Annotated in this window: 49 protein-coding genes and 1 pseudogene; 37 read left to right on the top strand and 13 right to left on the bottom strand. The window is 55.7% G+C overall.

Annotated features, from left to right (window positions below):
* Nucleotides 1-164 precede the first annotated feature (164 nt).
* Nucleotides 165-992 carry a glyoxylate bypass operon transcriptional repressor IclR gene (gene iclR, locus ACOTX2_RS23375; protein WP_074136400.1) on the bottom strand — a complete coding sequence of 276 codons (828 nt, stop codon included), beginning with the start codon at nucleotides 990-992 and terminating at the stop codon, nucleotides 165-167.
* A gap of 193 nt (nucleotides 993-1,185) precedes the next feature.
* Here iclR and metH point away from each other — a divergent pair, with 193 nt between their 5' ends.
* From metH to rluF, 5 genes and pseudogenes are all read left to right on the top strand, one after another.
* Entirely contained in the window at nucleotides 1,186-4,869 is a 3,684-nt protein-coding gene (gene metH, locus ACOTX2_RS23370) for a methionine synthase (RefSeq protein ID WP_063148454.1), read from the top strand.
* A 116-nt stretch (nucleotides 4,870-4,985) separates the two neighbouring features.
* Complete coding sequence (locus ACOTX2_RS23365) at nucleotides 4,986-6,617, top strand: Na/Pi cotransporter family protein (protein WP_022646722.1); 1,632 nt, start codon at nucleotides 4,986-4,988, stop codon at nucleotides 6,615-6,617.
* 94 nt (nucleotides 6,618-6,711) lie between these two features.
* A pseudogene (locus ACOTX2_RS23360) lies at nucleotides 6,712-6,927 on the top strand (type II toxin-antitoxin system CcdA family antitoxin); the annotation flags it as partial.
* 13 nt (nucleotides 6,928-6,940) lie between these two features.
* Nucleotides 6,941-7,102 (top strand): CcdB family protein, encoded by a 162-nt coding sequence (locus tag ACOTX2_RS23355; RefSeq protein ID WP_080394701.1) that lies wholly within the window; start codon nucleotides 6,941-6,943, stop codon nucleotides 7,100-7,102.
* Between the two features lie 54 nt (nucleotides 7,103-7,156).
* Entirely contained in the window at nucleotides 7,157-8,029 is an 873-nt protein-coding gene (gene rluF, locus ACOTX2_RS23350; RefSeq protein WP_063148453.1) for a 23S rRNA pseudouridine(2604) synthase RluF, read from the top strand.
* Here rluF and ACOTX2_RS23345 read toward each other — a convergent pair whose 3' ends face one another.
* From ACOTX2_RS23345 to lysC, 3 genes are all read right to left on the bottom strand, one after another.
* Nucleotides 8,030-8,302 (bottom strand): DUF3811 domain-containing protein, encoded by a 273-nt coding sequence (locus ACOTX2_RS23345; protein WP_017382612.1) that lies wholly within the window; start codon nucleotides 8,300-8,302, stop codon nucleotides 8,030-8,032.
* Between the two features lie 50 nt (nucleotides 8,303-8,352).
* Nucleotides 8,353-9,297: a ketopantoate/pantoate/pantothenate transporter PanS gene (panS, locus tag ACOTX2_RS23340; protein ID WP_063148452.1), complete on the bottom strand. Its 945-nt coding sequence runs from the start codon at nucleotides 9,295-9,297 to the stop codon at nucleotides 8,353-8,355.
* A 93-nt stretch (nucleotides 9,298-9,390) separates the two neighbouring features.
* Nucleotides 9,391-10,740, bottom strand: a complete 1,350-nt coding sequence (lysC, locus tag ACOTX2_RS23335) for a lysine-sensitive aspartokinase 3 (protein ID WP_022646727.1) — start codon at nucleotides 10,738-10,740, stop codon at nucleotides 9,391-9,393.
* 374 nt (nucleotides 10,741-11,114) lie between these two features.
* Here lysC and pgi point away from each other — a divergent pair, with 374 nt between their 5' ends.
* The 6 genes from pgi to psiE all read left to right on the top strand — a co-directional run bounded on the left by pgi (nucleotide 11,115) and on the right by psiE (nucleotide 17,494).
* Entirely contained in the window at nucleotides 11,115-12,764 is a 1,650-nt protein-coding gene (gene pgi / locus ACOTX2_RS23330) for a glucose-6-phosphate isomerase (protein ID WP_022646728.1), read from the top strand.
* A 366-nt stretch (nucleotides 12,765-13,130) separates the two neighbouring features.
* The gene (gene yjbE / locus ACOTX2_RS23325; protein ID WP_003860341.1) at nucleotides 13,131-13,373 is read left to right on the top strand and encodes an exopolysaccharide production protein YjbE; all 243 of its coding nucleotides are present in this window, start codon (nucleotides 13,131-13,133) and stop codon (nucleotides 13,371-13,373) included.
* 63 nt (nucleotides 13,374-13,436) lie between these two features.
* Nucleotides 13,437-14,075: a YjbF family lipoprotein gene (locus tag ACOTX2_RS23320; RefSeq protein ID WP_003860339.1), complete on the top strand. Its 639-nt coding sequence runs from the start codon at nucleotides 13,437-13,439 to the stop codon at nucleotides 14,073-14,075.
* The gene (locus ACOTX2_RS23315; RefSeq protein ID WP_023305255.1) at nucleotides 14,072-14,809 is read left to right on the top strand and encodes a capsule biosynthesis GfcC D2 domain-containing protein; all 738 of its coding nucleotides are present in this window, start codon (nucleotides 14,072-14,074) and stop codon (nucleotides 14,807-14,809) included. Before ACOTX2_RS23320 ends, ACOTX2_RS23315 begins: the two co-directional genes overlap by 4 nt.
* A complete protein-coding gene (locus tag ACOTX2_RS23310; RefSeq protein WP_023299084.1) occupies nucleotides 14,809-16,905 on the top strand; it encodes a YjbH domain-containing protein in 2,097 nt (698 codons plus the stop codon). The genes ACOTX2_RS23315 and ACOTX2_RS23310 overlap by 1 nt, the downstream gene beginning before the upstream one ends.
* A gap of 178 nt (nucleotides 16,906-17,083) precedes the next feature.
* The gene (gene psiE, locus ACOTX2_RS23305; RefSeq protein ID WP_000202963.1) at nucleotides 17,084-17,494 is read left to right on the top strand and encodes a phosphate-starvation-inducible protein PsiE; all 411 of its coding nucleotides are present in this window, start codon (nucleotides 17,084-17,086) and stop codon (nucleotides 17,492-17,494) included.
* 96 nt (nucleotides 17,495-17,590) lie between these two features.
* Here the strand turns inward: psiE and malG are convergent, their stop codons facing one another.
* From malG to malE, 3 genes are all read right to left on the bottom strand, one after another.
* A complete protein-coding gene (gene malG / locus ACOTX2_RS23300; protein ID WP_003860332.1) occupies nucleotides 17,591-18,481 on the bottom strand; it encodes a maltose ABC transporter permease MalG in 891 nt (296 codons plus the stop codon).
* Nucleotides 18,482-18,495: 14 nt separating this feature from the next.
* Entirely contained in the window at nucleotides 18,496-20,040 is a 1,545-nt protein-coding gene (gene malF, locus ACOTX2_RS23295; protein WP_023299085.1) for a maltose ABC transporter permease MalF, read from the bottom strand.
* Nucleotides 20,041-20,161: 121 nt separating this feature from the next.
* The gene (gene malE, locus ACOTX2_RS23290; protein WP_022646733.1) at nucleotides 20,162-21,352 is read right to left on the bottom strand and encodes a maltose/maltodextrin ABC transporter substrate-binding protein MalE; all 1,191 of its coding nucleotides are present in this window, start codon (nucleotides 21,350-21,352) and stop codon (nucleotides 20,162-20,164) included.
* A gap of 371 nt (nucleotides 21,353-21,723) precedes the next feature.
* Between malE and malK the strand changes: the two genes are divergently transcribed.
* The 5 genes from malK to ubiA all read left to right on the top strand — a co-directional run bounded on the left by malK (nucleotide 21,724) and on the right by ubiA (nucleotide 26,851).
* Complete coding sequence (gene malK, locus ACOTX2_RS23285) at nucleotides 21,724-22,833, top strand: maltose/maltodextrin ABC transporter ATP-binding protein MalK (protein ID WP_003860329.1); 1,110 nt, start codon at nucleotides 21,724-21,726, stop codon at nucleotides 22,831-22,833.
* A gap of 42 nt (nucleotides 22,834-22,875) precedes the next feature.
* On the top strand, nucleotides 22,876-24,243 hold the full coding sequence (locus ACOTX2_RS23280; protein ID WP_032621777.1) for a maltoporin: 1,368 nt from the start codon (nucleotides 22,876-22,878) through the stop codon (nucleotides 24,241-24,243).
* A gap of 111 nt (nucleotides 24,244-24,354) precedes the next feature.
* On the top strand, nucleotides 24,355-25,299 hold the full coding sequence (malM, locus tag ACOTX2_RS23275) for a maltose operon protein MalM (RefSeq protein WP_063148451.1): 945 nt from the start codon (nucleotides 24,355-24,357) through the stop codon (nucleotides 25,297-25,299).
* Between the two features lie 172 nt (nucleotides 25,300-25,471).
* Nucleotides 25,472-25,969 (top strand): chorismate lyase, encoded by a 498-nt coding sequence (gene ubiC / locus ACOTX2_RS23270; RefSeq protein ID WP_022646736.1) that lies wholly within the window; start codon nucleotides 25,472-25,474, stop codon nucleotides 25,967-25,969.
* Nucleotides 25,970-25,981: 12 nt separating this feature from the next.
* A complete protein-coding gene (gene ubiA / locus ACOTX2_RS23265; RefSeq protein WP_045309058.1) occupies nucleotides 25,982-26,851 on the top strand; it encodes a 4-hydroxybenzoate octaprenyltransferase in 870 nt (289 codons plus the stop codon).
* A gap of 89 nt (nucleotides 26,852-26,940) precedes the next feature.
* Here ubiA and plsB read toward each other — a convergent pair whose 3' ends face one another.
* Nucleotides 26,941-29,361 carry a glycerol-3-phosphate 1-O-acyltransferase PlsB gene (gene plsB, locus ACOTX2_RS23260; RefSeq protein ID WP_100148820.1) on the bottom strand — a complete coding sequence of 807 codons (2,421 nt, stop codon included), beginning with the start codon at nucleotides 29,359-29,361 and terminating at the stop codon, nucleotides 26,941-26,943.
* Nucleotides 29,362-29,515: 154 nt separating this feature from the next.
* On the opposite strand from plsB, the gene ACOTX2_RS23255 reads away from it, so the two are divergent.
* From ACOTX2_RS23255 to ACOTX2_RS23240, 4 genes are all read left to right on the top strand, one after another.
* Nucleotides 29,516-29,884 carry a diacylglycerol kinase gene (locus tag ACOTX2_RS23255; RefSeq protein ID WP_006810487.1) on the top strand — a complete coding sequence of 123 codons (369 nt, stop codon included), beginning with the start codon at nucleotides 29,516-29,518 and terminating at the stop codon, nucleotides 29,882-29,884.
* A gap of 108 nt (nucleotides 29,885-29,992) precedes the next feature.
* A complete protein-coding gene (lexA, locus tag ACOTX2_RS23250) occupies nucleotides 29,993-30,601 on the top strand; it encodes a transcriptional repressor LexA (protein ID WP_003860318.1) in 609 nt (202 codons plus the stop codon).
* A gap of 63 nt (nucleotides 30,602-30,664) precedes the next feature.
* Nucleotides 30,665-32,002, top strand: a complete 1,338-nt coding sequence (dinF, locus tag ACOTX2_RS23245) for an MATE family efflux transporter DinF (protein WP_058646370.1) — start codon at nucleotides 30,665-30,667, stop codon at nucleotides 32,000-32,002.
* 119 nt (nucleotides 32,003-32,121) lie between these two features.
* Nucleotides 32,122-32,331 (top strand): CsbD family protein, encoded by a 210-nt coding sequence (locus ACOTX2_RS23240; RefSeq protein WP_003860314.1) that lies wholly within the window; start codon nucleotides 32,122-32,124, stop codon nucleotides 32,329-32,331.
* Nucleotides 32,332-32,378: 47 nt separating this feature from the next.
* Here ACOTX2_RS23240 and zur read toward each other — a convergent pair whose 3' ends face one another.
* Nucleotides 32,379-32,891 (bottom strand): zinc uptake transcriptional repressor Zur, encoded by a 513-nt coding sequence (zur, locus tag ACOTX2_RS23235; RefSeq protein ID WP_006810484.1) that lies wholly within the window; start codon nucleotides 32,889-32,891, stop codon nucleotides 32,379-32,381.
* A gap of 117 nt (nucleotides 32,892-33,008) precedes the next feature.
* Between zur and ACOTX2_RS23230 the strand changes: the two genes are divergently transcribed.
* The 4 genes from ACOTX2_RS23230 to pspG all read left to right on the top strand — a co-directional run bounded on the left by ACOTX2_RS23230 (nucleotide 33,009) and on the right by pspG (nucleotide 36,433).
* Nucleotides 33,009-33,497, top strand: coding sequence for a cupin domain-containing protein (locus ACOTX2_RS23230; RefSeq protein ID WP_022646741.1), 489 nt, complete (start codon nucleotides 33,009-33,011; stop codon nucleotides 33,495-33,497).
* Nucleotides 33,498-33,689: 192 nt separating this feature from the next.
* A complete protein-coding gene (gene traF / locus ACOTX2_RS23225) occupies nucleotides 33,690-34,976 on the top strand; it encodes a conjugal transfer protein TraF (RefSeq protein ID WP_226856390.1) in 1,287 nt (428 codons plus the stop codon).
* Between the two features lie 82 nt (nucleotides 34,977-35,058).
* The gene (gene dusA / locus ACOTX2_RS23220; protein ID WP_063148449.1) at nucleotides 35,059-36,054 is read left to right on the top strand and encodes a tRNA dihydrouridine(20/20a) synthase DusA; all 996 of its coding nucleotides are present in this window, start codon (nucleotides 35,059-35,061) and stop codon (nucleotides 36,052-36,054) included.
* Between the two features lie 136 nt (nucleotides 36,055-36,190).
* The gene (gene pspG, locus ACOTX2_RS23215; protein WP_017382623.1) at nucleotides 36,191-36,433 is read left to right on the top strand and encodes an envelope stress response protein PspG; all 243 of its coding nucleotides are present in this window, start codon (nucleotides 36,191-36,193) and stop codon (nucleotides 36,431-36,433) included.
* Nucleotides 36,434-36,618: 185 nt separating this feature from the next.
* Here the strand turns inward: pspG and ACOTX2_RS23210 are convergent, their stop codons facing one another.
* Nucleotides 36,619-37,602: a quinone oxidoreductase gene (locus tag ACOTX2_RS23210; protein ID WP_063148448.1), complete on the bottom strand. Its 984-nt coding sequence runs from the start codon at nucleotides 37,600-37,602 to the stop codon at nucleotides 36,619-36,621.
* A gap of 66 nt (nucleotides 37,603-37,668) precedes the next feature.
* On the opposite strand from ACOTX2_RS23210, the gene dnaB reads away from it, so the two are divergent.
* The 6 genes from dnaB to ACOTX2_RS23180 all read left to right on the top strand — a co-directional run bounded on the left by dnaB (nucleotide 37,669) and on the right by ACOTX2_RS23180 (nucleotide 43,337).
* Nucleotides 37,669-39,081, top strand: a complete 1,413-nt coding sequence (gene dnaB, locus ACOTX2_RS23205) for a replicative DNA helicase (RefSeq protein ID WP_003860298.1) — start codon at nucleotides 37,669-37,671, stop codon at nucleotides 39,079-39,081.
* 16 nt (nucleotides 39,082-39,097) lie between these two features.
* The gene (alr, locus tag ACOTX2_RS23200; RefSeq protein ID WP_032627027.1) at nucleotides 39,098-40,177 is read left to right on the top strand and encodes an alanine racemase; all 1,080 of its coding nucleotides are present in this window, start codon (nucleotides 39,098-39,100) and stop codon (nucleotides 40,175-40,177) included.
* 109 nt (nucleotides 40,178-40,286) lie between these two features.
* Nucleotides 40,287-41,480 carry an aromatic amino acid transaminase gene (gene tyrB / locus ACOTX2_RS23195; protein WP_063148447.1) on the top strand — a complete coding sequence of 398 codons (1,194 nt, stop codon included), beginning with the start codon at nucleotides 40,287-40,289 and terminating at the stop codon, nucleotides 41,478-41,480.
* Nucleotides 41,481-41,738: 258 nt separating this feature from the next.
* On the top strand, nucleotides 41,739-42,452 hold the full coding sequence (gene aphA / locus ACOTX2_RS23190; protein WP_063147065.1) for an acid phosphatase AphA: 714 nt from the start codon (nucleotides 41,739-41,741) through the stop codon (nucleotides 42,450-42,452).
* Nucleotides 42,453-42,564: 112 nt separating this feature from the next.
* Nucleotides 42,565-42,981 carry a secondary thiamine-phosphate synthase enzyme YjbQ gene (locus tag ACOTX2_RS23185; protein ID WP_023305263.1) on the top strand — a complete coding sequence of 139 codons (417 nt, stop codon included), beginning with the start codon at nucleotides 42,565-42,567 and terminating at the stop codon, nucleotides 42,979-42,981.
* Between the two features lie 2 nt (nucleotides 42,982-42,983).
* A complete protein-coding gene (locus tag ACOTX2_RS23180; protein WP_006810472.1) occupies nucleotides 42,984-43,337 on the top strand; it encodes an MmcQ/YjbR family DNA-binding protein in 354 nt (117 codons plus the stop codon).
* A 3-nt stretch (nucleotides 43,338-43,340) separates the two neighbouring features.
* On the opposite strand, the gene uvrA is transcribed toward ACOTX2_RS23180, so the two are convergent.
* A complete protein-coding gene (gene uvrA / locus ACOTX2_RS23175; RefSeq protein WP_003860287.1) occupies nucleotides 43,341-46,163 on the bottom strand; it encodes an excinuclease ABC subunit UvrA in 2,823 nt (940 codons plus the stop codon).
* A gap of 251 nt (nucleotides 46,164-46,414) precedes the next feature.
* On the opposite strand from uvrA, the gene ssb1 reads away from it, so the two are divergent.
* Complete coding sequence (gene ssb1 / locus ACOTX2_RS23170) at nucleotides 46,415-46,939, top strand: single-stranded DNA-binding protein SSB1 (protein WP_003860284.1); 525 nt, start codon at nucleotides 46,415-46,417, stop codon at nucleotides 46,937-46,939.
* A gap of 60 nt (nucleotides 46,940-46,999) precedes the next feature.
* Here ssb1 and ACOTX2_RS23165 read toward each other — a convergent pair whose 3' ends face one another.
* Nucleotides 47,000-47,281 (bottom strand): YjcB family protein, encoded by a 282-nt coding sequence (locus ACOTX2_RS23165; protein WP_022646751.1) that lies wholly within the window; start codon nucleotides 47,279-47,281, stop codon nucleotides 47,000-47,002.
* Between the two features lie 440 nt (nucleotides 47,282-47,721).
* On the opposite strand from ACOTX2_RS23165, the gene ACOTX2_RS23160 reads away from it, so the two are divergent.
* Together ACOTX2_RS23160 and ACOTX2_RS23155 are read left to right on the top strand one after the other, a co-directional pair.
* The gene (locus ACOTX2_RS23160) at nucleotides 47,722-49,122 is read left to right on the top strand and encodes a sensor domain-containing diguanylate cyclase (protein WP_063148446.1); all 1,401 of its coding nucleotides are present in this window, start codon (nucleotides 47,722-47,724) and stop codon (nucleotides 49,120-49,122) included.
* Between the two features lie 265 nt (nucleotides 49,123-49,387).
* Nucleotides 49,388-50,953 (top strand): EAL domain-containing protein, encoded by a 1,566-nt coding sequence (locus ACOTX2_RS23155; protein ID WP_038415076.1) that lies wholly within the window; start codon nucleotides 49,388-49,390, stop codon nucleotides 50,951-50,953.
* Between the two features lie 6 nt (nucleotides 50,954-50,959).
* On the opposite strand, the gene soxS is transcribed toward ACOTX2_RS23155, so the two are convergent.
* Complete coding sequence (soxS, locus tag ACOTX2_RS23150; RefSeq protein ID WP_003860277.1) at nucleotides 50,960-51,286, bottom strand: superoxide response transcriptional regulator SoxS; 327 nt, start codon at nucleotides 51,284-51,286, stop codon at nucleotides 50,960-50,962.
* 98 nt (nucleotides 51,287-51,384) lie between these two features.
* Between soxS and soxR the strand changes: the two genes are divergently transcribed.
* From soxR to ACOTX2_RS23130, 4 genes are all read left to right on the top strand, one after another.
* Nucleotides 51,385-51,843, top strand: a complete 459-nt coding sequence (gene soxR / locus ACOTX2_RS23145) for a redox-sensitive transcriptional activator SoxR (RefSeq protein ID WP_003860275.1) — start codon at nucleotides 51,385-51,387, stop codon at nucleotides 51,841-51,843.
* A gap of 353 nt (nucleotides 51,844-52,196) precedes the next feature.
* Nucleotides 52,197-52,868: a glutathione S-transferase family protein gene (locus ACOTX2_RS23140; RefSeq protein WP_063148445.1), complete on the top strand. Its 672-nt coding sequence runs from the start codon at nucleotides 52,197-52,199 to the stop codon at nucleotides 52,866-52,868.
* A gap of 297 nt (nucleotides 52,869-53,165) precedes the next feature.
* The gene (gene ghxP, locus ACOTX2_RS23135) at nucleotides 53,166-54,515 is read left to right on the top strand and encodes a guanine/hypoxanthine transporter GhxP (protein WP_063148444.1); all 1,350 of its coding nucleotides are present in this window, start codon (nucleotides 53,166-53,168) and stop codon (nucleotides 54,513-54,515) included.
* A gap of 153 nt (nucleotides 54,516-54,668) precedes the next feature.
* Nucleotides 54,669-56,315, top strand: coding sequence for a Na+/H+ antiporter (locus tag ACOTX2_RS23130; protein WP_022646758.1), 1,647 nt, complete (start codon nucleotides 54,669-54,671; stop codon nucleotides 56,313-56,315).
* The last annotated feature ends 187 nt before the right edge of the window (nucleotides 56,316-56,502 follow it).

Below are 56,502 nucleotides of genomic sequence, written 5' to 3'. Positions count from 1 at the left end.
AGGAACATAAAGTGAACGGAATGACCACCACCGCCGTATGTTCCCCTCACCCTAACCCTCTCCCCGGAGGGGCGAGGGGATTGCTCAGTGCTCGCATTAATTTGTGGAAAACCCTCAGCCCTGTGGGAGAGGGCCGGGGTGAGGGCACCAGACCGCTCTCAATCCTAGCGAATCCCACCATACGCCAGCGTCACCTCTTTTGCGGCCTTAATCACCAGCGCACCCAGCTCGGTGACGCGGTCGTCGGTCATACGTGAAATCGGCCCGGAGATGGAGATGGCGGCAAACGGCTCGCGGTGTTCGTCGAAAATACAGGACGCGAGGCAGCGCAGCCCGAGGGCATGTTCTTCGTCATCAAACGAATAGCCGCGCTTGCGGGTCAGAGCCAGATCTTCTTTCAGATGCACCGGCGACACCAGGGTGGCGTGGGTGTAGGCGTGCAGACCTTTACGGTGCAGCAGACCCGTCACCTGCTCTTCGCTAAGCTGCGAGAGAAACGCTTTCCCTGCGCCAGAGGCATGCATCGGCAGCTTGCCGCCTATCGGCGCGGACATGCGCATCAGCTGCGTGCACTGCACCTGGTCGATGATAATCGCCTGATGGTCGCTCTGGTCCAGCACCGCGAGATTTACCGTCTCGCCGGAATCTTCCATCAGCTTGCGCAGAATCGGGTGGACAATCGCCAGCAGGTTGCGGCTTTGCAGGAAGCTGCTGCCGACAATAAACGCATGCGCCCCCACCGCCCAGTGCCCCAGCTCGCCCACCTGACGCACGAAGCCCAGCTGCTGCATGGTGGTCAGCAGACGGTGCGTGGTGGAGTTCGGCAGGCCAGCCTGCTGCGCCAGCTCTGTCAGGGCCACGCTACCATGCGATTCGGCTATCCATTCCAGCAGCTTCAGGCCGCGCGTCAGGGATTGAACCTGTCCGCCAGGTTGTGCAGCGGTGGTTGCAGCAGGTTTTCTGCCGCGTTTAGCGGGAACGGTCGTAACCATGACGAACTCCTTTTTCTGTATCGTGGAAATCATTTTCGTTTTATTTGGTGGTTTTGCAACCGCTTTCCTGACTGATCGGAGGAGTGATAGTGAACATGTCTCATGTTACCGCTGTGTGACTTTTCGACCCTTAGAGATTATGCCAGTATGGAACGCAGCCTTTTGGCCATGTTGAACGTTGTCGGGAGCAAGTGTGAGCAGCAAAGTAGAGCAACTGCGTGCGCAGTTAAATGAACGAATTCTGGTGCTGGACGGCGGCATGGGCACCATGATCCAGGGCTATCGTCTGAGTGAAGACGATTTCCGCGGCGAGCGCTTTGCCGACTGGCCTTGTGACCTGAAAGGAAACAATGACCTGCTGGTGTTGAGCAAACCCTCTGTCATCAGGGATATCCACAACGCCTACTTCGAAGCGGGTGCGGATATTGTAGAAACCAACACCTTCAACTCGACAACCATCGCCATGGCGGATTACCAGATGGAACCCCTGTCGGCGGAGATCAACTTTGAAGCGGCGAAACTGGCGCGCGCCTGCGCCGACGAGTGGACGGCCCGCACGCCGGACAAGCCGCGCTATGTTGCCGGGGTGCTGGGCCCGACCAACCGCACCGCGTCGATTTCTCCGGACGTGAACGATCCAGCCTTCCGCAATATCACCTTTGACCAACTGGTGGCCGCGTATCGTGAGTCCACTAAAGCGCTGGTGGAAGGCGGTTCCGACCTGATCCTGATTGAAACCGTATTCGACACCCTCAACGCCAAAGCCGCAATTTACGCGGTGAAAGAGGAGTTCGAGGCGCTGGGCGTTGACCTGCCGATCATGATTTCCGGCACCATCACCGATGCCTCGGGGCGCACGCTTTCCGGCCAGACAACCGAAGCGTTTTATAACTCTCTGCGCCATGCCGAAGCGCTCTCCTTCGGCCTGAACTGCGCGCTGGGGCCGGACGAGCTGCGCCAGTACGTGCAGGAGCTTTCGCGCATCGCAGAGTGCTACGTCACCGCCCACCCGAACGCCGGTCTGCCGAATGCATTCGGTGAGTACGATCTGGATGCCGACACCATGGCGGCGCAAATCCGCGAGTGGGCCGAATCTGGCTTCCTCAACATCGTCGGCGGCTGCTGCGGCACCACGCCGGAGCATATCGCCGCCATGAGCCGCGCCGTCGCCGGGCTTGCACCGCGCAAGTTACCCGAGCTTCCGGTAGCCTGCCGTCTGTCCGGCCTTGAGCCGTTGACCATCGGCGACGACAGCCTGTTTGTGAACGTGGGTGAACGTACTAACGTTACCGGTTCTGCGAAGTTCAAGCGCCTGATCAAAGAAGAGAAGTACAGCGAAGCGCTGGATGTAGCTCGCCAGCAGGTAGAAAGCGGGGCGCAGATCATCGATATCAACATGGACGAGGGGATGCTCGACGCCGAAGCGGCGATGGTGCGCTTCCTCAACCTGATTGCCGGCGAGCCGGACATCGCCCGCGTGCCGATCATGATTGACTCCTCCAAATGGGACGTCATCGAAAAGGGGCTGAAGTGCATTCAGGGCAAAGGCATCGTTAACTCCATCTCAATGAAAGAGGGCGTCGATACCTTTATCCACCACGCGAAGCTGGTGCGTCGCTACGGGGCCGCCGTGGTGGTGATGGCCTTCGATGAAGTGGGCCAGGCCGATACCCGCGAGCGCAAAATTGAGATTTGCCGCCGGGCGTACAAAATTTTGACCGAAGAGGTGGGCTTCCCGCCGGAAGACATTATTTTCGACCCGAACATCTTTGCTGTCGCAACCGGCATTGAAGAGCACAACAACTACGCCCAGGACTTTATCGGCGCGTGTGAAGACATCAAACGCGAGCTACCGCATGCGCTAATTTCCGGCGGCGTGTCGAACGTCTCGTTCTCGTTCCGCGGCAACGACCCGGTGCGTGAGGCCATCCACGCCGTGTTCCTCTACTATGCCATCCGCAACGGGATGGACATGGGGATCGTTAACGCCGGACAGCTGGCGATTTACGACGACCTGCCCGCAGAACTACGCGACGCAGTAGAAGATGTGATCCTCAACCGTCGTGACGACGCCACTGAACGCATGCTGGATCTGGCGGAAAAATACCGCGGCAGTAAAGCTGACGAATCAGCCAACGTTCAGCAGGCCGAATGGCGTTCCTGGGATGTGAGAAAGCGTCTGGAATACTCGCTGGTAAAAGGCATTACTGAGTTCATTGAGCAGGATACCGAGGAAGCGCGTCAGCAGGCAGCCCGTCCGATTGAAGTGATCGAAGGGCCGCTGATGGACGGCATGAACGTGGTCGGCGATCTGTTCGGCGAGGGCAAAATGTTCCTGCCGCAGGTGGTGAAATCCGCCCGCGTCATGAAGCAGGCCGTGGCTTATCTTGAGCCGTTTATCGAAGCCAGCAAAGAGAAGGGCTCCAGTAACGGTAAGATGGTCATTGCCACCGTGAAGGGCGACGTGCACGACATCGGCAAAAACATTGTCGGCGTGGTACTGCAATGCAATAACTACGAAATTATCGATCTTGGCGTGATGGTCCCGGCGGATAAAATCCTCAGGACCGCTCGCGAAGTGAATGCGGATCTGATTGGTCTTTCCGGGCTGATTACGCCGTCGCTGGACGAAATGGTCAACGTGGCAAAAGAGATGGAGCGCCAGGGCTTCACTATTCCGCTGCTGATTGGCGGGGCAACCACCTCGAAAGCCCACACCGCAGTGAAAATTGAGCAGAACTACAGTGGGCCGACGGTGTATGTCCAAAACGCCTCGCGCACCGTGGGCGTGGTCTCCGCGCTGCTGTCTGACACCCAGCGCGATGACTTTGTCGCCCGCACCCGCAAAGAGTATGAAACCGTCCGCATTCAGCATGGACGTAAGAAACCGCGCACGCCGCCGGTTTCGCTTCAGGCGGCACGCGATAACGATCTGGCGTTCGACTGGTCCAGCTATACGCCGCCGGTCGCGCACCGTCTGGGCGTGCAGGAGGTGACGGCCAGCATCGAAACGCTGCGTAACTACATCGACTGGACGCCATTCTTCATGACCTGGTCGCTGGCGGGCAAATATCCGCGCATTCTTGAAGATGAGGTAGTAGGCGAAGAGGCGAAACGCCTGTTTAAAGATGCCAACGATATGCTCGACAGACTGAGCGCAGAGAAAGTCCTCAACCCGCGCGGCGTGGTGGGGCTGTTCCCGGCGAACCGCGTGGGCGACGATGTTGAAATTTACCGCGATGAAACCCGCACCCATGTGCTGGCCGTGAGCCACCATCTGCGCCAGCAAACCGAGAAAGTGGGCTTTGCCAACTACTGCCTGGCGGATTTCGTCGCACCGAAACTCTCCGGTAAAGCCGACTATATCGGTGCCTTTGCGGTGACCGGCGGTCTGGAAGAAGACGCGCTGGCGGACGCGTACGACGCACAGCACGATGATTACAACAAAATCATGGTGAAAGCGATTGCCGATCGCCTGGCGGAAGCCTTTGCCGAGTATCTGCATGAGCGCGTACGTAAGGTGCACTGGGGCTACGCGGCGAATGAGAATCTCAGCAACGAGGAGCTGATCCGCGAAAACTACCAGGGCATTCGTCCGGCGCCGGGGTATCCGGCCTGCCCGGAACACACCGAGAAGGGCACTATCTGGAAACTGCTCGACGTGGAAGCGCATACCGGCATGAAACTTACCGAGTCGTTCGCCATGTGGCCGGGCGCGTCCGTTTCCGGCTGGTATTTCAGCCACCCGGACAGCAAGTACTTCGCCGTGGCACAGCTTCAGCGGGATCAGATTGAAGACTACGCCCTGCGAAAAGGCATGAGCGTGTCAGAGGTGGAACGCTGGCTGGCGCCGAATTTAGGCTACGACGCAGACTAACGTCACTTTTCCTTACAACAAACAGGGCACCGCTATGGTGCCTTGTCTCTTTCTTACGTTTAAACCCTTATACTGAACCTAAGGAAAATGAATAACGATAAGGAGGAAAACCCACTGTGTTGACGTTGTTACACCTGCTCTCCGCAGTCGCACTGCTGGTATGGGGCACCCATATCGTTCGTACCGGCGTGATGCGCGTGTTTGGCGCACGTTTACGTACCGTTCTCAGCGGCAGCGTTGAGAAGAAGCCGCTCGCCTTCTGTGCGGGTATTGGCGTCACGGCGCTGGTGCAAAGCAGCAACGCCACCACCATGCTCGTCACCTCGTTCGTGGCGCAGGATCTGGTGGCGCTCGCCCCGGCGCTGGTGATTGTCCTGGGCGCCGACGTCGGTACCGCGCTGATGGCACGTATCCTGACCTTCGATCTCTCCTGGCTGTCGCCGCTGCTGATTTTTATTGGCGTCATTTTCTTCCTCGGTCGTAAGCAAAGCCGTGCCGGGCAGCTTGGCCGCGTCGGTATTGGCCTCGGGCTGATCCTGCTGGCGCTGGAGCTGATTGTGCAGGCTGTCACGCCGATCACCCAGGCCAACGGTGTGCAGGTCATTTTCGCCTCGTTAACCGGCGATATTATGCTGGATGCGCTGATCGGCGCGGTGTTTGCCATTGTCAGCTACTCCAGCCTGGCAGCGGTCCTCCTGACGGCGACCTTAACCGCTGCGGGCGCGATCTCTTTCCCGGTGGCGCTATGCCTGGTCATCGGTGCGAATCTTGGCTCTGGCCTGCTGGCGATGCTTAACAACAGCGCAGCCAATGCTGCCGCCCGCCGGGTGGCGCTGGGGAGTTTGCTCTTCAAGCTGGTGGGTAGCCTGATCATTCTGCCGTTTGTGCACCCGCTGGCGAACCTGATGGACAACCTCTCTCTGCCGAAAGCGGAGCTGGTGATCTACTTTCACGTCTTCTACAACCTGGTGCGCTGTCTGGCGATGGTGCCGTTTGCCGCGCCGATGGCCCGCTTCTGCGAGCGGCTTATTCGTGATGAACCGGAGCTGGACGCGCGCCTTAAACCGAAGCATCTGGACACCTCGGTGCTGGACACGCCCGCGCTGGCCATCGCGAATGCCGCCCGCGAAACGCTGCGCATGGGTGACGCGATGGAAACCATGCTGGAAGGGTTGCAAAAGGTGATGCACGGCGAGCCGCGCGAAGAAAAAGAGCTGCGCAGGCTGGCGGACGATATCAACGTGCTGTATACCGCCATTAAGCTCTATCTGGCACGGATCCCCCAGGACGAGCTGGCGGAAGAGGAGTCGCGCCGCTGGGCGGAAATCATTGAGATGTCGCTTAACCTGGAGCAGGCTTCGGATATTGTCGAGCGTATGGGCAGTGAAATCGCAGACAAATCCCTGGCCGCACGTCGGGCGTTTTCTGTCGAAGGGCTGAAGGAGCTGGAAGCGCTGCACGAACAGCTGGTCAGCAACCTGAAGCTGGCGATGTCGGTCTTCTTCTCCAGCGACGTGCCGAGCGCGCGCCGCCTGCGCCGCAACAAGCACCGTTTCCGCATCCTCAACCGGCGCTACTCGCACGCCCACGTTGAGCGTCTGCACCAGCAGAACGTGCAGAGTATCGAAACCAGCTCGCTCCACCTGGGGCTGCTGGGAGATATGAAGCGTCTTAACTCATTGTTCTGTGCGGTGGCATACAGCGTGATGGAGCAGCCGGATGAAGACGATGAGCGGGATGAGTATTAATCTCTGAAAGCGCCTCGCAAAACGGTTTTGTGAGGCGTGACTACCATAAAGAGCAATTTATTCTTCAACCCTTACATTTTTAAGGGAATAGGAAGTGCTCAATTATTACGCTACACTTCGCCAGTTCATGCGCATTCCAATGGGGGTTCTCATGCGCGGTGCTAATAGCATTAAAAAATCAGTGAATGTTTCCCTGTCGCCGGACATTCTTGAAGAGGCGCGAAGGCTTAAACTTAACCTTTCTGCCGTGCTAACGGCGGCTTTGCAGGAGCAATTTCGTGAACATCGGCGCGCAGAGTGGCTTGAAGAAAAATAAAGCTTCTATGGTCGCTCCCGCCGTTGAGGTCGCGGGAAAACCCTACGTGGTGATGATGCACATGATGGCAGGCATATCGCTAAAAGAGTTAGGTGAACGCGTTGCCGCTCGTACTAACAGCAGTGCTTCATTGCGGGATGCACTCGATTTTCTGATCAGCGGTTACTAGGACTTTTTTGTCAGGCGCAAGGTAAGGTATATTTCGCCCTTCACAGGAGAAACTATGCTGCCAACTCAATCAATCCGATTAAACAAGTACATTAGCGAGAGCGGGATCTGCTCACGTCGCGAGGCTGACCGTTACATTGAACAGGGTAACGTGTTTCTTAACGGCAAACGCGCCACCATTGGCGATCAGGTGGTACCTGGCGATGTGGTGAAAGTGAATGGTCAGGTCATCGAACCGCGTGATGCCGAAGACCTGGTGTTTATCGCGTTGAACAAACCGGTTGGGATTGTCAGCACCACGGAAGATGGCGAGCGGGACAACATTGTTGATTTCGTGAACCACAGCAGCCGCATTTTCCCGATTGGCCGTCTGGATAAAGACTCTCAGGGGCTGATTTTCCTCACCAACCACGGCGATCTGGTGAACAAAATTCTGCGTGCCGGTAACGACCACGAGAAAGAGTACATCGTGACGGTGAACAAGCCGGTGACGGACGAGTTTATCCGCGGAATGGGCGCTGGCGTGCCGATTCTGGGCACCGTGACGAAGAAGTGTAAAGTCAAAAAAGAAGCACCGTTCGCGTTCCGCATCACGCTGGTTCAGGGCCTGAACCGCCAGATCCGCCGCATGTGCGAGTACTTCGGTTATGAAGTGACGAAGCTGGAACGCACGCGCATCATGAACGTCAGCCTGTCTGGCATCCCGCTGGGCGAGTGGCGTGACTTAACGGATGACGAGCTGATCGAGCTGTTCAAACTTATCGAGAACTCCTCGTCCGAAGCGAAGCCGAAAGCTAAAGCCAAACCGAAAACGCAGGCGATTAAGCGTCCGGTGGTGAAGGCACCGCAGGCGGAAGAGAAAGGGCGAGGCAAGCCGGGCAACGGAAAACGCTTTACCCAGCCGGGGCGCAAAAAGAAAGGGCGCTGATTAGCGCCTTCCACGGGTTGATGTGCTGGCGGACCAGGAAAAAGTCGCCTCTGCGTCGGGTTTATACGCCTGCTCTTTTTTCAGCTTGCGGGCTTTTTTCGCCGCGGCATCACGTTGCGCCATCAGCTTATCGATGTACTCTTTTTTAACCTGATTGGTTTCGGCGTTCGTCAGCGTGCGGCCATGCGCGATGCGGGCGCGGTCGAGAAGCGTTTTAAGTTCGCGCTGCTCGGCTTCGGTCATGTCTTTCTGGGTCAAACGTGGTGTAGCCATTGCTGAAGCCTCCTGATGGGGAGGCTTCAGTGTAAAGCAAGCCGGCTCAATTAACCCTGTTTCACCGCATCTTTTTTCGGTTGGTCATCAATCGGCTTACCGGACCAGTACCCTGCTAACAGCGAACCGGACAGGTTGTGCCAGACGGAGAACAGCGCTCCCGGTAGCGCCGCCAGCGGTGAGAAGTAAATTTTACCCAGCGCCGCCGCCAGGCCAGAGTTCTGCATCCCCACTTCGATCGCCAGCGTGCGGCAGGTGGATTCGTCGAAACCAAACAGCTTTCCACCCCAGTATCCGCCCAGCAGACCAATGATGTTATGCAGCACAACCGCGACGATCACTACAAAGCCCACCGAAGCAATGTGCGATGCGGAACCGGCTACCACGGCGCTGATAATGGCAAGTATGCAGACCATCGAAAACGCGGGCAGATACGGCTCAACCGCTTTCACTACCCGCGGGAAGAGATGGTGGATCACCAGTCCCAGCGCAATCGGGATCACCACGATTTGCAGAATGCTGAGCAGCATGCCCATCACATCCACCTGGATATGCGCGTCCACATACAGGCGGGTTAACAGCGGCGTGGCAATCACGCCCACCAGCGTGGAAACGGAAGAGATAGTGACGGAGAGCGCCACGTCGCCTTTCGCCAGATAGATCATGACGTTAGATGCCGTGCCGCTGGCGACGCTCCCCACCAGCACCATCCCGGCGGAAAGGTCGGGCGGCATCTTAAAGGCCATCGCCAGCAGCCAGGCCGCGAGCGGCATCACCAGGTAGTGCAGGAAAATCCCTGCGGCAACCGGTGCCGGGCGAGACAGCACGCGTTTGAAATCGTCAATTTTTAGATGCACGCCCATGCCGAACATAATCAGCATCAGTAGCGTGGTGACCCACGGACCAATGCCTGTGAACGTGGTGGGAGTGTAATACGCGAGTACGGAGAGCAGCAGCGCCCATAACGGGAACAGCCGGGTGATAGCGGAGAGCATAGTGAATTCCTTGCAGTATTGTCGTGTTGTTTTGTTATAAAAAAGCCGGGTCTGTGCCCGGCTTATGGATAATGTTTATCGTGCTAACGAATTTTATTCAAATAAATTCTGATGAAGTTTCTGCACAACCTGCTCGGCCTGATCGGCAGGGACCAGGAAGCAGAGGTTGTAGCTGGACGCGCCGTAGCAAATCATGCGGATGCTGAACGGGTCGAGCACGCCGAACACCTCTTTGCCCACGCCGCACGCGCGCGACAGCTTATTACCGATGATGGCAACCAGCGCCAGATCTTCTTCCACCTCCACGCGGCACAGCTCGGAAAGCTCAATCAGCAGCGACTGCGTCAGCAGGGTATCACCCGTTGAGGTTGAACCGGTGGTGTCGAGCGTCAGCGCAATGCTGACTTCTGACGTGGTGATCAGGTCCACGGAGATATTGTGGCGCGCCAGGATGCCAAACACTTCCGCCAGGAATCCGCGGGAGTGCAGCATATTATGGCTGTGCAGGGTAACCAGCGTCTGCTTACGACGCAGGGCCAGCGCGCGGAACAGCGGCGGGTTCTCGGTTTTCTTGCAGACCAGCGTCCCGCCCGCCTTTGGATCTTTACTGGAGCCAACGAAGACCGGAATGTCGCTGCGCACGGCGGGCAGCAGCGTGGCCGGATGCAGCACTTTCGCGCCGAAGGTGGCCATTTCAGCCGCTTCTTCAAAGGCGATCACGTCAATGCGTTTTGCCGCAGAGACCACGCGCGGGTCGGTGGTGTAAATGCCCGGCACGTCCGTCCAGATATCCACGCGGGTGGCATGCAGGGCTTCACCCAGCAGGGCGGCGGTATAGTCGCTGCCGCCACGGCCCAGCGTGGTTGTGCGCCCTTTGGCTTCGCTGCCGATAAAGCCCTGGGTGATCACTATGCCTTCATCCAGACGCGGGGCAAGCTGCTGGTTAGTGAGCTCTGCCAAAGCTTCAACGTCCGGCTCGGCGCGGCCAAAGCGGTCGCTGGTGCGCATTACTTTACGCACGTCGAACCACTGCGCCTGAATATTGCGCTCGCGCATGATCTCAACGAACAGCAGGGTGGACATCAGTTCGCCGTGGCTGACCAGTTCATCGGTTAGGGCGGTAGAGGTTGCCAGTGAAGCGGCTTCTGCCAGGGTAGTGATATTTTCCAGCAGGCGTTCCACTTCCTCACGAATGACGTTCGGGTTTTGCAGACGCTCAAGGATGTCGAACTGAATTTTGCGCAGTGCATCTAGCTTCACGAAACGCTCGGTCGCTTCCAGTCCTTCAGACAAAGAAACCAGCAGGTTCGTCACGCCGGCTGAGGCGGAGAGCACCACCAGGCGGGTATTCGGATCGGCCAGCACCACATCGGCGCTGCGGTTCATGGCAGCGTAGTCTGCCACACTGGTGCCGCCAAACTTGGCGACCACAAAACTCGTCATAACAACCTCGTGTCAGGGAATGAATAGAGCGACCTTGGCACAAGAATGAAGCGAGAACAGGTGCAGGCGCAAAATACGGCCCTATAAATAAAATGCGGGGGAGGTCCTGTCAATGCTGGGATTATGCGGATTTTTCATGGGGGGGTACCCCTCAGAAACAGGACTTATAACAGGCCCATATTTTATGCTCCTTTTTACCCCTTTTTGACCAACATTTCGCCACGCCGGAAGGGCGCGACAGCAGCTATACTTTTCGGGTCTTTTCACCTGCGTTTGATGCAGACCAGGGCAATGGCATAAAAACCATCACAATTTTTATTTGCAGGCGCTACAATCGACCGCAGTCACAATTCTCAAATCAGAAGAGTATTGCTATGAAAAACATCAACCCAACGCAGACCGCTGCATGGCAGGCACTACAGAAACATTTTGATGAAATGAAAGACGTCACTATCGCGGATCTGTTCGCGAAAGATGCCGATCGTTTCAGCAAGTTTTCCGCCACCTTCGATGACCTGATGCTGGTGGATTTCTCCAAGAACCGTATCACCGAAGAGACGCTGGCGAAGCTGCAAGATCTGGCGAAAGAGACTGAGCTGGCAGATGCCATCAAATCCATGTTCTCCGGTGAGAAGATCAACCGCACCGAAGACCGTGCCGTGCTGCACGTGGCGCTGCGCAACCGTAGCAATACTCCAATTATCGTTGACGGCAAAGATGTGATGCCGGAAGTGAACGCGGTGCTGGAAAAGATGAAAACCTTCTCTGAAGCGATCATCTCAGGTCAGTGGAAAGGCTACACCGGCAAAGCGATCACCGACGTCGTAAACATCGGTATCGGCGGCTCTGACCTCGGCCCGTTCATGGTGACCGAGGCGCTGCGCCCGTACAAAAACCATCTCAACATGCACTTCGTGTCCAACGTCGATGGGACTCACATCGCTGAAGTGCTGAAAAAGGTGAACCCGGAAACCACGCTGTTCCTGGTGGCGTCTAAAACCTTCACCACTCAGGAAACCATGACCAACGCCCACAGCGCGCGCGACTGGTTCCTGAAAACCGCGGGCGACGAAAAGCACGTGGCGAAACACTTCGCGGCGCTGTCCACCAACGGTAAAGCGGTGGGTGAGTTCGGTATTGATACTGCGAACATGTTTGAATTCTGGGACTGGGTGGGTGGCCGCTACTCACTGTGGTCTGCGATCGGTCTGTCCATCATCCTGTCCGTCGGCTTCGACAACTTCGTTGAGCTGCTCTCCGGTGCGCACGCGATGGACAAACACTTCTCCACCACCGCGCCTGAGAAAAACCTGCCGGTGCTGCTGGCGCTGATTGGGATCTGGTACAACAACTTCTTCGGCGCTGAAACCGAAGCGATTCTCCCGTACGACCAGTATATGCACCGCTTTGCGGCCTACTTCCAGCAGGGCAACATGGAATCCAACGGTAAATACGTTGACCGTAACGGCAACGCGGTGGATTACCAGACTGGCCCAATCATCTGGGGCGAGCCGGGCACCAACGGTCAGCACGCGTTCTACCAGCTGATCCACCAGGGCACCAAAATGGTACCGTGCGATTTCATCGCCCCAGCGATTACGCACAACCCGCTGTCCGACCACCATCCGAAGCTGCTGTCTAACTTCTTCGCCCAGACCGAAGCGCTGGCGTTCGGTAAATCCCGCGAGGTGGTTGAGCAGGAGTACCGTGACCAGGGTAAAGATCCGGCTACGCTGGAACACGTTGTGCCGTTCAAAGTGTTCGAAGGCAACCGTCCAACTAACTCCATTCTGCTGCGTGAAATTACGCCGTTCAGCCTGGGCGCGCTGATTGCCCTCTACGAGCACAAGATCTTCACTCAGGGCGCTATTCTGAACATCTTCACCTTTGACCAGTGGGGCGTTGAGCTGGGCAAACAGCTGGCAAACCGCATTCTGCCAGAGCTGGGTGACGATAAAGCAATCGACAGCCACGACAGCTCCACCAATGGTCTGATTAACCGTTATAAAGCATGGCGTGCGTAATAAATATGTCATGAACAATGCCGGCGATATGCCGGCATTTTTTTATCGGATAATTCCTGATGTCTGTTAGTTATCTCAAATTCTGAATCTGAGTTTAATCCGAAAAACACGGTTACCCCGTTAATTGCTGAGGGTTATTTTAAGAAAATACGGAGTGATACTTTAATGGGTTTATATTATAACTATTTGATAATGAATGGTTATCTATTTCAATAATTATTTTTTCTTTTCATTTTTAACCATTAGTCTGAAAACCTCATCCCTATTTACCCCCACGGTAAACCCACTGCTTTAGTTGTGTATACTCGAATCCGCCTGAATTTCTTTTCGGGCAAATCTCCATTCATTCATTGAAGGGAAATTGTTATGAAGAAAGTACTGTATGGCATTTTTGCCATATCTGCGCTTGCGGCGACGTCTGTCTATGCAGCTCCGGTCCAGGTCGGGGAAGCAGCAGGGTCGGCAGCGACGTCTGCGTCTGCGGGGAGTTCTACCGCAGCCAGCACCAGCGCCGTAAGTTCAGCCGTGGGTGTCGCGCTGGCGGCAACCGGTGGCGGTGATGGCTCCAATACCGGAACCACGACCACTACGACGACCAGCACCCAGTAATACCGGGTGTTTTAATCATAACCACACTTCGGTGTGGTTATTTCGCCCCTTCGGAGAAGAGTCGTGAAGCGACCTGCAATCATCCTGATTTGCCTGCTGTTGCAGGCGTGCTCAGCTACCACCAAAGGGCTGGGCCACTCACTGTGGGACAGCATGTTCGGCACGCCGGGCGTGCATCTGACCGATGACGAACTTCAGAACATGCCGTATGCCAGCCAGTACATGCAGCTAAACGATGGTCCGCAACTGTTTGTGGTGCTCGCTTTCGATGAAAACGGGCAGCAGAAATGGGTGACGCAGGATCAGGCCACCATCGTGACTCAGCATTCCCGAATCGTGAAAACGTTGCTTGGCGGCGACAACCTGCTTGAGGTAAACAACCTGGCTGAAGATCCGCTCATCAAGCCGAATCAGATCGTCGATGGCGCAAGCTGGACGCGCACAATGGGCTGGACCGAGCACAAACAGGTGCGCTACGCCACGGCCCGCTCTACCTTCCGCTGGGATGGTACGGACAGCGTCAAAGTGGGCAGCGACGAAACGCAGGTGCGCGTGCTGGATGAAGAGGTGACAACCGATCAGGCCACCTGGCATAACCGCTTCTGGGTGGACGAAGAGGGGCAAATCCGCCAGTCCTTACAGTATCTCGGTGCCGGTTTCTTCCCGGTGAAGACCACCCTGATCAAGGCGGCGAAATCATGAAAATGTTCATTCACGTTGCGCTTCTCGCCAGCCTGGCCTCGCCGCTGGCGTGGTCTGCGGGAACGGTACAGGTCTACACCCCGGACAGCGAAAAACCAAAAACCTTAACCAATGCCGGGCATCTGCTCGATCTGGTGGGGCAGCCGAGGCTGGCGAAAAGCTGGTGGACCGGGGCGGTTATCAGCGAGCGTCAGGCGACGATTGTAGCGGAACAAAAACATCAGGCGCTGCTCGCCCGACTGAGCGGGCTGGCACAACAGGAAGATGCTGACGATGCCGCGGCCATTACTAGCCTGCGTCAGCAGCTTCAGGCGGTTAAGGTGACGGGTCGCCAGAAGGTGAATCTCGATCCGGATGAGGTGCGCGTCGCCGAAAACGGCAATCCGTCGCTGGAAGGGGACTATACCCTGTGGCTGCCGGCTCAGCCTTCCACCGTCACCGTGATGGGGCTTATCAGCAGCCCTGGCAAAAAGTCGTTTACGCCGGGCCGGGACGTCGTGAGCTATCTCGACGAGCAAAGCTTGCTCAGCGGTGCGGATAACAGCTATGCCTGGGTGGTCTATCCGGACGGGCATACGCAAAAAGCGCCGGTGGCTTACTGGAATAAACGCCATATCGAACCTATGCCAGGCAGCATCATTTTTGTCGGTTTTGCCGACCATTTCTGGACGAAAGCGTATGACGGGCTTAATGCCGATATCCTTCGCTCCCTGATACAGCGGATACCGGAATAATGAAAAAAACCTATCTCTACAGCATGCTTGCACTGTGCGTGAGTGCCGCCTGTCATGCAGAAACGTATCCGGCACCCATCGGCCCGTCGCAGTCCGATTTTGGCGGCGTGGGCTTACTGCAAACCCCGACCGCGCGTATGGCCCGCGAGGGGGAAATCAGCCTTAACTATCGCGATAACGATCAGTACCGTTACTACTCTGCGTCCGTGCAGCTATTCCCCTGGCTGGAGACTACGCTGCGCTACACCGACGTGCGTACAAAACAGTACAGCAGCGTGGACGCCTTCTCCGGCGATCAGACCTATAAAGACAAAGCCTTCGACGTGAAGCTGCGCCTGTGGGAAGAGAGCTACTGGATGCCGCAGGTCTCCGTCGGGGCGAAAGACATTGGCGGGACCGGCCTGTTTGATGCGGAATACATCGTTGCCAGCAAAGCCTGGGGACCGTTTGATTTCTCGCTGGGTCTTGGCTGGGGCTACCTCGGCACCAGCGGCAACGTAACCAACCCGTTCTGTACCTACAGCGACAAATACTGCTACCGCGATAACAGCTATAAAAAAGCGGGTTCCATCAACGGCGACCAGATGTTCCACGGCCCGGCCTCGCTGTTTGGAGGCGTAGAGTATCAAACACCATGGCAGCCGCTGCGCCTGAAGCTGGAGTACGAAGGCAATAACTACAGCGAAGATTTTGCCGGCAAGATTGAGCAGAAGAGCAAGTTTAACGTCGGCGCCATTTACCGCGTCACCGACTGGGCCGACGTTAACCTCAGCTATGAGCGCGGTAATACCCTGATGTTTGGCTTTACGCTGCGCACCAACTTTAACGACATGCGGCCGCGCTACAATGACAACCCGCGGCCCAAATACCAGCCGGAGCCGCAGGATGCGATCATTCAGCACTCCGTGGTAGCGAACCAGCTGACGCTGCTGAAATATAACGCAGGCCTGGCGGATCCGAAGATCCAGACCAAAGGCGATACGCTGTACGTCACCGGCGAGCAGGTAAAATACCGCGACTCCCGCGAAGGGATCGAGCGCGCCAACCGGATCGTCATGAACGATCTGCCGGAGGGGATCCGCACGATCCGCGTGACGGAGAACCGTCTCAACCTGCCGCAGGTCACCACTGAAACCGATGTTGCCAGCCTTAAGCGTCATCTTGAAGGCGAACCGCTGGGACATGAAACCGAGCTGGTGCAAAAACGCGTTGAGCCGGTGGTGCCAGAGAGCACCGAGCAGGGCTGGTATATCGATAAATCCCGCTTCGATTTCCATATCGATCCGGTGCTGAACCAGTCCGTGGGTGGGCCGGAAAACTTCTACATGTATCAGCTGGGCGCGATGGCGACGGCGGATCTGTGGGTGACCGACCACCTGTTGACCACCGGTAGTCTGTTCGGCAACCTTGCCAACAACTACGACAAATTTAACTACACCAACCCGCCGAACGATTCAAAACTGCCGCGCGTGCGTACCCGCGTTCGCGAATATGTGCAGAACGATATCTACGTGAATAACCTGCAGGCCAACTACTTCCAGTACTTCGGTAACGGCTTCTACGGCCAGGTTTACGGTGGCTATCTGGAAACCATGTTCGGCGGCGCGGGGGCGGAGGTGCTTTATCGTCCCGTCGACAGTAACTGGGCGTTTGGGATTGATGCCAACTACGTGAAACAGCGTGACTGGCGCAGCGCGCAGGACATGATGAAGTTCACCGACTACAGCGTCAAAACCGGCCACCTGACCGCCTACTGGACGCCGTCGTTCGCACAGGATGTGCTGGTGAAAGCCAGCGTCGGGCAGTACCTGGCGGGCGATAAGGGCGGCACGCTGGATATCTCCAAACACTTCGACAGCGGCGTTGTGGTAGGCGGTTATGCCACCATCACCAACGTTTCGCCAGACGAGTACGGGGAAGGGGACTTCACCAAAGGGGTGTATGTGTCGATTCCGCTGGATCTGTTCTCGTCAGGCCCAACCCGCAGCCGTGCGGCAGTGGGCTGGACGCCGCTGACGCGCGACGGCGGTCAGCAGCTTGGACGTAAGTTCCAGCTGTATGATATGACCAGCGATAAGAACATTAACTTCCGCTGATGCTTGTTTGCCCGGTGGCGCTGCGCTTACCGGGCCTACAAGAGTATTTTTGTAGGCCGGGCAAACGCAGTGCCGCCCGGCAAGAATGTTCATGTGGACAAAACATAAACAAAAAATATAGATCCCCGTCACATTTTTGCGTTATACAGGAACCTCGCCCTGGAGAATGAGGTGCTGTATGACATCCCTGACTCGTCCGCGTGTTGAGTTTATCTCAACGATACTCCAGACCGTGCTGAACCTCGGTCTGCTGAGCCTTGGCCTGATCCTGGTCGTGTTTCTGGGTAAAGAGACGGTGCATCTGGCGGATGTGCTGTTCGCACCTGAGCAAACCAGCAAATACGCGCTGGTGGAAGGCCTGGTGGTCTACTTTCTCTACTTTGAATTTATCGCCCTGATTGTGAAGTACTTTCAGTCCGGCTTTCACTTCCCGCTGCGCTATTTTGTCTATATTGGCATCACCGCCATTGTGCGGCTGATCATCGTCGATCATAAATCCCCGCTCGACGTGCTGATCTACTCGGCGGCGATCCTGCTGCTGGTGATCACCCTCTGGCTGTGCAACTCAAAGCGGCTGAAACGCGAATAAAAAAAGGGCGCTCCGAAGAGCGCCTAACAACAGTCACAAGTTGGTTCAATACAATACGTCTAAAGTTGAGGGTTGCAGTGGCATAACAGATGAAACTTAACCTTTCACACCGCCCGCCGTCAGGCCGTTGACCAGCCAGCGCTGGGCCAGCAGGAACACCACGGTAATCGGGATGGCAGAGAGTACGGCCGCCGCGGCAAAATCGCCCCACAGGTAGTTTTGCGGGTTGAGGTATTGCTGCATACCGACGGCCAGGGTGTAGCTGTTCACATCGCGCAGTAACAGAGAGGCGACCGGTACTTCGGTGATCGCCGCGATAAACGACAGGATGAACACCACCGCCAGAATCGGCACCGACAGCGGCAGCAGCACCAGACGGAACGCCTGCCACGGGGTGGCGCCATCCAGCGCGGCGGCTTCTTCCAGTGAACCATCGATGGTTTCGAAATAGCCCTTGATGGTCCACACATGCAGGGCGATGCCGCCAAGATAGGCGAAGATCACGCCGCCGTGGGTGTTCAGGCCGATAAACGGCACGTACTGGCCCAGACGATCAAACAGGGCATACAACGCCACCAGTGACAGCACCGCCGGGAACATCTGGAAAATCAGCATCCCTTTCAGCAGGGTCGCTTTGCCAGGAAAACGCATACGGGCGAAGGCGTAAGCACAAGTGGTGGAGAGCGTCACGATGCCGATGGCAGTGATGGTCGCCACTTTTACCGAGTTCCATAGCCACAGCAGCACCGGGAACGGCGGGGGAGTGACGCGGCCATCCGCGTGTTCCACACTGAAGCCCAGCGCGAGTTTCCAGTGCTCCCAGGAGATTTCATCCGGGATCAGGCTCCCGGTGGCGAAGTTCCCCGAACGCAGGGAGATGGCGATAACCATCAGCAGCGGGAACATGATCGCCGCGATGAAAATCAGCAGGCCTAAGTGCGTCGCGAGGAGGCGCAGTTTCTGAGATTTGGGTTGTACCATAGCCATGTTCAGTGCCCTCCTTAGTCAAATTTCATACGTGTAGCTTTCAGGTTCACGATCGCCAGGGCGCCCACCAGCAGGAAGATCAGGGTTGCAATCGCTGCCGCCAGACCGAAGTCCTGACCGCCGCCGCCTTCGAAGGCGATACGGTAGGTGTAGCTCACGAGCAGGTCGGTATAGCCTGCCGGCGTGGTGGTGCCGAGACGGTCCGGACCGCCGTTGGTCAACAGCTGAATCAGCACAAAGTTGTTAAAGTTAAAGGCGAAGCTGGCAATCATCAGCGGCGTCAGCGGCTTAATGAGCAGCGGCAGGGTAATTTTGAAGAAGTTCTGGAACGGACCCGCGCCGTCCATCGCCGAGGCTTCGTACAGGTCGTCCGGGATGGCCTTCAGCAGCCCCATGCACAGGATCATCATGTACGGATAACCGAGCCAGGTGTTCACGATGATAATCATCGAGCGAGCGGTGGTCGGGTCGCTGAACCAGGCCGGTTTGATGCCGAACAGCGCGCTCAGCATCATGTTGATTTCACCGAAGCTCTGGTTAAACAACCCTTTGAAAATCAGAATCGAGATGAACGACGGCACGGCGTACGGCAGAATCAGCAGCACGCGGTAAATCGCTTTGCCCTTCAGGGATTCCCACTGGACCAGACAGGCCAGCACCATGCCCACGGCCACGGTCAGGATCACGGTCAGGATGGAGAAGACTACCGTCCAGACGAAGATGGCGAAGAACGGTTTCTGGATGCCTTCGTCGGTAAACACGCGGGTAAAGTTATCCCAGCCGATGGTAACGGTATAGCCCGGGCTGAGCTTGTCGTCGCCCCAGCTGCCGTCGGCATTCACCGACTGATAGAAACCGATATCGTTGTTCGGGCGGTATTTTACGCCGCTCTGGTTGTTGGTCAGCGTGCCGTCATCCGCCAGAGTATAAAGCGGCTGCGTGCCGGAAAACTGGCGCAGCGAGCTCATGGTTACTTTGCTGTCATCGGGCAGCACGGCGGTGAGCTGGGTCAGCGCCTGGCGATTTTGAGTGATGATACGCAGGTTGGCACGTTCACCTTCCGGCAGGGCCGCGGCCTCTTTTAAGACCAGCTTCTGCTCGCCGCCAAATTTGAACGCGTCGGAAAGATAGTTTTTGCCGCTCTCACCGTCAGTGAGCGCTAACTTCCACTCATCTCCCGCAGGATACAGGCCGAAGTTAAAGGTTTTACCCGCCTGATAAGAACGATCCAGAAGCACCTGGGTGGCACGCTCCTGCGCGAGCTGGTTGGTGCTGCTGTAGTTAGTAAAGGCAATCGCGATGGTGCAGATCAGCGGAAAGAGGACAAACAGCCCCATCCCGGCAACACCGGGGTAGACATAGCGCCAGGCATACGCTTTACGGTTGGCGAAAATATACAGGCCAACCGAGCTTAAAATCAGCGTCATGATGGCAAAAAGGTATTCCCCTTGCACGTACATTAAAACAACAAGGTAACCCACCAGCAGACACAGCAGACCTATCACTGACCACTTCAGTGCGTCGCTTTGCCACCAGCGTTTCTTTTTAATGACATCCATGGGGTTCTTCCTCTACAACGGTGGAAACTTATCGTCAGGTGGCGCTGCGCTTACCTGACCTACGGATCGTGCCGTAGTCGTAGGGCGGGTAAGCGCACGCGCCACCCGCCGTTTTTCAGACTTACTTAGTAATACGACCTTGAGCATCTTTCAGCGCGGCATCAACAGTCTGGCGACCGCTTGCAGCGTTGATGACGGCGGTACGGGTGGCGTACCAGAACGCAGCCATCTGTGGGATGTTCGGCATGATTTCGCCTTTTTGGGCGTTATCCATGGTGGCCGCAATGCGTGGATCTTTCGCTAATTGATCCTGGAAGGATTTCAGCGCAACGGCGCCCAGCGGTTTGTCCTTGTTCACTTCATCCAGACCCTGATCGGTCAGCAGGTAGTTTTCCAGGAACTCTTTCGCCAGCTCTTTGTTTGGGCTGGCGGCGTTGATACCCGCGCTCAGCACGCCAACAAACGGTTTAGACGGCTTGCCGTTGAAGGTTGGCAGCAGGGTCACGCCGTAGTTGACTTTGCTCTTGTCGATGTTGGTCCAGGCCCACGGACCGTTGATGGTCATCGCGGTTTCGCCTTTGTTGAACGCCGCTTCCGCGATGGAGTAGTCGGTATCCGCGTTCATGTGTTTGTTCTTAATCAGGTCAACCAGGAAGGTCAGGCCTTTTTTCGCGCCCGCGTTGTCCACGCCCACGTCTTTCACGTCATATTTGCCGTTTTCAAACTTGAACGCGTAGCCGCCGTCGGCAGCAATCAGCGGCCAGGTGAAGTACGGCTCTTGCAGGTTGAACATCAGAGCGGATTTACCTTTCGCCTTCAGCTCTTTATCCAGAGCAGGGATCTCTTCCCAGGTTTTCGGTGGATTTGGCACCAGGTCTTTGTTGTAAATCAGTGACAGGGCTTCAACCGCGATTGGGTAAGCGATCAGCTTGCCGTTATAGCGAACGGCATCCCAGGTGAACGGGAACAGTTTGTCCTGGAAGGCTTTGTCTGGCGTGACTTCTGCCAGCAGGCCAGACTGCGCGTAGCCCCCGAAACGGTCATGCGCCCAGAAGATAATGTCCGGACCATCGCCGGTTGCCGCAACCTGCGGGAACTTCTCTTCCAGTTTGTCCGGGTGTTCTACGGTGACTTTGATACCGGTGTCTTTCTCGAATTTTTTGCCCACTTCGGCCAGACCGTTATAGCCCTTGTCGCCGTTAATCCAGATAACCAGCTTACCTTCTTCAATTTTGGCGAGAGCCGGTGCGGAAATCATCATTGCTGCGAGGGCGGACAATGCGAAAACGCGTGCGCCAGTCTTGATCTTCATATCTGCCATCCTTTATTGGTGATGTGCTCGTGGATACATAAGGTGGTTCAACGTGACTCAGTCTCCTTATTTGACATCCTCTTTCCATCCTCCCAGTCCCTACGCCCCACCCCCTGTTTGTGTGATCCCTGTAACATAAATTTAAGTTATGAGTGCTGGCGCACATAAAAACCCACTGAATTTTGCAGGCCGCTTCACGATTTTCGCCTTAGCCCCTCCGCTGCGGTCGCAGAGCCTGCTCTCTCATCCTCCCGCCTCCTCCCCCATAAAAAAGCCGGGGGGTGGAGGATTCACGAAAGTAATGGAACACGCATAGTGAACTTATCTTGAATGTTTCTGTCGGTGACAGGTTGTAACGAAGGGAGAAGGGCATGGCGAGCGTACAGCTGCGTAATGTAACGAAAGCCTGGGGCGACGTTGTGGTGTCAAAAGACATCAATCTGGACATCCACGAAGGTGAGTTTGTGGTGTTCGTTGGTCCATCAGGCTGTGGTAAATCTACTCTGCTGCGTATGATTGCCGGTCTTGAAACCATCACCAGTGGCGATTTATTTATTGGTGATACCCGAATGAACGACATCCCGCCAGCTGAACGCGGCGTGGGCATGGTGTTCCAGTCTTATGCGCTTTATCCGCATCTTTCCGTTGCCGAGAACATGTCCTTTGGCCTGAAGCTGGCCGGTGCGAAAAAAGAGACCATTAACCAGCGCGTCACCCAGGTGGCGGAAGTGCTCCAGCTGGCCCATCTGCTGGAGCGTAAACCGAAGGCGCTCTCCGGTGGTCAGCGTCAGCGTGTGGCGATCGGCCGTACGCTGGTGGCCGAGCCGCGCGTGTTCCTGCTCGATGAACCTCTCTCTAACCTGGATGCCGCCCTGCGCGTCCAGATGCGTATCGAAATCTCCCGTCTGCACAAGCGTCTTGGACGCACGATGATTTACGTCACCCACGATCAGGTCGAAGCGATGACGCTGGCCGACAAAATCGTGGTACTGGACGCCGGTCGCGTGGCGCAGGTGGGCAAACCGCTGGAGCTGTATCACTACCCGGCAGACCGCTTTGTTGCGGGCTTCATTGGCTCGCCAAAGATGAACTTCCTGCCCGTAAAAGTGACCGCGACAGCAATCGAACAGGTACAGGTGGAGCTGCCAAACCGTCAGCAAGTCTGGCTGCCGGTCGACAGCGCCAATGTACAGGTGGGGGCCAATATGTCCCTCGGTATCCGCCCTGAGCATTTACTGCCGAGCCACATCGCTGATGTGACGCTGGAAGGTGAAGTTCAGGTCGTCGAACAGCTTGGTCACGAAACACAGATTCATATCCAGATCCCCGCCATCCGTCAGAACCTGGTCTACCGCCAGAATGACGTGGTGTTGGTAGAAGAGGGTGCCACATTCGCTATCGGTTTGCCGCCAGAGCGTTGCCATCTGTTCCGTGAGGATGGCACTGCATGTCGTCGGTTGCACAAAGAGCCAGGCGTTTAAGCATTCCAATTACAAAGAAAAGCAATGATCTCAGGAGATAGAATAATGATTACTCTGCGCAAACTTCCTTTGGCAGTTGCCGTCGCAGCGGGCGTAATGTCTGCTCAGGCACTGGCAGTGGATTTCCATGGTTATGCTCGTTCTGGTATCGGCTGGACGGGTAGTGGCGGTGAACAACAATGTTTCCAGGCAACAGGCGCACAAAGTAAATACCGTCTCGGTAACGAATGTGAAACCTACGCCGAACTGAAACTGGGCCAGGAAGTGTGGAAAGAAGGCGACAAGAGCTTCTATTTCGACACCAACGTAGCGTACTCCGTGGCACAGCAGAATGACTGGGAAGGTACCGATCCGGCGTTCCGTGAAGCTAACGTGCAGGGTAAAAACCTGATTGAATGGCTGCCTGGCTCTACCATCTGGGCCGGTAAGCGCTTCTATCAGCGTCATGACGTACACATGATCGACTTCTACTACTGGGATATCTCTGGTCCTGGTGCCGGTATTGAAAACATCGATCTGGGCTTCGGTAAACTGTCTCTGGCAGCGACGCGTTCCCAGGAAGCTGGCGGTTCTTATGCCTTCAGCAGCCAGAACATCTATGACCGTACCAAAGATACCGCGAACGACGTATTTGACGTGCGTTTAGCGGGCCTGGAAACTAACCCGGACGGCGTGCTGGAACTGGGTGTGGATTATGGCCGCGCGAACACGACCGACGGCTATGATCTTGCCGACGGCGCGTCGAAAGATGGCTGGATGTTCACCGCTGAACATACCCAGAGCATGCTGAAAGGCTACAACAAGTTTGTGCTGCAGTATGCGATGGACTCAATGACCACGCAGGGTAAAGGTCTGAGCCAGGGTTCCTATGGTTCTTCCAGCTTTACCATCACGAATCCTGATGGCACGACGACCAATTACGCCAACGATGTGATTAACAACAACGGCAGCCTCTGGCGCATCCTGGACCACGGTGCAATCACCCTGGCCGACAAGTGGGACCTGATGTATGTCGGTATGTACCAGAAACTCGACATGGATGATAACCAGGGGAGTGACTGGTGGACCGTGGGTGTACGTCCGATGTACAAATGGACGCCAATCATGAGCACCCTGCTGGAAGTGGGCTACGACAACGTCAAATCCCAGGAAACCGGCGATCGCAACAGCCAGTACAAAATCACCCTGGCGCAACAGTGGCAGGCTGGCGACAGCATCTGGTCTCGTCCGGCCATCCGTGTCTTCGCAACCTACGCGAAGTGGGATGAGAAATGGGGCTACGCGAAGAACGGTAACGGCGATGCCACCCGTTACGCGATCTCTGACTCCACCGGTAACGGTCGATTCTCTACCAGCCGCGGCGATGACGATGAGTTCTCCTTCGGCGCCCAGATGGAAATCTGGTGGTAACCGCATCCTGATCTGACGATGTAATCTGGGGGGCGAAAGCCCCTCAATTCCTGAGGTACTGCGCGCTATTGCCTGGCCACCGCAGTGCTTACGCTTTCTGAGGTGATAACAATGAAAATGAAGAAAAATCTCGTCGCGCTGTGCCTGTCAGCGGGTCTGCTGGCCTGTGTGCCTGGCGTTACGCTCGCTGACGTCAATTATGTCCCGCAGAATACCAGCGCAGCGCCTGCCATTCCGACAGCCGCTCTACAGCAATTAACCTGGACGCCGGTGGATCAGTCCAAAACGCAGAGCACACAGCTTGCGACGGGTGGCCAACAGCTCAATGTGGCTGGCATTACCGGGCCGGTAGCCGCCTATAGCGTACCGGCTAATATCGGTGAGCTAACGTTGACTTTATCCAGTGAAGTTAACAAACAGACCAGCGTTTTTGCGCCGAACGTTCTGATCCTCGATCAGAACATGACGCCTTCCGCCTATTTCCCCAGCAGCTATTTTACCTATCAAGAGCCGGGTGTAATGAGCGCGGACCGCCTGGAAGGGGTAATGCGTCTGACCCCGGCGCTCGGGCAGCAAAAGCTCTACGTACTGGTCTTCACCACTGAAAAAGATTTGCAGCAAACCACCACTCTGCTCGATCCGGCAAAAGCCTATGCCAAAGGGGTTGGTAACGCCATTCCCGATATTCCCGATCCGATTGCGCGCCATACCACCGACGGCCTGCTTAAGCTGAAGGTGAAAACCAACAGCAGCTCCAGCGTACTCGTAGGCCCACTGTTTGGCTCATCTGGCCCGGGTCCGGTAACGGTGGGTAATACTGCCGCGCCTGTGTATGCCGCGCCAGCCGCAGCACCAGCCGCAGCACCAGCCGCAGCCCCGGCGAAAAAAGCCGAGCCGGTGCTTAACGATACTGAAACTTACTTTAACAACGCCATCAAGCAGGCAGTTAAAAACGGCGATGTCGATAAAGCGCTGAAACTGCTTGATGAAGCCGAGCGTTTAGGTTCAACCACTGCCCGTTCCACCTTTATCAGCAGTGTAAAAGGCAAGGGGTAACCGTCTCCCCACAGTGCTGATTTTGTTAGTCGTTTGGTGCGCCTTCGCGGGCGCACTTTTTTTGGCTAAGTTGCACCTTTGTTGCGATAGTGATCGTTAAATTCTGTTTGTCCGTCCTCATTTTGCCAATCTGCGATACAATGCTTTTACGTTATGTATCGGAGAGTCTGGCATGTCACACCCCGCGCTAACGCAGCTGCGTGCGCTACGCTATTTCGACCACATCCCTGCGCTTGACCCGGAACAGCTGGACTGGCTGCTGCTGGAAGATTCCATGACAAAACGTTTTGAGCAACAGGGTAAAACGGTCACGGTGACGATGATTCAGGAAGGGTTTGTCTCGCCTGCGGAGATTGCCAGCGAGCTGCCGCTGCTGCCGCAGGAAGAACGCTACTGGCTGCGTGAAATTTTACTCTGTGCGGATGGCGAGCCGTGGCTTGCCGGGCGAACGGTGGTTCCTGAGTCTACACTTTCCGGGCCGGAGCTGGCACTGCAACGCCTCGGCAAAACGCCGCTGGGGCGATATCTGTTCACCTCGTCTGAACTGACCCGTGATTTTATTGAAATTGGTTGCGATGCCGATTTGTGGGGGCGCCGTTCCCGCCTTCGTTTGAGTGGCAAGCCGTTAATACTGACGGAACTCTTTTTGCCTGCATCGCCGTTGTACTAAGAGGGAGAAAAAATGGAGTGGAGTCTGACGCAGAATAAGCTGCTGGCCTATCACCGCCTGATGCGTACTGATAAACCCATTGGCGCGCTGCTGCTGCTGTGGCCGACCTTATGGGCGCTGTGGGTTGCCACGCCGGGCGTACCGCCGCTGTGGATCCTGGCGGTGTTTGTGGCGGGTGTCTGGCTGATGCGCGCTGCGGGCTGTGTGGTTAACGACTATGCTGACCGGAAATTTGATGGACATGTTAAGCGCACCGCGAATCGTCCTTTGCCGAGCGGTCAGGTGACCGGGAAAGAGGCGCGCATCCTGTTTGTGGTGCTGGTGCTTCTCTCTTTCATGCTGGTGTTAACCCTTAACACCATGACCATTCTGCTGTCCGTCGCTGCTCTGGCGCTGGCCTGGGTCTACCCATTTATGAAGCGATACACCCATCTGCCGCAGGTGGTATTAGGTGCGGCGTTTGGCTGGTCGATTCCCATGGCGTTTGCCGCGGTCAGCGAGTCCGTTCCGCTCAGCTGCTGGCTGATGTTCCTGGCGAATATTCTCTGGGCCGTTGCGTACGATACCCAATACGCGATGGTCGATCGCGATGACGATCTCAAGATTGGCATCAAATCGACGGCGATCCTGTTTGGCCGTCACGACAAACTGATCATCGGCATATTGCAGGTGGCGGTGCTGGCGCTGATGGTGGCGGTTGGTCGCCTGAACGGGCTGAACTGGGAGTTTTACTGGTCCGTGCTGGTGGCGGGTCTGCTGTTTGCGTATCAGCAGAAGCTGATCGTGAAGCGCGAGCGTGAAGCCTGCTTTAAAGCGTTTCTGAATAATAACTACGTCGGGCTGGTGCTGTTTATGGGGCTGGCGATGAGTTACTGGTCATAAAAAAACCGGGTGGCGGCTTCGCCTTACCCGGCCTACGATTTAGCAGAACATGTAGGCCGGGTAAGCGTTAGCGCCACCCGGCTTTAACATCACTCGCCCTGCGTCGAACTCTCAATCGTTAAACGCACATCCGCGGTAATCAGCTCTGCCAGCATCTGGTAAACCTTCATCGTCTCTTCCGGCTCGGCATCGCCCGTATCGCTAATGTAACCTTCGTCGCGCAGCGTCAGCACCAGGGAGCTGAATACCGCTTTGTCGAAGAATTCCGGGGCGTTAATGCCATGCAGAACGGACAGGCGCTGGGCCAGCGTCCGACTCTCTTTTTCCAGCGTACCGCGGTTGATTGACGGGTTAGCACTCAATAACCAGAAGGTAATGGCGTAGCGCTGCAACGTCTCACGCGCACCGGAAGCCAGGAGCTGCAAGGTTCGGGAACGTGACGGATTGATATGCAGTTCGTCATCACTGATGGTAATCAGCCCCTGACGACGCATCTCTGCGGACATTTTATCGAGCTCTGCCGCCAGCTCATCGTTACTCCAGCGCAGGAACAGCTCCGCTTTCAGCATCGGATAGATGGCCTGAATATGGCGCAGCAGCTCCTGACGCGAAATACGGCGGTGCTGGGTAATAATGGCAGCCATCAGTGACGGCAGCATCAGCATGTGAGTGATGTTATTACGGTAGTAGGTCATCAGCACGGCCTGCTCGCGCGGCAGAATGATGATGTCACCAATCGTATCTTTCTCGACTTCGAACTTGTTCATCTGCAACGCGTGATCGATCAATTCGCTGGCGGTGGCAGACGGCACGGTCGAATCCACGGAATACGGCACGTTGCGCATGATATCCAGATAGCAATCAATCTGCTCGGTCAGCTGTTCACGGGTCAGTGAACGCTGGCGAGAGGCCAGAAGCGCGGTACAACACAGGTTCATGGCGTTTGCCGCACCAGCATTGTTGATGCGTACCATCAGCTCGGATGCAATGCCGTTGACCGTTGGCGTCAGCCAGGCCGGACGTACCGCTTCGATAGGATCAATAGACTCGCGCCACTCCGGAACATGATGGTTCAGATATGTCATCAGGGGCAGGGGCTCGCCAAAGTTCACGTAGCCCTGACCGAGGTTGCGCAATTTACTCAGACCACGCAGCATCTGCGGCAGACTCTCTTTCTCTTTGGTCGCACCGCGTAGCTCTTTCGCGTAGGTGCCCACTTCCATCACGTGTTCATAACCGATGTAAATAGGCACCAGCGTGATAGGACGCGTACCGCCACGCAGCATGGCCTGAATGGTCATCGACAGCGTGCCGGTCTTCGGATCGAGCAGACGACCGGTACGGGAGCGACCGCCTTCAACAAAGTACTCCACGGAATAACCGCGGCTGAACAGCTCGCCCAGATACTCCCTGAAGACGGTGGAGTAGAGCTTGTTACCCTTGAAGGTACGACGAATGAAGAACGCACCCAGACGGCGGAAAATCGGACCTGCTGGCCAGAAGTTCAGGTTGATACCGGCAGCAATATGCGGCGGCACCAGGCCCTGGTGATAGAGCACGTAAGAGAGCAGCAGGTAGTCCATGTGGCTGCGGTGGCAGGGCACATAGACAATCTCGTGGCCGTCATGCGCTAACCGACGCACGCGCTCGGCGTTGTGGACGTTAATCCCCTGATAGAGGCGGTTCCACGTGAAACCGAGGATACGGTCAGAGAGACGAATCATCTCGTAGGAGAAGTTTGCGGCGATCTCTTCCATCAGCGCGATTGCGTTCTGCTGCGCTTTCTCGTGCGAAATCTTCTTGCTGCGCGCTTCGTCTTCTACGGCACGGGCAATCGCTTTGGAAGCCAGCAGCTTGTTAAACAGATCCTGACGCGCCGGGAGACGTGGCCCAACGGCCGCCAGACGCTGACGTGCAAAGTGCATACGCGCAACGCGCGCCAGCTTTTGCGCAATGATTTTGTCAGTACCGTGTTCATCCGCCATGCGGCGCAGTGAAACGGAAGGCGAGAAGCGAACAAAGCTGTCGCGTCCCAGCCATGAGACGGCGAAGAATTTCTGAATGCCGTTGAGCATACGCAGCGGCGGGTTCTCTTCCCCTTTTTCACGCCCCGGACGACGGCCAAACATCACCGACACCGGCACCATCTGCACGTCCAGATCGGGGTTGCTGCGGTGCAGATCGAGGTAATCATGGAACAGCTTAATGGACTCTTCTTTCGGCGTGTAATAGGTGAACACGCGCGGTCCGCCATGGATGAACACGTAGCGCGGCAGCAGCGTACCGTCGACTTCCAGCGGTTCAAGCGGGTCAGGTAAATCGTGCGCCAGACATTGAGCGCGAAGCGTTAGCAGGTCTGCCTTCGAGTTATAAGGCAAAACGTACATAATAGGGCGCGACGTATCGAGCCCTAATTCCAGCGCAGGTTCTGCTGGGATAGACTTACTTTTTACCAGTACGCTTAATGGTAAATTAAGTAATTTGTAGTAAATTCGTGGCCAGCCGGACATAAACGATGTAAAGCCTCTGGTTAATAATGCAATTGCGGCGCAAGGATAACAGAAAGCGCGCAAAATTTCTGTTGTTACCCGTCATACTTCAGGTCGCAGCAAAACGCGCTGCGGCTTTAGTTACTGACGCTATTTATCATAAAAGGTTCTTTTAATGGCCAATAATACCACTGGGTTAACTCGAATCATTAAAGCTGCCGGTTATTCATGGAAAGGTTTCCGCGCCGCATGGGTTAATGAAGCCGCTTTCCGCCAGGAAGCGGTTGCCGCAATCGTTGCCGTTGTCATCGCCTGCTTCCTTGATGTTGATGCTATCACCCGCGTACTGCTCATCGGATCTGTCCTTCTGGTGATGATAGTGGAAATTCTGAATAGCGCTATTGAGGCCGTTGTTGACCGAATCGGGTCGGAATTCCATGAACTGTCTGGCCGGGCGAAAGACATGGGTTCCGCTGCCGTACTGCTGTCGATTATCACGGCGGCGATCACCTGGGTCACGCTACTTTGGTCGCATTTCCGATGAGCCTCGAGGAATAATTAAGTCCCTGGTTTTTTGTGCAGTTTTTGGTTCCAAAATCGCCTTTGACTGTATATACTCACAGCATAACTGTATATACACCCAGGGGGCGGTATGAAAGCGTTAACGACCAGGCAGCAAGAGGTGTTTGATCTCATTCGGGATCATATCGGCCAGACGGGTATGCCACCCACGCGTGCAGAAATTGCGCAGCGTCTGGGCTTCCGTTCTCCTAATGCTGCCGAAGAGCACCTTAAGGCGCTTGCGCGTAAGGGCGTGATTGAGATTGTTTCCGGCGCCTCACGCGGCATCCGTCTGCTGGTGGAAGAAGAGAGCGGTATTCCGCTGGTGGGTCGCGTAGCCGCAGGTGAACCTCTGCTGGCGCAGCAGCACATCGAAGGGCACTATCAGGTTGACCCAGGCATGTTCAAGCCGAGCGCCGATTTCCTGCTGCGCGTTAGCGGAATGTCCATGAAAGATATCGGTATTCTGGATGGCGATCTGCTGGCGGTACACAAAACGCAGGACGTGCGTAACGGGCAAGTCGTGGTGGCGCGCATTGATGATGAAGTGACGGTTAAGCGCCTGAAAAAACAAGGCAATACCGTGCAGCTTCTGCCTGAAAACAATGAATTCTCCCCGATTGTGGTGGATCTCCGCGAGCAGAGCTTCTCTATTGAAGGGCTGGCTGTCGGCGTTATCCGCAACGGTGAATGGCTGTAATCTCTTCCTGACAGGCTGTAGTTCCTCTACAGCCTGGCCTGTTTTCTGATTCCGGTAATTTCCATGGCATTGCTAACTTCTGCCGATAAGGCGTTGTGGCGTCTTGCGCTACCGATGATTTTTTCCAATATTACCGTTCCTCTGCTGGGGCTGGTGGATACGGCGGTAATCGGGCATCTGGATTCGCCGATTTACCTGGGCGGCGTCGCGATTGGCGCAACGGCGACCAGCTTCCTCTTTATGCTGCTACTTTTTCTGCGCATGAGTACGACAGGCCTTACGGCCCAGGCGTATGGTGCAAAAGATCCCCTGCGTCTGGCGCGTGCGCTGGTTCAGCCGCTCATTCTGGCGTTCGGTGCTGGCGTGTTAATCGTTCTGTTGCGTACGCCGCTGATTGATCTTGCGCTCCATATTGTAGGCGGCAGCGATGCCGTACTGGAACAAGCCCGGCGGTTCCTCGAAATTCGCTGGCTCAGCGCGCCCGCTTCACTGGCAAACCTGGTCCTTCTGGGCTGGCTGCTGGGCGTGCAGTACGCCCGCGCGCCAGTGATCCTGCTGGTGGTGGGTAACCTTCTCAATATTGTCCTCGATCTCTGGCTGGTAATGGGGCTGCACATGAACGTCCGGGGCGCGGCGCTGGCTACGGCAATTGCCGAGTACGGGACGCTGCTGATCGGTTTGGGGATGGTCTGGCGCGTGCTGGCGATGCGCGGTATCACCCTGGATCTGCTGAAATCGGCCTGGCGCGGCAATATGCGTAAGCTGCTGGCGCTTAATCGCGACATCATGCTCCGTTCGCTCCTGCTGCAACTCTGCTTCGGCGCATTAACCGTTTTTGGTGCGCGTCTTGGGCCTGAGATCGTCGCCGTCAACGCAGTGCTCATGACGTTACTGACCTTTACCGCTTACGCGCTGGATGGTTTTGCTTACGCCGTCGAGGCGCATTCAGGGCAGGCTTATGGCGCGCGTGAAAGCGGCCAGTTACGCGAAGTCTGGCGTGCTGCCTGTCGTCAGGCGGGTCTGGTGGCGCTGGTCTTTGCTCTGGTTTACGCCTGTTTTGGTGGGCATATTGTCGCGCTTCTCACCTCGTTGCCCGCGCTACGTGAGCTGGCCGATCGCTACATCCTCTGGCAGGTAGTATTACCGGTGGTGGGCGTGTGGTGCTATTTGCTGGACGGCATGTTTATTGGTGCGACGCGAGGGGCGGAGATGCGCAACAGTATGGCCGTCGCTGCGGCGGGGTTCGGCCTGACGCTGCTGACCTTGCCGTATCTCGGCAATCATGGTCTGTGGCTCGCGCTGGCGGTGTTTCTCTCACTGCGTGGCCTTTCGCTGGCCGTTATCTGGCGTCGTCACTGGCGAAACAATACCTGGTTTCCAGCCCCGCACGATATATCGTAACGGTTAAAGATTCCGAATATAAAAATAAATGCCGAATCCTTAACTACAATAATAATCACGTCCAGCAGAATAGAACGAAGCGGACGACACTCATAGACGCTTAACACGAGGACACGATTATGAATAAAGACGAAATCGGCGGCAACTGGAAGCAATTCAAAGGTAAAGCGAAAGAACAGTGGGGTAAGCTGACAGATGACGATATGACCGTCATTGAAGGTAAGCGCGATCAGCTGGTAGGTAAAATCCAGGAGCGCTACGGTTACGAAAAAGATCAGGCGGAAAACGAAGTCAAAGACTGGGAAACCCGTAACGACTACCGCTGGTAACCGGCACTATCCCCAAGGGCGGCCCTGAGCCGCCTTTTTCTTTAGTCTTAACGCGGCTTTTTCTTCACCAGGATAGAGTGATCGTGCTGACAGGCATCCTGATGACGGCATGACTCCACCTCCACGCAGGCAGAACATAAGCCGTGGGCTTCGATCACGTTATGACGCAGCGCAAAGCCCATTCTGGCTGCCAGCGTATGCATAATATCTTCCACACCTTCCGCACACTCTTCCTTCACCACGCCACAGCGATCGCAGATAAACATGGCGGACGTGTGAGTAGGCTGGTCAAAAAGATGGCACAGCACATAGCTGTTTGTTGATTCCACTTTATGCACAAACCCTTGCTCCAGCAGAAAATCCAGCGCCCGATAGACGGTCGGCGGTTTTGCCTGCGGCTCGCTTTCACGCAGCAGGTCGAGCAGATCGTAAGCGCTGATGGCACCCTGTTGCAGGCTCATCAGACGCAGTACCTCAAGGCGCTGCGGGGTCAGGCGCACATTGCGTTGCGCACAGAGCTTTTCAGCTTGCGCTAACAGCTCTTTTGTGGACTTGTCCATCGGGCACCTCGGATGTGGTAAGGGGTGAAAACCCTCACTTTATCATGTTCTGCTAAAAACACCGAGATCCGCCGGGCTGTGCTATACCTGACGCATCGCAAATCGGGAGATCGCATGATGAAAAGACCTGACTGTATTCGGCACTGGCGGGACGTGGAAGGCGCCGATGACGCAACGTATCCGGACAGCAATGAACGGTTTTCTATTGGCGCGCCGCTGGCCCGCAAGCTGGGTCTCGGCCGCATTGGTATTCACCATGAACGGCTGCCGCCCGGACGCCGTACTTCTTATCCGCATGCGGAAAGCGACGAAGAGGAGTTTGTTTACGTTCTGGAGGGTTACCCTGAGGCCTGGATCAATGGTTATCTGTGGAAGCTTGAACCCGGAGACAGCGTGGGATTTCCTGCCGGCACGGGGGTGTGCCATACCTTTATCAACAACACCGATGAAGAGGTGCGCTTACTGGTGGTGGGTGAGGCTAATAAAAAACATAACCGCATCTACTATCCCCTCAATCCGGTGTATGCCGTGACGCGCGAAGACCACTGGGTAGACCATCCGCCTCAGTTTTTTGGCCCGCACGATGGAAAACCTGGGCGAAAATAATTTCCTCTTCTATAAATATTGATGGTCGTCACACATTAGAACAGGCCGGGATGGAATTTAACTTAGGGAAATAGCGGGTCTTTTTGTACTTATTCACAGCAATAGTTCGTTCCTGTTTGGGTGATAACAGACAGGGTTAACTAATAACAAACTATTTACGAGCACACTGTGAAAAAACATTTTAAATTTTCGATGGTTAGCATTGCTGTCTCCTTTTTTATGGCAAATCAGGCGGGAGCAGCCAATACCTGGACGGAAGCGCGTAGCGACGCAATGGGCGGAACGGGTGTCGCGGCAGGGAGCTATGGCAGCGGGGCGTTAATCAACCCCGCGTTACTGGCAAAATCTAAGCCCGATGATGATGTGACGGTCATTTTGCCGTCCGTTGGCGTGCAGGTGACCGATGAAGACAATCTTCAGGACGAGATTGATACCATTAACGATAAAATCAATCATTACAAGGACGTGGTTGATAGTCTGACCCCCATTGATATCATCACGAATCCATTAGGTTCGATCAATCAGTTCCAGGGCGCAGCGAAAGATCTCGCTGATGAGCTGGACTACCTGAAAGGCAAAACCGCACACGCCACCGCAGGGGCGGGGATTGCCGTCAGTATCCCTAACGATGTCCTTTCCGTGGCCTTTATGGCCAAAGGCTATGCACATGGCCGCGTCAGCTCTTCAATCGATCAGCAGGACATTGATTATCTGCGCGGTATACAACGAAGCGATGCGGTGGCTGCCGGTGTGGCGCTGGATGCCGCGTTAAACGGTTCCGATCAGATCACCAAAAACCTTAACTCTACGGCGTCTGGCCGGGCGGCGATTGTGTCCGACTACGGTATTGCGGTAGCCCGTCAGTTCGATCTTGGCGGCGTTCCGGTTTCCGTTGGCGTCACGCCGAAGCTGCAAAAAACCTGGCTCTATAACTACACTACCTCAATCTACGATTACGACAGTAATAAGTGGAACGACAGCCGCTACCGTACCGACGACACTGGCTTCAACGTCGATGCCGGTATTGCTGCTGATTTCGGTGAAAACTGGACGCTCGGCGTGAGCGGGCAAAACCTGATGTCGCGCGATATCGATACCAAAGATATCCGCATCCGCAACGGGCGTACGGGAGAGGTGGTGAGTTATAAAGACACTTATCAGATCCGTCCGCTGGTCACTGCCGGGGCCGCCTGGCACAACGATCTGGTCACGCTGACCGCAGATGGCGATCTGACCGAAACCAAGGGCTTTAAAAGCGAAGACACCTCCCAGTACGTTGGCGTTGGTGCCGAAGTCACGCCGCTGAGCTGGCTGGCAGTACGCGCCGGTTATCGTGCGGATATGAAAGGGAACGACAGCAACGTCTTTACCGGCGGTGTCGGTTTCGCGCCGTTCAACTCCGTCCACGTTGACCTGATGGGGCTTTATGGCGAAGACGAGACCTGGGGTGCAGGGGCACAGTTGAGCATGACGTTCTAAAGTGCACCGGAGGCGCTGCGCCTCCGGCTTTTCTTTGTGCTATAGTAGCGCCCCTTTTCCACCAGATGCTTAAAAGTTCGCCATGTCGTCAGAATTCCATACCGCTTTCCCTGCACACCGTTTTTCCATTGCGCCAATGCTCGACTGGACGGACAGACATTGCCGCTATTTCCTGCGTCAGCTCTCCCGCCATACGCTGCTATACACCGAAATGGTCACTACCGGCGCAATTATTCACGGCAAAGGCGACTATCTGGCGTACAGCGAAGAGGAGCATCCGGTTGCGCTGCAACTCGGTGGCAGCGATCCGGCTGCGCTGGCGCAGTGCGCGAAGCTGGCCGAAGAACGCGGCTATGACGAGATTAACCTCAACGTCGGTTGTCCGTCCGACCGTGTGCAAAACGGCATGTTCGGCGCGTGTCTGATGGGAAATGCGCACCTGGTGGCGGACTGCATCAAAGCGATGCGCGACGTCGTCTCTATCCCGGTCACGGTCAAAACCCGTATCGGCATAGACGACCAGGACAGCTATGAGTTTCTGTGTGATTTCATCAACACGGTATCAGGGAAGGGTGAATGCGAGATGTTTATCATCCACGCCCGTAAAGCCTGGCTCTCAGGCCTCAGCCCGAAAGAAAACCGCGAGATCCCGCCGCTGGACTACTCGCGCGTGTACCAGCTGAAACGCGACTTCCCACACCTGACCATGTCGATCAATGGCGGTATTAAGTCGCTGGACGAGGCCAAAGCGCACCTCGAACATATGGATGGCGTGATGGTCGGACGCGAGGCGTATCAGAATCCGGGCATTCTGGCGACGGTTGACCGGGAAATCTTTGGCGTTGAGGGTGCTGACACCGATCCCGTGGCCGTAGTGCGCGCCATGTATCCGTACATTGAGCGCGAGCTGAGTCATGGTACGTATCTGGGCCACATTACCCGCCATATGCTTGGCCTGTTCCAGGGCATTCCTGGTGCGCGCCAGTGGCGTCGTTATCTCAGCGAGAACGCGCATAAAGCCGGTGCGGATATTGAGGTACTGGAACACGCGCTGCGTCTGGTTGCGGATAAACGTTAAATTTCGCTAAAAGATGGTCAAATACGCCACGCCCTGCAACACATTGCGGGGCGTTTTGCTTTCAGATCAACAACTTATTTTTGGCATGATTCTTGTAATGATCGCAGCATCATTCGGGAACTCGTGGGAGAGCACCATGCTGGAACTACTTTTTGTGATTGGCTTCTTTATCATGCTGATGGTCACGGGCGTGTCGCTGCTCGGTATTCTGGCCGCGCTCGTTGTGGCCACGGTGGTGATGTTTGTCGGCGGTTTATTTGCCCTGACGATTAAACTCTTGCCGTGGTTACTTCTGGCGATTGCGGTGGTATGGGCCATACGGGCGATTAAATCACCAAAACTGCCGACTTATCAGCGTAATAACCGCTTCCGTTACTAAGGTATTGAGGGGTACGTCACATACCTGCAACTTTTCCGGCAGCAATCTTTAGAACAGAATAGGATTTACTTATCGAATCTGTCACTATGGCTGCCGCTAAAGAATTCATCGAGCTGTACCCTACATACAGCCGAACTAAAAAAAAGAAAGGGCTTCCCATGGGAAGCCCAATTTCTTTTTATGGCTCAGGGAATTAACAGACTTGAGCCCTGGGTTGCCCGGCTCTCCAGCACCTCATGCGCACGTTGCGCATCGGTCAGCGGATATTTCTGCGCTTCTGCCACATCCACTTTGATCACCCCGCTGGCGATCAGCGAGAACAGCTCGTTGCTGGCTTCCTCAAGTTCTTCCCGATTAGTGATGTAACCTTGCAGGGAAGGGCGGGTGACATACAGCGACCCTTTCTGATTCAGAATGCCCAGGTTCACGCCGGTGACAGCCCCGGAGACGTTACCGAAGCTCACCATCAGCCCGCGACGTTGCAGGCAGTCCAGCGAAGATTCCCAGGTGTCTTTCCCCACCGAGTCATACACCACGCGTACCTTTTTGCCGCCAGTGATCTCTTTCAGCCGCTCAACGATGCTCTCTTCCCGGTAGTTGATCACCTGCCATGCGCCCGCGTCCAGCGCGCGCTGCGCTTTTTGCGCGCTGCCTGTGGTGCCGATCAGCTTCGCCCCCAGGGCTTTCGCCCACTGGCAGGCAATCAGCCCTACGCCACCTGCGGCTGCGTGAAACAGGAATTGCTCGTCAGGCTTAATTTCGTAGGTTTTGCGCAGCAGATAATAGACCGTCAGCCCTTTCAGGAATGAGGCGGCAGCCTGCTCGAAGCCGATCGCATTTGGTAAAAGCGCCGCTTTCTCGGCCGGAACGTTATGGATGGAGCTGTAAGCGCCCAGCGCCGACTGCGCGTACACCACGCGATCGCCTTCCTTAATGTGCTTAACCGCGCTGCCCACTTTGCTGACGATACCGGCCGCCTCGGTGCCCAGTCCGCTCGGCATCGACGGAGGCGGATAGAGACCGCCGCGAATATAGGTATCGATGTAGTTAATGCCGATTGCTTTGTTTTCAACCTGGATTTCGTTCTCGCCAGGTGCCGTGGGGGTAAACTCCACGGCTTGCAGTACGTCTGGCCCGCCATGTTTCTGGAACTCAATGCGTGTTGCCATGCTCCCTCCGTTAGAAAATTATGGTAATCTTTCGACCCACTCTTTATCTCGGTAACTCCATTCACTATGGCAGGAAACAAACCCTTCAACAAACAGACTGAACCCCGTGAACGTGATTATCAGGTCGCCGGGTTAAAAGTCCCGCCGCACTCGATTGAAGCGGAACAGTCGGTGTTGGGCGGTTTAATGCTGGATAACGAACGCTGGGACGACGTCGCCGAGCGCGTTGTTGCGGAAGACTTCTATACCCGCCCGCACCGCCACATCTTTACTGAAATGGCGCGTTTGCAGGAGTCGGGCAGCCCGATCGATCTGATTACACTCGCAGAATCGCTGGAGCGTCTGGGACAGCTCGACAGTGTCGGCGGGTTTGCCTATCTGGCAGAACTGTCAAAAAACACGCCAAGTGCCGCGAACATCAGCGCTTACGCTGATATCGTCCGTGAACGTGCCGTTGTCCGCGAGATGATCTCGGTGGCGAATGAGATCGCCGAGGCCGGTTTCGATCCCCAGGGGCGCACCAGCGAAGATCTACTTGATCTTGCCGAGTCCCGCGTCTTTAAAATCGCCGAAAGCCGTGCGAACAAAGACGAAGGCCCGAAAAACATCGCCGATGTGCTCGACGCCACCGTTGCGCGTATTGAGCAGCTTTTCCAGCAGCCGCACGATGGCGTGACGGGGGTGAACACCGGTTATGACGATCTCAACAAGAAAACGGCAGGTCTTCAGCCATCGGATTTGATTATCGTCGCGGCGCGTCCGTCGATGGGTAAAACGACATTTGCGATGAACCTCGTCGAAAACGCGGCGATGTTGCAGGATAAACCGGTTCTTATCTTCAGTCTTGAGATGCCCTCTGAACAGATCATGATGCGTTCTCTGGCATCCCTGTCGCGCGTGGATCAGACCCGCATCCGTACCGGTCAGCTCGACGATGAGGACTGGGCGCGGATCTCCGGCACCATGGGGATTTTGCTGGAAAAACGGAACATCTATATTGATGACTCCTCCGGCCTGACGCCGACGGAAGTGCGCTCCCGCGCGCGCCGTATCGCCCGTGAACACGGTGGCATCGGCCTTATCATGATTGACTACCTCCAGCTGATGCGTGTTCCGTCGCTTTCCGACAACCGTACGCTGGAGATTGCCGAAATTTCCCGCTCGCTCAAAGCGTTAGCCAAAGAGCTGCACGTGCCGGTGGTGGCGCTGTCGCAGCTAAACCGTTCTCTGGAACAACGTGCAGACAAGCGCCCGGTCAACTCCGACCTGCGTGAATCCGGCTCCATCGAGCAGGATGCCGACTTAATCATGTTCATCTACCGTGATGAGGTTTATCACGAGAACAGCGATCTGAAAGGGATCGCCGAAATTATTATTGGTAAGCAACGTAACGGCCCCATCGGTACGGTACGTCTGACCTTTAACGGCCAGTGGTCGCGTTTCGACAACTATGCCGGTCCTCAATATGATGATGAGTAATTTCTAAGGAATTCAAATGCAAGCGGCAACTGTTGTGATTAACCGCCGCGCTCTGCGACACAACCTGCAACGTCTGCGAGAACTGGCGCCCGCCAGTAAGCTCGTTGCAGTCGTGAAAGCGAACGCTTACGGACACGGTCTTCTTGAGACCGCGCGAACGCTCCCCGATGCCGACGCTTTTGGCGTCGCCCGTCTCGAAGAAGCTCTCCGCCTGCGCGCAGGTGGAATTACGCAACCGATTCTGCTCCTCGAAGGCTTTTTTGAAGCCTCGGACCTGCCGACCATTGCCGATCAGCACCTGCACACGGCGGTGCATAACGAAGAACAGCTGGCCGCGCTGGAAACGGCCGAACTGAGCGAGCCGGTCACCGTGTGGATGAAGCTCGACACGGGCATGCACCGCCTGGGCGTGCGCCCGGAGAATGCCGAAGCGTTTTATCAGCGGTTGTGCCAGTGCAAGAACGTGCGTCAGCCGGTGAATATCGTCAGCCACTTTGCCCGCGCCGATGAGCCTGAATGCGGCGCAACGGAACAGCAGCTTGATATCTTCACCACCTTCTGCGAAGGCAAACCGGGGATGCGCTCCATTGCGGCGTCCGGCGGCCTTCTGCTGTGGCCGCAGTCGCACTTCGACTGGGCGCGTCCGGGGATTATCCTGTATGGCGTTTCCCCGCTTGAGAACAAACCCTGGGGACCGGACTTCGGCTTTAAGCCGGTGATGTCGCTGGTTTCAAAGCTGATTGCCGTGCGTGAGCACAAAGCAGGCGAGCCGGTAGGTTACGGCGGCACCTGGACGAGTGAGCGCGACACGCGGCTTGGCGTGGTAGCGATGGGCTACGGCGACGGCTATCCGCGCGCCGCGCCAACGGGTACGCCGGTACTGGTCAATGGTCGCGAAGTGAAGATTGTCGGCCGTGTGGCGATGGACATGATTTGTGTCGATCTGGGACCCGACGCGCAGGATAAAGCGGGGGACGATGCGGTGATGTGGGGCGAAGGCCTGCCGGTAGAGCGTATTGCTGAAATAACAAAAGTGAGTGCTTACGAACTTATCACGCGCCTAACCTCAAGGGTAGCGATGAAATACGTCGACTAATCATGAGCAGGATGCGGTGCATCCCGCTTCTGTTAACATCCCCTCGATCTTCTTCCGCTTCCGGTTTATTGTTGAATTCCCTGCCTCATAACAATCCGGAGAACATCGCGTGTTTCAGAAAGTAGACGCCTACGCCGGCGACCCTATCCTCTCCTTGATGGAGCGTTTCAAAGAAGATCCTCGCAGCGACAAAGTGAACCTCAGCATCGGTCTTTATTACAACGAGGACGGCATCATTCCTCAACTGAAAGCCGTTGCCGAAGCCGAAGCGCGTCTTAACGCAACCCCGCACGGGGCTTCGCTTTATCTGCCGATGGAAGGGTTAAATACCTACCGTAATACCATTGCGCCGCTGCTGTTTGGTGCGGATCACGCGGTGCTCGCGCAAAAGCGCGTGGCGACTATCCAGACGCTGGGTGGCTCGGGTGCGCTGAAGGTAGGCGCAGATTTCCTGAAAAAGTACTTCCCGGATTCCGGCGTGTGGGTCAGCGACCCGACGTGGGAAAACCACGTGGCCATCTTTGAAGGCGCGGGCTTTAAGGTTGCGACCTATCCATGGTTCGACAGCGAAACCAACGGCGTACGCGTTGATGCGCTGCTGGAAAAACTGAACACCCTGCCGGAGCGCAGTATCGTATTGCTGCATCCGTGCTGCCATAACCCGACCGGTGCGGACCTCACCAATGCCCAGTGGGATGCGGTGATCGGGGTACTGAAGGCGCGTAACCTGATCCCGTTCCTCGACATCGCCTATCAGGGCTTTGGGGCGGGCATGGAGGAGGACGCCTACGCCATTCGCGCGATTGCCAGCGCGGGTCTGCCTGCGCTGGTCAGCAACTCTTTCTCAAAAATCTTCTCCCTCTACGGCGAGCGCGTCGGCGGTCTGTCCGTGGTGTGTGAAGACGCCGAAGCCGCGGGACGCGTACTCGGTCAGCTGAAAGCGACGGTCCGCCGTATTTACTCCAGCCCGCCGAACTTTGGTGCGCAGGTGGTCGCGACCGTACTGGGCGATGATCAGCTGAAAGCCACCTGGCTTGCGGAAGTGGAAGGCATGCGTAAGCGCATCCTGTCGATGCGTCAGGAGCTGGTTAACGTTCTGAAAGAGGCCGTGCCTGGACATAACTTTGATTATCTTCTCAAGCAGCGCGGGATGTTCAGCTATACCGGACTGAGCGCGGCGCAGGTCGATCGCCTGCGGGAAGAGTTCGGCGTCTACCTGATCGCCAGCGGCCGTATGTGTGTGGCGGGGCTGAATGCCGGCAACGTCCAGCGCGTGGCGCAGGCGTTTGCAGCTGTGATGTAAGTACTCACTACTTATTATCTCCCTCTCCCTGTGGGAGAGGGCTGGGGTGAGGGCATCAGGCCGCAGAAAATCTTGCCCGGTGGCGGCTGCGCCTTACCGGGCCTACATCACTCATCCACACTTTGTGATCGTCTTCTTTTTATTCAGCTTCATAAGCAAAAACTCCTTTTCTTCCCCTCCCGCTGGGGTTATGGTCGGATAGTTTTTGACCATTAGCTCAAAATAAAAAGATAACAAACTGAATATTCAGGGGAAAACATGCGCAAGATCACACTGGCGCTCAGCGCCGCCTGCTTATTGTTCTCGCTTAATAGTACCGTTGTTGCGCGGGCTTCTGCACCCACGCCGCTTTACACCGGCACCACCGCCGCCATTCTTGCCGAACAGGCCCCCATTCACTGGGTTTCAGTGGCACAAATCGAAAACAGCCTGACGGGTCGCCCGCCGATGGCCGTGGGCTTCGATATTGACGATACCGTTCTCTTCTCCAGCCCCGGTTTCTGGCGCGGCAAAATAACGTACTCCCCGGACAGCGAAGCCTATCTGAAAAACCCGGAATTCTGGGAAAAGATGAACAACGGCTGGGATGAGTTCAGTATCCCGAAAGAGGTTGCTCGCGCGCTGATCGCCATGCACGTAAAGCGCGGCGACAGCATTTACTTCGTGACCGGACGTAGCCAGACCAAAACCGAAACCGTCTCGAAAACGCTACAGGATGATTTTCTGATCCCGGCGGCCAGCATGAATCCGGTCATTTTTGCCGGGGACCAGGAAGGGCAAAACACCAAAACCCAGTGGCTGGAAAAGAAAAATATCAAGGTGTTCTACGGTGATTCAGATAACGACATCACCGCGGCGCACGATGTGGGAGCCAGAGGCATCCGGGTGTTACGCGCCTCGAACTCTACCTACCGGCCGCTGCCAATGGCCGGTAAATTTGGTGAAGAGGTGATCGTTAACTCCGAATACTGATGCATTAACGGCGGGGTGAATGCTTTTTTAAGCAAATCTCGCCGCGCGGGTTTTACCTTTCGCTTTCTTGCTGCACACTTAGAAAGATTCATCTTTCAACACGGAGCAGCACATGTGGTATCAACAGACCCTGACCTTAAGCGCAAAACCACGCGGATTTCACCTGGTGACGGACGAAGTCATCGGGCAAATCCGCGACCTGTCGCGCGTCAAAACGGGTTTGCTGCATCTGCTGCTTCAGCACACGTCTGCTTCTCTCACGCTCAATGAAAATTGCGATCCCACCGTCCGGTCTGACATGGAGCGGCATTTTCTGAAAACCGTCCCGGATAACGCCCCGTATGACCATGATTACGAGGGGGCGGATGATATGCCTTCGCACATCAAATCCTCTTTGCTGGGGGTCTCGTTGATGCTGCCGGTCCACAACGGACGGCTGCTGCTGGGAACGTGGCAGGGGATCTGGCTGGGAGAACATCGCATTCACGGTGGTTCGCGTAAAATTATCGCAACGCTACAAGGGGAATAAAGATGACAATTTCGGAGATACTTCAGTACTGCATGAGCAAGCCGGGCGCAGAACAGAGCGTTCACAGCGACTGGAAAGCCACGCAGATCAAAGTGGGTGATGTGTTGTTCGCGATGGTAAAAGAGGTGGAGGGACGTCCTGCGGCATCGCTGAAAACCAGTCCTGAACTGGCCGACTTACTGCGCCAGCAGCACGATGATGTCAGGCCAAGCAAGCATCTGAATAAAGCACACTGGAGTACGGTGTTTCTCGACGGCTCGCTGCCAGATTCGCAAATTTACTACCTGGTAGATGCGTCGTATCAACAGGCGGTAGAACTGCTGCCGGAAACGATCCGACAGCAGCTCTCCGTGTAACGATTACAGCAACGGTTTAAGGAAGCGCGCGGTGTGCGAGGCTTCGCACTCTGCAACGGTCTCTGGCGTACCGGAGACGAGGATTTCACCGCCGCCGCTGCCGCCTTCCGGGCCGAGATCGACAATCCAGTCCGCGGTTTTAATCACGTCCAGGTTGTGCTCAATCACCACGATGGTGTTGCCCTGATCGCGCAGCTGGTGCAGCACGTCCAGCAGCTGCTGGATATCCGCAAAATGCAGGCCGGTGGTCGGCTCGTCCAGAATGTACAGCGTCTGACCGGTACCGCGTTTGGACAGCTCACGCGCCAGCTTCACGCGCTGCGCTTCACCGCCGGACAGCGTTGTCGCTGACTGCCCCAGACGAATATAGGTCAGACCCACATCCATCAGGGTTTGCAGCTTACGCGCCAGCGCAGGGACGGCGTCAAAGAACTCGCGCGCCTCTTCGATGGTCATATCCAGCACTTCGTGGATGGTCTTGCCTTTGTACTTAATCTCCAGCGTTTCGCGGTTATAGCGCTTGCCTTTACACTGGTCGCACGGCACGTAGATATCCGGCAGGAAGTGCATCTCAACCTTGATTACGCCGTCGCCCTGGCACGCTTCACAGCGGCCGCCGCGCACGTTAAAGCTGAAACGTCCTGGCGTGTAGCCGCGCGAACGCGCTTCCGGTACACCCGCGAAGAGTTCACGGACGGGCGTAAAGACGCCAGTATAGGTCGCCGGGTTGGAGCGCGGGGTGCGGCCAATCGGGCTCTGATCGATATCGATAACCTTGTCGAAATGCTCCAGCCCCTGAATGTCGCGGTACGGTGCAGGCTCGGCCAGCGTCGCGCCGTTCAGCGCCGTCTGCGCAATCGGGAACAGCGTATCGTTGATCAGCGTCGATTTACCGGAACCGGACACGCCGGTGATGCAGGTAAACAGCCCGACAGGCAGCGTCAGGGTCACGTCTTTCAGGTTGTTGCCACGCGCCCCGGTTAGCTTCAGCACTTTTTCCGGGTTCGCCGCCACGCGCTGTTTTGGCACTTCAATTTTGCGCTTGCCGCTCATGTACTGGCCGGTCAGCGACTCGGGCACCGCCATAATGTCTTTCAGCGTCCCTTCTGCCACCACCTGTCCGCCGTGCACGCCAGCGCCCGGGCCGATGTCGATCACGTGGTCTGCGGCGCGAATGGCGTCTTCGTCGTGCTCAACCACAATCACCGTGTTGCCAAGGTTACGCAGGTGAACCAGCGTGCCGAGCAGGCGTTCGTTGTCGCGCTGGTGCAGGCCGATAGACGGCTCATCCAGCACGTACATCACGCCGACTAAGCCCGCGCCAATCTGGCTCGCCAGGCGGATACGCTGGGCTTCACCGCCGGAGAGCGTTTCAGCCGATCGGGAAAGCGTCAGGTAGTTCAGGCCGACGTTCACGAGGAACTTGAGGCGATCGCCGATCTCTTTCAGCACTTTTTCGGCGATTTTCGCGCGCTGGCCGGAGAGCTTCAGGTTGTTGAAGAAGTCCATTGCGTGACCGATGCTCATGTCTGAGATGGTCGGCAGCGCCGTGTTTTCAACAAACACGTGACGCGCTTCGCGACGCAGACGTGTACCCTCGCAGGTGGCGCAGGAGCGGTTGCTGATGAACTTCGCCAGCTCCTCGCGCACCGCGCTGGATTCGGTCTCTTTGTAGCGGCGCTCCATGTTGTGCAGCACCCCTTCGAACGGGTGGCGACGCACGGAAGTGTCACCGCGATCGTTCATGTACTTGAACTCGATGTTCTCTTTGCCGGAACCGAACAGGATCACTTTATGTACGTTCGCGCTCAGGCTGGCCCACGGGGCTTCAACGTCGAACTTATAGTGCTCTGCCAGCGATTTCAGCATCTGGAAGTAGTAAAAATTACGCTTATCCCAGCCGCGAATGGCGCCACCCGCCAGCGACAGCTCCGGGTTCTGGATCACGCGGTCCGGGTCGAAATATTGCTGAACGCCGAGGCCGTCACAGGTCGGGCACGCGCCCGCTGGGTTGTTGAACGAGAACAGGCGCGGTTCCAGCTCGCGCATGCTGTAGCCGCAAATCGGGCAGGCGAAGTTGGCGGAGAAGAGCAGCTCTTCCGCTTTCGCATCGTCCATGTCTGACACCACCGCCGTGCCGCCCGACAGTTCCAGCGCCGTTTCAAAGGATTCCGCCAGACGCGTCGCCAGATCTTCACGTACCTTAAAGCGGTCAATCACCACTTCGATGGTGTGTTTCTTTTGCAGCTCCAGCTTTGGCGGATCGGACAGGTCACACACTTCGCCATCGATACGGGCGCGGATATAGCCCTGGCTTGCCAGGTTTTCCAGCGTTTTGGTGTGTTCACCCTTACGCTCTTTAATGATTGGCGCCAGCAGCATCAGGCGTTTGCCTTCCGGCTGAGACAGCACGTTATCCACCATCTGGCTGACGGTCTGGGCCGCCAGCGGAACGTCATGATCCGGACAACGCGGCTCGCCCACGCGCGCATACAGCAGACGCAGGTAGTCATGGATTTCGGTAATGGTACCGACCGTAGAACGCGGGTTATGCGATGTGGATTTCTGCTCAATGGAGATAGCAGGAGACAACCCTTCAATGTGGTCGACATCCGGTTTTTCCATCAGCGACAGGAACTGACGCGCGTACGCCGAGAGCGATTCAACGTAACGACGCTGTCCTTCGGCATACAAAGTGTCGAAAGCCAGTGAGGATTTGCCAGACCCCGAAAGCCCGGTCACGACGATGAGTTTGTCGCGAGGGATTATGAGGTTGATATTCTTGAGATTGTGGGTGCGGGCGCCCCGAACTTCGATCTTATCCATTCACCTTTCCCGGTTGGAACACGGATTGCCTGATTTGTTTGAAGGACAAACGGCTGTCAGAAACGGCTAATTATGACACAAAATGACCTGTTTGAATATACAGTATTGGAATGCATTTTCTGATTCACTGTGTAACAATGTCGAGTCCGCGAGAGAACTCTGGAACATGCTACGCAACTATCAAAGTGTCGCATGGAAATGGTACACTCGCGCGTTTACACTATTAAGAAACGTATTCAGGAGACACGAACATGGCCAGCAGAGGCGTAAACAAGGTGATTCTCGTCGGTAATCTGGGCCAGGACCCGGAAGTACGCTACATGCCGAGTGGTGGCGCAGTTGCCAACATTACGCTGGCTACTTCCGAATCCTGGCGTGATAAAGCGACCGGTGAAATGAAAGAGCAGACCGAATGGCACCGCGTTGTGCTGTTTGGCAAACTGGCTGAAGTGGCCGGTGAGTATCTGCGTAAGGGTTCTCAGGTCTATATCGAAGGCCAGCTGCGTACCCGCAAATGGACCGATCAGTCCGGTCAGGAAAAATACACCACGGAAGTGGTGGTGAACGTTGGCGGCACCATGCAGATGCTGGGTGGCCGTCAGGGCGGTGGCGCACCGGCAGGTGGCGGCCAGCAGCAGGGCGGTTGGGGTCAGCCTCAACAGCCTCAGGGCGGCAATCAGTTCAGCGGCGGCGCGCAGTCTCGTCCGCAGCAGCAGTCTGCTCCGGCACCGTCTAACGAACCGCCAATGGACTTCGACGACGATATCCCGTTCTGATATCCAGACGCGTGAAACACAAAAAACCCAGACAATGTCTGGGTTTTTTATAAAAGGCTATCAGGTAATCACCATCGGCCAGTCTGGCGGAGTGTGGCTCATGGCTTCAACCATCACCACTTTAATGTTTTCCCAGACGGCGGCCATATCCACCAGCGTAATGCCGAGCAAACCTGTCGCGAACCAGCATGCGGCACCCAACCCTAACAGGGTGCTAATCACAGCAAGACCTGCGTAGTCGGACTTTCGGAACTGAATGTTTAACGTGCTGGCCAGGAACATCAAAACCGCGCTCAACAACGGCCAGCGCAGGAGCACCATGCTGGTGGTAATGGTTGCCATAAAACCCATCCTCGACAAAACAGACGAACTGGAATGAAACAATGTTTCTCGTTACATAAGATGTGTGAACTATATCACATTTGCTGTTTTATTCGCCAGTATCGTATGAGGTAAAAGTGGGTTTATAACCGGGGAAAATATATCGTACTCGCTCAGATCGGTGCTTAGCCGGAATTTTTATTTTTAATTCATTCAGATAGCAAAACCTTTGCAAAACACCCTCGGCTGTATAGCGTTTACAGCAGTATGTCTATGGATTATGCTTGTGTGGAACAATAAATGTATCCGCAAAAATAATTCATCACATTGAATTATTTGGTTTTTTTGGATTTTTATTCTTTTTTAACACTCAGCATACTCTTTGATTTCGTGGTCTTATTCTTTTATTCAGATATGAGTTATTGCGGTTGCTCTCTCGATTAATGACCTGCGAAAAGATAATGAAAGAAAAAAGACGCGAGATTATTAACGACAGCATGCAGGCTCTGCACGCCCTGGCGAAGCTGATGCCACAACTCAACGCGCAGTGTTCGCCGGTTGAAATGCTGGAAATCATCAACAGCGCACTGGGGGCAAATCTCTCGTGGGTTAGTGTCGAATCCGCAGACGGGCCGCGCGTGGTTTGTGCCGGCGACGTGACGTGTCACGCCTTCAACGTGGCGGATTTTCTTGCCAGCACCCTGTTGCAACGGCATCACCGCGCCTGGCGCGTTATCTACTGGAAAGAGCATATTGGCCGGGAGGTATTTTCCCCTCAGCACCCGGGCTATGCGCGGCTGCAAAGCGGCGTGCTGTGTAAACTCTCAGCGCATGGCAGACAGTGCAGTGGTTATTTCTTTTTGGCTTTTAATGAAAAACTGACCTCGTTGCCGATATTGAAAAATATCGTGGTGGTATTGGTCGAGAAGCTAAAAGATTATTTTGATGACATCATCGTGCGGGAAAAAACAGCGCAAGAGATGCAGCGCGTCGTCACGCAATATAAAACTTTATTTGAACGTGCTCCGGTATTGATGAACGCCTTTGACAGGCATAACCGGTGTGTATTGTGGAACGCCGAATGCGAAAAAGTCTTTGGCTGGAGTATGACTGAAATCGGCGAGCACCCCGATCCGCTGGCCCTGTTTTACCCGGATCCCGAGGAGCGACAGCGCGTGCAGGAGTCGGTTCGTTTCGCACCACTTAAGGATATGTACGAATGGCACCCGGTGCGTAAAGACGGGACGCCGTTAACCATCCTCTGGTCAAACATCCTTTTACCGGATAACTCCATTCTCAATATTGGCCTCGATATCACCGAACGTAAAAAAGCAGAACAGCAGCTGACCGTCAAAGCCACCACGGACGATCTGACGGGCTGTCTGAATCGCTCGACAATTTTACAGCGGCTCAAAATGGCGCTGGCAGCCAGTTCGCCGCAGGATGTCAGTAGCCATTTCTGTCTCCTGATGTTCGATCTCGATTATTTCAAGCAGATCAACGATCGGTGGGGACATCAGGTTGGCGATGCGGCATTGATTCACTTTTGCGACCGTATTCGCGAAGTGAGCCCGGCCGGGTCGGCACTGGGACGGGTAGGGGGCGAAGAGTTTGTTCTTCTGCTGGCGCGTACGGATGGTATGGCCGCTACGTTGCTCTCTTCCCGGCTGCGTGCCGCGCTGATCTCAAAACCGCTGCGTGTGGGCGATAAAACGCTGGTACTCTCTTTCAGCGCCGGGGTGGTTGAAGTCTGTCAGGGGCAACGGGATACTTCTGCCATACTGATGCGTGCTGATAAGGCATTATATGACGCCAAGCGTACGGGAAGAGGAAAAACGGTTCTGGCGTCTGATTATTTATAAATCAGCATAAGAACAAAGGGCAGGCTATTTCAGCCAACAAATTTTCCACACCTGTCGCGGGTAATTATTATCCTTATCAGAAACGAAATGAATACTTTTAGTTTGGCTTACGGGAAAATATTATCGGCATCACGAATTTTAGGATTTTTAATACCAAAAGTCAGTTGCTAACTTCCCATGATTCATGCAACGTAATCACCTGTTTATCAAAGCAGCCGGTCTTCATTGCTACAGGCGTACAACATGCAGGGATACAGAGCGGGAAATGAATCGTAGCGCGCGGCGCAAAATGCTCAAAGCGGTCGGGATTATCATGGTAGTTATGCTGCCGGTGATGCTTGCGCTATGGTTTGCCCAGCTTAGAGCCGTGTCGGAAATCAGCGCTCAGCTGCGCACGTTTGCTGAACTTGCTTTAAACAAAACTGAACGGGTTATTCAACAGGTTGATATGGCCCGGGAAGACGCGGAAAAATATCAGGGTAAAGTGTGTACGCCGGAGCATCGTCAATATATGTTGAACGTTTCCCGCGGTCGCCTTTTTGTTGCCGATTTAATTTATGCTGAAGGCCAGGACTTTCTCTGCTCGACCCTTTTTACGCCGGATCATCCTTACATCATCCCCGCTGCCAATTACACACGTAAACCCGACGTTGCTATCTATTATTTTCGCGATACGCCATTTTTTAATGGTTATAAAATGATATATATGCAGCGCGGAAATTATGTCGCAGTGGTCAACCCGCTTTCGTACAGTGAGGTGATGTCAGACGATCGTTCCCTGTCGTGGGGAGTGTATGACACCGTCAGCAATGCATTCTTTTCTGTGAGTCAGAAAGCCAATATTTCTTTATTGCATTCGATGCTCCGACATCAGGAAACGACTTTTCAGAAAGATGACCGTTTTTATACGATCGTAAAATCAGAGCAGAGGCCCATTGCGGCCATCGTTTCAACCTCCAATGCCCGTTTTTATAAAACGCTTTATCATCAGGCTACTCTGACGCTACCGCTGGGGATGATTTGCAGCATTATTATTTTGCTGGTGTGGTCGCGAACACACCGTGAATTCAATTCGCCTGGCCGACTTCTGCACCGGGCGCTGAATAAACGCCAGCTGTGCGTCCATTATCAGCCCATTATTGATATAAAAAATAACCAGTGCGTGGGAGCAGAGGCATTGTTGCGCTGGCCAGGATTCAACGGTCAGGTTATGAGCCCGGCGGAATTTATTCCCCTGGCCGAAAAAGAAGGGATGATTGCGCGCATTACGGATTACGTCGTGGAGGAGGTGTTCACCGATCTGGGCCATTTTCTTGCCGCTCACCCCGATCTGTATGTCTCGATTAACCTGTCGGCGTCGGATTTTCACTCTTCGCGTCTTATCGCCCTGATCTCCGACAAAGCCCGCTTTTACTCGGTTCGCGCGCAGCAAATAAAAATTGAGGTGACGGAGCGGGGGTTTATTGACGTGCCGAAAACCACGCCGGTCATTCAGGCGTTTCGCCAGGCGGGGTATGAAGTGGCGATTGATGATTTCGGAACCGGCTACTCTAACCTACATAATCTCTATTCGCTGAACGTCGATATCCTGAAAATCGACAAATCTTTTATCGATACCTTAACCACCAACAGCACCAGCCACCTGATTGCCGAGCACATCATTGAGATGGCGCAAAGCCTGCGGCTGAAAACCATTGCGGAAGGGGTCGAGACGGGGGAGCAGGTGAGCTGGCTGCTGAAGCGTGGCGTGCAGTATTGTCAGGGATGGCACTTCGCGAAAGCGATGCCGCCCCAGGCATTTATGGCCTGGCAGCAGCAACCCTTGCGTTAACACGCATTAATTGAGCTGATGGCGGTAGTCGCTCGGCGTACGGTCAAACTCGCGGCGGAAGACGCGGGAAAAGGTCTGCTGCGACACATAGCCCAGATCCATTGCGATATCAAAAATGGGCCGCTGCGTTGAGCGTAACGCCTGCGCCGCCAGCAGGAGCCTGCGCTGGCGAATGTAGTCACCCAGCGTTTGATGCATTACGGTGCGGAACATTCTCTGTAAATACCATTTCGAATAGCCCGACTTCTTAGCGACCACATCAATGTTCAACGGCTGGTCGATATGTTCATCAATCCATTCAATAAGCGTCTGAATAATTTGCTGATGCGACATAAGGTTACCCCTCTGTGGAGACATCTGTCCTGGTTGATTCGTCGTTTTCTCTGCGGGGGAGTATAATTCCTCAAGTTAACTTGAGGTAAAGAGGTTTTATGGAAAAGAGATTACCGCGCATCAAAGCGCTGTTAACCCCCGGTGAAGTGGCGAAACGAAGCGGCGTGGCGGTGTCGGCGCTCCACTTCTATGAAAGCAAAGGGTTAATAAAAAGTATCCGTAACGCCGGAAACCAGCGGCGCTATACCCGCGATGTGCTCCGCTACGTGGCGATTATTAAAATTGCGCAACGTATCGGCATCCCCCTGGCTACCATCGGCGACGCGTTCGGCGTATTGCCGGAAGGACACTCGCTGAGCGCGAAAGAGTGGAAGCAGCTGTCGTCCCAGTGGCGAGAAGAACTGGATCGTCGTATTCACACGCTGGTGGCCCTGCGCGATGAACTGGATGGCTGCATTGGTTGCGGGTGTTTATCACGTAGCGATTGTCCGCTGCGTAACCCGGGTGACAGGCTGGGCGAGCAGGGAACAGGGGCGCGGTTGCTGGAGGAGGATTGAGAGGTGTGTGCCGGGTGCTTCGCTTACCCGGCCTACGCTCTCGGTTTTGTAGGCCGGGTAAGGCGCAGCCGCCACCCGGCAACAAGCATAAAGAACTAAAGCGCCACTAAGGGCGCTTTAGTTTTTTCCGGTCTTTGTCTTTCTCTCTATCCCGCTGGCTCACGGGAGGGTTTCCCCCGACATCAGTACTCCTCGTGTCGAGCTTGTGGGGGAGGTTCCGGTTTGTACTGACACTTTAATTCTATGCCCGGCCGCCGTTTTTGCCACCGGAGATGATGAGATTTTAGCCGAATTTTTTTCGTGAAGTTGTTCAGTTTTCTATAGTTAAAAAGTATGAATCACCGGAGAACATCATGCTAACGGTCCACCACCTTAACCAGTCTCGTTCCCATCGCGTCCTCTGGGCGCTGGAAGAGCTGGGTCTGACATATGAGATTGTACGCTACCAGCGCGAAAAAACCATGCTCGCACCAGACGCGCTCAAAAAAGTGCATCCGCTGGGAAAATCCCCGGTACTGGAAGATAACGGACTGGTTCTGGCTGAATCAGGCGCGATTCTGGAATATCTTCAGGAAACGTACGATTCGGCGTCACGATTCAAACCGTTAGATCCCGCTCATAAAGTGCAGTATCGCTTCTGGCTGCATTACGCCGAAGGATCTTTGATGCCGCTGCTGTTAATGAAGCTGGTATTTAACAGCCTCGGCAAACCCCCCGTCCCGTTTGGCCTGCGCACGCTGGGTAAGGCGCTGGGGCAGGGGGTGCAAAAAGCGTATCTCAACCGCCAGCTGGAAACGCATGCGCACTTTATTAACGATCATCTTGCCGAAAACAGCTGGTTTGCCGGCGACACGCTGACCATGGCGGACATCCAGATGAGTTTTCCCCTCTTCGCCCTGCTGGCGAGAGGCGGCATCGACAATCTCGACCACATAGCGGCGTGGAAACAGAGAGTGGAGGCACGTCCGGGCTGGCAGACAACGCTTGCGAAAGGCGGCCCGCTGACGATACCCGGCGGGGGATGAAATGTAACGAAATTGCGCATGGACGATAACGTTTGCGCATCCTCTGCTTAATTCTTCATCGTCATGAGGCAATTTTAGCGAAAAACGAGAAAGTTCAGTTGAAAAGGGCGGGTATTAGGCTAGATAATCGTTTGCCTACATTTGACCACCCGTTTTGTAAGCGCGGAGCTAAACGTTTGCTTTTTTTGTGACGCCCCTTTCGTCGCAAACGCAGCACAAGGATTTGACGTTTCGCTGGCAGTGGAGTCTCCACCACGCTTACGGACTTTCAATAAAAATTTTCAGGGGATGTTTTCTATGTCTACGCCATCTGCGCGTACCGGCGGTTTACTTGACGCCATGTTTAAAATTTCTGCTCGCGGCAGCACCGTGCGCCAGGAAGTTGTTGCCGGTCTGACGACGTTTCTGGCGATGGTGTACTCCGTCATCGTGGTGCCGGGCATGCTCGGCAAAGCCGGTTTCCCGCCAGCGGCGGTCTTCGTTGCCACCTGCCTGGTTGCGGGTGTGGGTTCGATTGTGATGGGCCTGTGGGCGAACCTGCCGCTGGCGATCGGGTGCGCCATCTCCCTGACCGCGTTTACCGCCTTCAGCCTGGTGCTGGGCCAGCATATCAGCGTCCCGGTAGCGCTCGGCGCGGTGTTCCTGATGGGTGTACTGTTCACCGTGATCTCTGCTACCGGCATCCGTAGCTGGATTTTGCGCAACCTGCCGCAGGGCGTGGCGCACGGCACCGGTATCGGCATCGGCCTGTTCCTGCTGCTGATCGCCGCCAACGGCGTGGGTCTGGTCATCAAGAACCCGCTGGACGGCCTGCCGGTTGCGCTGGGTAACTTCGCGAGCTTCCCGGTGATCATGTCGCTGGTGGGTCTGGCGGTGATCATTGGCCTGGAAAAATTGAAAGTGCCGGGCGGCATTCTGCTGACCATTATCGGCGTGTCCATCGTCGGTCTGATCTTCGACCCGTCCGTTCATTTCTCCGGGATTTTCGCCATGCCGTCGCTGAGCGATGACAACGGTAACTCCCTGATTGGCAGCCTGGATATTGTGGGCGCGCTGAACCCGGTGATCCTGCCAAGCGTGCTGGCGCTGGTAATGACCGCGGTGTTTGACGCCACCGGGACCATCCGCGCGGTGGCGGGGCAGGCTAACCTGCTGGACAAAGACGGCCAGATCATTGACGGCGGAAAAGCGCTGACCACCGACTCCCTGAGCAGCGTTTTCTCTGGCCTGGTGGGTGCAGCGCCAGCGGCAGTGTACATTGAGTCCGCAGCGGGTACGGCGGCAGGCGGCAAAACCGGCCTGACGGCTATTACCGTTGGCGTACTGTTCCTGCTGATCCTGTTCCTCTCTCCGCTCTCTTATCTGGTGCCAGCTTACGCGACCGCACCTGCGCTGATGTACGTCGGCCTGCTGATGCTGAGCAACGTGGCGAAAATCGACTTTGCTGACTTTGTTGATGCCATGTCCGGTCTGATCACCGCGGTCTTTATCGTGCTGACCTGTAACATCGTGACCGGCATTATGATCGGTTTCGCCTCGCTGGTGATTGGGCGTCTGGTCTCCGGTGAGTGGCGCAAGCTGAACATCGGTACCGTTGTCATCGCCGTTGCGCTGGTGGCGTTCTACGCGGGCGGCTGGGCAATTTAAGTTATCCATTGATGCGAAAACGGGTGGCTCAGGCCGCCCGTTTTTATTTTCAGGACTCATCCCGTTGTCTTTTACGTTACTCTGGAGAGGATAGAATAAGAGGCACGACGCCTCAGGTTTGGCTTAAAAAGAAACACAGCAAACAGGGAACGCATGGAAATTTTCTTCACAATACTCATCATGACCCTTGTGGTCTCATTATCCGGGGTGGTTACACGCGTACTGCCCTTCCAGGTCCCCCTGCCTTTAATGCAAATAGCTATCGGCGCGCTGCTGGCGTGGCCGACGTTCGGTCTGCACGTGGAGTTCGATCCGGAACTGTTCCTCGTGCTGTTTATCCCGCCGCTGCTGTTTGCCGATGGCTGGAAAACGCCGACGCGCGAATTTCTTGAGCACGGGCGAGAGATCTTCGGTCTGGCGCTGGCGCTGGTGGTCGTTACCGTGGTCGGGATTGGTTTCCTGATCTACTGGGCCGTACCGGGGATCCCGCTTATACCCGCCTTTGCGCTGGCTGCCGTGCTGTCGCCGACCGACGCCGTGGCGCTGTCCGGCATTGTGGGCGAAGGGCGCATTCCTAAGAAAATCATGGGCATTTTGCAGGGCGAGGCGCTGATGAACGACGCTTCCGGCCTGGTCGCCCTGAAGTTTGCCGTGGCGGTAGCCATGGGCACCATGGTCTTTACCGTCGGCGGTGCAACCCTCGAATTCTTCAAGGTGGCGATTGGCGGTATCCTCGCAGGCTTTGTTGTAAGCTGGCTGTACGGTCGTTCGCTGCGCTTCCTCAGCCGCTGGGGCGGCGATGAACCGGCGACGCAGATCGTCCTGCTGTTCCTGCTGCCGTTCGCCTCTTACCTGATTGCCGAACATATCGGCGTGTCGGGCATTCTGGCGGCGGTAGCCGCGGGGATGACCATCACCCGCTCCGGCGTGATGCGCCGGGCGCCGCTGGCGATGCGTCTTCGCGCGAACAGTACCTGGGCGATGCTCGAGTTTGTCTTTAACGGCATGGTGTTCCTGCTGTTGGGCCTGCAACTGCCGGGCATTATGGAATCTTCGCTGATCGCGGCCGAAGCGGATCCAAACGTTGAAGTGTGGATGCTGTTTACCGATATCGTACTCATCTACCTTTCGCTGATGCTGGTGCGTTTCGGCTGGCTGTGGACGATGAAGAAGTTCAGCGTTCGCTTCCTGACCAAAAAGCCGATGGAGTTCGGCTCCTGGACCACGCGCGAGCTGCTGATTGCCTCTTTCGCGGGCGTTCGCGGGGCGATCACCCTTGCTGGTGTGCTCTCCATTCCTCTGCTTCTGCCGACGGGCGACGTCTTCCCGGCGCGCTACGAGCTGGTGTTCCTGGCGGCGGGCGTGATCCTCTTCTCCCTGTTTGTCGGCGTAATTATGCTGCCGATTCTGCTGCAGCATATTGATGCGGGTGACACCTCGCAGCAGCATAAGGAAGAGCGGATTGCCCGTGCGGCGACGGCGGAAGTAGCGATTGTCGCCATCGAGAAGATGGAGGAGCGTCTGGCCGCCGATGCCGAAGAGAACATTGATAACCAGCTGCTGAAAGAAGTCAGTTCACGCGTGATCGGTAATTTGCGTCGCCGTGCTGACGGACGTAACGACGTGGAAAGTTCGTTGCAGGAAGAGAACCTCGAGCGCCGTTTCCGCCTGGCGGCGCTGCGCTCCGAGCGTGCCGAGCTGTATCACCTGCGCGCGACGCGGCAGATCAGCAACGAGACGCTGCAAAAGCTGCTGCACGATCTGGATCTGCTGGAAGCGTTGTTGATAGAGAATCAGTAGCGCTGTAATTGCCCGGTGGCGCTGCGCTTACCGGGCCTACGTGCTCGATCGGTTCCCTCTCCCTATGGGCTGAGAGTTCCCCACAAATTAATGCGAGCACTGAGCAATCCCCTCGCCCCTCCGGGGAGAGGGTTAGGGTGAGGGGAACATACGGCTGTGGTGGTCATTCCGTTCACTTTATGTTCCT

This window comes from Enterobacter cloacae complex sp. IR5412 (genome assembly GCF_049237385.1).
GTDB classification, from domain to species: domain Bacteria; phylum Pseudomonadota; class Gammaproteobacteria; order Enterobacterales; family Enterobacteriaceae; genus Enterobacter; species Enterobacter intestinihominis.
The sequence above is the reverse complement of the archived record's forward strand: the minus strand, read 5'-3'. Positions and strand labels throughout refer to the sequence as shown.

What these genes read in the sequence shown, in the direction of transcription:
- ubiC (WP_022646736.1), top strand. Translation starts at nt 25,472, where the DNA reads ATGTCACACCCCGCGCTAACGCAGCTGCGTGCGCTACGCTATTTCGAC.
- ACOTX2_RS23255 (WP_006810487.1), top strand. Translation starts at nt 29,516, where the DNA reads ATGGCCAATAATACCACTGGGTTAACTCGAATCATTAAAGCTGCCGGT.
- malM (WP_063148451.1), top strand. Translation starts at nt 24,355, where the DNA reads ATGAAAATGAAGAAAAATCTCGTCGCGCTGTGCCTGTCAGCGGGTCTG.
- yjbE (WP_003860341.1), top strand. Translation starts at nt 13,131, where the DNA reads ATGAAGAAAGTACTGTATGGCATTTTTGCCATATCTGCGCTTGCGGCG.
- uvrA (WP_003860287.1), bottom strand. Translation starts at nt 46,163, where the DNA reads ATGGATAAGATCGAAGTTCGGGGCGCCCGCACCCACAATCTCAAGAAT.
- panS (WP_063148452.1), bottom strand. Translation starts at nt 9,297, where the DNA reads ATGCTCTCCGCTATCACCCGGCTGTTCCCGTTATGGGCGCTGCTGCTC.
- ACOTX2_RS23210 (WP_063148448.1), bottom strand. Translation starts at nt 37,602, where the DNA reads ATGGCAACACGCATTGAGTTCCAGAAACATGGCGGGCCAGACGTACTG.
- lysC (WP_022646727.1), bottom strand. Translation starts at nt 10,740, where the DNA reads ATGACGAGTTTTGTGGTCGCCAAGTTTGGCGGCACCAGTGTGGCAGAC.
- soxR (WP_003860275.1), top strand. Translation starts at nt 51,385, where the DNA reads ATGGAAAAGAGATTACCGCGCATCAAAGCGCTGTTAACCCCCGGTGAA.
- zur (WP_006810484.1), bottom strand. Translation starts at nt 32,891, where the DNA reads ATGGACAAGTCCACAAAAGAGCTGTTAGCGCAAGCTGAAAAGCTCTGT.
- lexA (WP_003860318.1), top strand. Translation starts at nt 29,993, where the DNA reads ATGAAAGCGTTAACGACCAGGCAGCAAGAGGTGTTTGATCTCATTCGG.
- dinF (WP_058646370.1), top strand. Translation starts at nt 30,665, where the DNA reads ATGGCATTGCTAACTTCTGCCGATAAGGCGTTGTGGCGTCTTGCGCTA.
- ACOTX2_RS23315 (WP_023305255.1), top strand. Translation starts at nt 14,072, where the DNA reads ATGAAAATGTTCATTCACGTTGCGCTTCTCGCCAGCCTGGCCTCGCCG.
- iclR (WP_074136400.1), bottom strand. Translation starts at nt 992, where the DNA reads ATGGTTACGACCGTTCCCGCTAAACGCGGCAGAAAACCTGCTGCAACC.
- ACOTX2_RS23180 (WP_006810472.1), top strand. Translation starts at nt 42,984, where the DNA reads ATGACAATTTCGGAGATACTTCAGTACTGCATGAGCAAGCCGGGCGCA.
- ACOTX2_RS23240 (WP_003860314.1), top strand. Translation starts at nt 32,122, where the DNA reads ATGAATAAAGACGAAATCGGCGGCAACTGGAAGCAATTCAAAGGTAAA.
- malG (WP_003860332.1), bottom strand. Translation starts at nt 18,481, where the DNA reads ATGGCTATGGTACAACCCAAATCTCAGAAACTGCGCCTCCTCGCGACG.
- dusA (WP_063148449.1), top strand. Translation starts at nt 35,059, where the DNA reads ATGTCGTCAGAATTCCATACCGCTTTCCCTGCACACCGTTTTTCCATT.
- ACOTX2_RS23155 (WP_038415076.1), top strand. Translation starts at nt 49,388, where the DNA reads ATGAATCGTAGCGCGCGGCGCAAAATGCTCAAAGCGGTCGGGATTATC.
- ACOTX2_RS23140 (WP_063148445.1), top strand. Translation starts at nt 52,197, where the DNA reads ATGCTAACGGTCCACCACCTTAACCAGTCTCGTTCCCATCGCGTCCTC.
- ubiA (WP_045309058.1), top strand. Translation starts at nt 25,982, where the DNA reads ATGGAGTGGAGTCTGACGCAGAATAAGCTGCTGGCCTATCACCGCCTG.
- plsB (WP_100148820.1), bottom strand. Translation starts at nt 29,361, where the DNA reads ATGTCCGGCTGGCCACGAATTTACTACAAATTACTTAATTTACCATTA.
- malK (WP_003860329.1), top strand. Translation starts at nt 21,724, where the DNA reads ATGGCGAGCGTACAGCTGCGTAATGTAACGAAAGCCTGGGGCGACGTT.
- ACOTX2_RS23310 (WP_023299084.1), top strand. Translation starts at nt 14,809, where the DNA reads ATGAAAAAAACCTATCTCTACAGCATGCTTGCACTGTGCGTGAGTGCC.
- traF (WP_226856390.1), top strand. Translation starts at nt 33,690, where the DNA reads ATGGTTAGCATTGCTGTCTCCTTTTTTATGGCAAATCAGGCGGGAGCA.
- ACOTX2_RS23345 (WP_017382612.1), bottom strand. Translation starts at nt 8,302, where the DNA reads ATGGCTACACCACGTTTGACCCAGAAAGACATGACCGAAGCCGAGCAG.
- ACOTX2_RS23230 (WP_022646741.1), top strand. Translation starts at nt 33,009, where the DNA reads ATGAAAAGACCTGACTGTATTCGGCACTGGCGGGACGTGGAAGGCGCC.
- ssb1 (WP_003860284.1), top strand. Translation starts at nt 46,415, where the DNA reads ATGGCCAGCAGAGGCGTAAACAAGGTGATTCTCGTCGGTAATCTGGGC.
- ACOTX2_RS23160 (WP_063148446.1), top strand. Translation starts at nt 47,722, where the DNA reads ATGAAAGAAAAAAGACGCGAGATTATTAACGACAGCATGCAGGCTCTG.
- ACOTX2_RS23130 (WP_022646758.1), top strand. Translation starts at nt 54,669, where the DNA reads ATGGAAATTTTCTTCACAATACTCATCATGACCCTTGTGGTCTCATTA.
- soxS (WP_003860277.1), bottom strand. Translation starts at nt 51,286, where the DNA reads ATGTCGCATCAGCAAATTATTCAGACGCTTATTGAATGGATTGATGAA.
- ACOTX2_RS23165 (WP_022646751.1), bottom strand. Translation starts at nt 47,281, where the DNA reads ATGGCAACCATTACCACCAGCATGGTGCTCCTGCGCTGGCCGTTGTTG.
- pspG (WP_017382623.1), top strand. Translation starts at nt 36,191, where the DNA reads ATGCTGGAACTACTTTTTGTGATTGGCTTCTTTATCATGCTGATGGTC.
- dnaB (WP_003860298.1), top strand. Translation starts at nt 37,669, where the DNA reads ATGGCAGGAAACAAACCCTTCAACAAACAGACTGAACCCCGTGAACGT.
- aphA (WP_063147065.1), top strand. Translation starts at nt 41,739, where the DNA reads ATGCGCAAGATCACACTGGCGCTCAGCGCCGCCTGCTTATTGTTCTCG.
- pgi (WP_022646728.1), top strand. Translation starts at nt 11,115, where the DNA reads ATGAAAAACATCAACCCAACGCAGACCGCTGCATGGCAGGCACTACAG.
- ACOTX2_RS23185 (WP_023305263.1), top strand. Translation starts at nt 42,565, where the DNA reads ATGTGGTATCAACAGACCCTGACCTTAAGCGCAAAACCACGCGGATTT.
- rluF (WP_063148453.1), top strand. Translation starts at nt 7,157, where the DNA reads ATGCTGCCAACTCAATCAATCCGATTAAACAAGTACATTAGCGAGAGC.
- malF (WP_023299085.1), bottom strand. Translation starts at nt 20,040, where the DNA reads ATGGATGTCATTAAAAAGAAACGCTGGTGGCAAAGCGACGCACTGAAG.
- ghxP (WP_063148444.1), top strand. Translation starts at nt 53,166, where the DNA reads ATGTCTACGCCATCTGCGCGTACCGGCGGTTTACTTGACGCCATGTTT.
- alr (WP_032627027.1), top strand. Translation starts at nt 39,098, where the DNA reads ATGCAAGCGGCAACTGTTGTGATTAACCGCCGCGCTCTGCGACACAAC.
- malE (WP_022646733.1), bottom strand. Translation starts at nt 21,352, where the DNA reads ATGAAGATCAAGACTGGCGCACGCGTTTTCGCATTGTCCGCCCTCGCA.
- ACOTX2_RS23355 (WP_080394701.1), top strand. Translation starts at nt 6,941, where the DNA reads ATGGTCGCTCCCGCCGTTGAGGTCGCGGGAAAACCCTACGTGGTGATG.
- psiE (WP_000202963.1), top strand. Translation starts at nt 17,084, where the DNA reads ATGACATCCCTGACTCGTCCGCGTGTTGAGTTTATCTCAACGATACTC.